Annotated in this window: 52 protein-coding genes; 26 read left to right on the forward strand and 26 right to left on the reverse strand. The window is 70.9% G+C overall.

Going from position 1 to position 55,094, the window contains the following annotated elements; translation table 11 throughout:
• Positions 1–807 precede the first annotated feature (807 nt).
• From ACZ4IF_RS40450 to ACZ4IF_RS40475, 6 genes are all read right to left on the reverse strand, one after another.
• Positions 808–987: a DUF6480 family protein gene (locus tag ACZ4IF_RS40450; RefSeq protein ID WP_359496698.1), complete on the reverse strand. Its 180-nt coding sequence runs from the start codon at positions 985–987 to the stop codon at positions 808–810.
• A gap of 170 nt (positions 988–1,157) precedes the next feature.
• The gene (locus tag ACZ4IF_RS40455; protein WP_467572946.1) at positions 1,158–3,089 is read right to left on the reverse strand and encodes a heparinase II/III domain-containing protein; all 1,932 of its coding nucleotides are present in this window, start codon (positions 3,087–3,089) and stop codon (positions 1,158–1,160) included.
• Between the two features lie 231 nt (positions 3,090–3,320).
• A complete protein-coding gene (locus ACZ4IF_RS40460; protein ID WP_467572948.1) occupies positions 3,321–4,976 on the reverse strand; it encodes an allantoin permease in 1,656 nt (551 codons plus the stop codon).
• 111 nt (positions 4,977–5,087) lie between these two features.
• Positions 5,088–5,822 (reverse strand): GntR family transcriptional regulator, encoded by a 735-nt coding sequence (locus ACZ4IF_RS40465; protein WP_467572950.1) that lies wholly within the window; start codon positions 5,820–5,822, stop codon positions 5,088–5,090.
• Between the two features lie 178 nt (positions 5,823–6,000).
• The gene (locus tag ACZ4IF_RS40470; RefSeq protein WP_467572952.1) at positions 6,001–10,050 is read right to left on the reverse strand and encodes a trypsin-like peptidase domain-containing protein; all 4,050 of its coding nucleotides are present in this window, start codon (positions 10,048–10,050) and stop codon (positions 6,001–6,003) included.
• Positions 10,047–10,370 (reverse strand): CU044_2847 family protein, encoded by a 324-nt coding sequence (locus ACZ4IF_RS40475; RefSeq protein ID WP_467572955.1) that lies wholly within the window; start codon positions 10,368–10,370, stop codon positions 10,047–10,049. Before ACZ4IF_RS40475 ends, ACZ4IF_RS40470 begins: the two co-directional genes overlap by 4 nt.
• Positions 10,371–10,678: 308 nt before the next feature.
• On the opposite strand from ACZ4IF_RS40475, the gene ACZ4IF_RS40480 reads away from it, so the two are divergent.
• The gene (locus ACZ4IF_RS40480) at positions 10,679–13,432 is read left to right on the forward strand and encodes a hypothetical protein (RefSeq protein WP_467572959.1); all 2,754 of its coding nucleotides are present in this window, start codon (positions 10,679–10,681) and stop codon (positions 13,430–13,432) included.
• A 203-nt stretch (positions 13,433–13,635) separates the two neighbouring features.
• Here ACZ4IF_RS40480 and ACZ4IF_RS40485 read toward each other — a convergent pair whose 3' ends face one another.
• Complete coding sequence (locus tag ACZ4IF_RS40485) at positions 13,636–14,082, reverse strand: hypothetical protein (protein WP_467572963.1); 447 nt, start codon at positions 14,080–14,082, stop codon at positions 13,636–13,638.
• A gap of 189 nt (positions 14,083–14,271) precedes the next feature.
• On the opposite strand from ACZ4IF_RS40485, the gene ACZ4IF_RS40490 reads away from it, so the two are divergent.
• Entirely contained in the window at positions 14,272–16,062 is a 1,791-nt protein-coding gene (locus ACZ4IF_RS40490) for an RNA polymerase sigma factor (protein ID WP_467572966.1), read from the forward strand.
• A 55-nt stretch (positions 16,063–16,117) separates the two neighbouring features.
• Complete coding sequence (locus tag ACZ4IF_RS40495; protein WP_467572969.1) at positions 16,118–16,471, forward strand: VOC family protein; 354 nt, start codon at positions 16,118–16,120, stop codon at positions 16,469–16,471.
• Between the two features lie 396 nt (positions 16,472–16,867).
• Here ACZ4IF_RS40495 and ACZ4IF_RS40500 read toward each other — a convergent pair whose 3' ends face one another.
• Entirely contained in the window at positions 16,868–17,293 is a 426-nt protein-coding gene (locus ACZ4IF_RS40500) for a pyridoxamine 5'-phosphate oxidase family protein (protein WP_467572972.1), read from the reverse strand.
• 380 nt (positions 17,294–17,673) lie between these two features.
• On the opposite strand from ACZ4IF_RS40500, the gene ACZ4IF_RS40505 reads away from it, so the two are divergent.
• The 3 genes from ACZ4IF_RS40505 (at position 17,674) to mgrA (ending at position 19,753) form a co-directional block, all read left to right on the forward strand.
• A complete protein-coding gene (locus ACZ4IF_RS40505; RefSeq protein ID WP_467572974.1) occupies positions 17,674–17,979 on the forward strand; it encodes a hypothetical protein in 306 nt (101 codons plus the stop codon).
• 120 nt (positions 17,980–18,099) lie between these two features.
• Entirely contained in the window at positions 18,100–18,393 is a 294-nt protein-coding gene (locus tag ACZ4IF_RS40510; protein WP_467572976.1) for a DUF1905 domain-containing protein, read from the forward strand.
• Between the two features lie 313 nt (positions 18,394–18,706).
• The gene (gene mgrA, locus ACZ4IF_RS40515) at positions 18,707–19,753 is read left to right on the forward strand and encodes an L-glyceraldehyde 3-phosphate reductase (protein ID WP_467572979.1); all 1,047 of its coding nucleotides are present in this window, start codon (positions 18,707–18,709) and stop codon (positions 19,751–19,753) included.
• A gap of 79 nt (positions 19,754–19,832) precedes the next feature.
• On the opposite strand, the gene ACZ4IF_RS40520 is transcribed toward mgrA, so the two are convergent.
• Positions 19,833–20,489, reverse strand: coding sequence for a DinB family protein (locus tag ACZ4IF_RS40520; protein WP_467572982.1), 657 nt, complete (start codon positions 20,487–20,489; stop codon positions 19,833–19,835).
• A gap of 408 nt (positions 20,490–20,897) precedes the next feature.
• On the opposite strand from ACZ4IF_RS40520, the gene ACZ4IF_RS40525 reads away from it, so the two are divergent.
• A complete protein-coding gene (locus ACZ4IF_RS40525) occupies positions 20,898–22,130 on the forward strand; it encodes an MFS transporter (protein WP_467572984.1) in 1,233 nt (410 codons plus the stop codon).
• A gap of 94 nt (positions 22,131–22,224) precedes the next feature.
• Here the strand turns inward: ACZ4IF_RS40525 and ACZ4IF_RS40530 are convergent, their stop codons facing one another.
• Positions 22,225–22,989, reverse strand: a complete 765-nt coding sequence (locus tag ACZ4IF_RS40530) for an alpha/beta fold hydrolase (protein ID WP_467572986.1) — start codon at positions 22,987–22,989, stop codon at positions 22,225–22,227.
• A gap of 420 nt (positions 22,990–23,409) precedes the next feature.
• Here ACZ4IF_RS40530 and ACZ4IF_RS40535 point away from each other — a divergent pair, with 420 nt between their 5' ends.
• Entirely contained in the window at positions 23,410–23,607 is a 198-nt protein-coding gene (locus tag ACZ4IF_RS40535; RefSeq protein ID WP_467572989.1) for a hypothetical protein, read from the forward strand.
• Positions 23,608–23,655: 48 nt separating this feature from the next.
• On the opposite strand, the gene ACZ4IF_RS40540 is transcribed toward ACZ4IF_RS40535, so the two are convergent.
• Positions 23,656–24,501, reverse strand: coding sequence for an MOSC domain-containing protein (locus ACZ4IF_RS40540; protein WP_467572992.1), 846 nt, complete (start codon positions 24,499–24,501; stop codon positions 23,656–23,658).
• A 160-nt stretch (positions 24,502–24,661) separates the two neighbouring features.
• Here ACZ4IF_RS40540 and ACZ4IF_RS40545 point away from each other — a divergent pair, with 160 nt between their 5' ends.
• Together ACZ4IF_RS40545 and ACZ4IF_RS40550 are read left to right on the forward strand one after the other, a co-directional pair.
• Entirely contained in the window at positions 24,662–25,219 is a 558-nt protein-coding gene (locus tag ACZ4IF_RS40545) for a 2'-5' RNA ligase family protein (protein ID WP_467572995.1), read from the forward strand.
• Between the two features lie 239 nt (positions 25,220–25,458).
• Positions 25,459–26,358 (forward strand): GNAT family N-acetyltransferase, encoded by a 900-nt coding sequence (locus ACZ4IF_RS40550; RefSeq protein ID WP_467572998.1) that lies wholly within the window; start codon positions 25,459–25,461, stop codon positions 26,356–26,358.
• A 104-nt stretch (positions 26,359–26,462) separates the two neighbouring features.
• Here the strand turns inward: ACZ4IF_RS40550 and ACZ4IF_RS40555 are convergent, their stop codons facing one another.
• Positions 26,463–26,720 carry a hypothetical protein gene (locus tag ACZ4IF_RS40555; RefSeq protein ID WP_359496745.1) on the reverse strand — a complete coding sequence of 86 codons (258 nt, stop codon included), beginning with the start codon at positions 26,718–26,720 and terminating at the stop codon, positions 26,463–26,465.
• 210 nt (positions 26,721–26,930) lie between these two features.
• On the opposite strand from ACZ4IF_RS40555, the gene ACZ4IF_RS40560 reads away from it, so the two are divergent.
• Positions 26,931–27,770, forward strand: coding sequence for an RNA polymerase sigma factor SigF (locus ACZ4IF_RS40560; protein WP_467573002.1), 840 nt, complete (start codon positions 26,931–26,933; stop codon positions 27,768–27,770).
• 150 nt (positions 27,771–27,920) lie between these two features.
• Here ACZ4IF_RS40560 and ACZ4IF_RS40565 read toward each other — a convergent pair whose 3' ends face one another.
• Together ACZ4IF_RS40565 and ACZ4IF_RS40570 are read right to left on the reverse strand one after the other, a co-directional pair.
• Positions 27,921–28,787, reverse strand: a complete 867-nt coding sequence (locus ACZ4IF_RS40565) for an AraC family transcriptional regulator (protein WP_467573005.1) — start codon at positions 28,785–28,787, stop codon at positions 27,921–27,923.
• Positions 28,788–29,025: 238 nt separating this feature from the next.
• Entirely contained in the window at positions 29,026–29,631 is a 606-nt protein-coding gene (locus tag ACZ4IF_RS40570) for a hypothetical protein (RefSeq protein WP_467573008.1), read from the reverse strand.
• Between the two features lie 629 nt (positions 29,632–30,260).
• On the opposite strand from ACZ4IF_RS40570, the gene ACZ4IF_RS40575 reads away from it, so the two are divergent.
• From ACZ4IF_RS40575 to ACZ4IF_RS40625, 11 genes are all read left to right on the forward strand, one after another.
• On the forward strand, positions 30,261–31,490 hold the full coding sequence (locus ACZ4IF_RS40575) for an MFS transporter (protein ID WP_467573170.1): 1,230 nt from the start codon (positions 30,261–30,263) through the stop codon (positions 31,488–31,490).
• 78 nt (positions 31,491–31,568) lie between these two features.
• The gene (locus tag ACZ4IF_RS40580) at positions 31,569–31,802 is read left to right on the forward strand and encodes a hypothetical protein (RefSeq protein WP_467573173.1); all 234 of its coding nucleotides are present in this window, start codon (positions 31,569–31,571) and stop codon (positions 31,800–31,802) included.
• A complete protein-coding gene (locus ACZ4IF_RS40585) occupies positions 31,751–32,236 on the forward strand; it encodes a hypothetical protein (protein WP_467573010.1) in 486 nt (161 codons plus the stop codon). The genes ACZ4IF_RS40580 and ACZ4IF_RS40585 overlap by 52 nt, the downstream gene beginning before the upstream one ends.
• A gap of 129 nt (positions 32,237–32,365) precedes the next feature.
• Positions 32,366–32,893, forward strand: a complete 528-nt coding sequence (locus ACZ4IF_RS40590; protein WP_467573013.1) for a GNAT family N-acetyltransferase — start codon at positions 32,366–32,368, stop codon at positions 32,891–32,893.
• A gap of 123 nt (positions 32,894–33,016) precedes the next feature.
• Positions 33,017–33,328, forward strand: a complete 312-nt coding sequence (locus tag ACZ4IF_RS40595) for a PadR family transcriptional regulator (RefSeq protein ID WP_467573016.1) — start codon at positions 33,017–33,019, stop codon at positions 33,326–33,328.
• A gap of 102 nt (positions 33,329–33,430) precedes the next feature.
• A complete protein-coding gene (locus tag ACZ4IF_RS40600) occupies positions 33,431–33,844 on the forward strand; it encodes a YciI family protein (RefSeq protein ID WP_467573019.1) in 414 nt (137 codons plus the stop codon).
• Entirely contained in the window at positions 33,841–35,109 is a 1,269-nt protein-coding gene (locus tag ACZ4IF_RS40605; protein ID WP_467573021.1) for an RNA polymerase sigma factor, read from the forward strand. Before ACZ4IF_RS40600 ends, ACZ4IF_RS40605 begins: the two co-directional genes overlap by 4 nt.
• 27 nt (positions 35,110–35,136) lie before the next feature.
• Positions 35,137–36,366: a sensor histidine kinase gene (locus ACZ4IF_RS40610; protein WP_467573024.1), complete on the forward strand. Its 1,230-nt coding sequence runs from the start codon at positions 35,137–35,139 to the stop codon at positions 36,364–36,366.
• A complete protein-coding gene (locus ACZ4IF_RS40615; protein ID WP_467573028.1) occupies positions 36,338–37,033 on the forward strand; it encodes a response regulator in 696 nt (231 codons plus the stop codon). The genes ACZ4IF_RS40610 and ACZ4IF_RS40615 overlap by 29 nt, the downstream gene beginning before the upstream one ends.
• Positions 37,034–37,190: 157 nt before the next feature.
• Positions 37,191–37,538 carry a hypothetical protein gene (locus ACZ4IF_RS40620; protein ID WP_467573031.1) on the forward strand — a complete coding sequence of 116 codons (348 nt, stop codon included), beginning with the start codon at positions 37,191–37,193 and terminating at the stop codon, positions 37,536–37,538.
• A 233-nt stretch (positions 37,539–37,771) separates the two neighbouring features.
• On the forward strand, positions 37,772–38,794 hold the full coding sequence (locus ACZ4IF_RS40625; protein ID WP_467573034.1) for an ArsR/SmtB family transcription factor: 1,023 nt from the start codon (positions 37,772–37,774) through the stop codon (positions 38,792–38,794).
• Between the two features lie 25 nt (positions 38,795–38,819).
• Here the strand turns inward: ACZ4IF_RS40625 and ACZ4IF_RS40630 are convergent, their stop codons facing one another.
• Both ACZ4IF_RS40630 and ACZ4IF_RS40635 read right to left on the reverse strand, forming a co-directional pair.
• The gene (locus ACZ4IF_RS40630; RefSeq protein ID WP_467573037.1) at positions 38,820–40,115 is read right to left on the reverse strand and encodes a hypothetical protein; all 1,296 of its coding nucleotides are present in this window, start codon (positions 40,113–40,115) and stop codon (positions 38,820–38,822) included.
• Positions 40,109–41,470 carry an N-acetylmuramoyl-L-alanine amidase gene (locus tag ACZ4IF_RS40635; protein WP_467573040.1) on the reverse strand — a complete coding sequence of 454 codons (1,362 nt, stop codon included), beginning with the start codon at positions 41,468–41,470 and terminating at the stop codon, positions 40,109–40,111. The genes ACZ4IF_RS40630 and ACZ4IF_RS40635 overlap by 7 nt, the downstream gene beginning before the upstream one ends.
• Positions 41,471–41,911: 441 nt before the next feature.
• On the opposite strand from ACZ4IF_RS40635, the gene ACZ4IF_RS40640 reads away from it, so the two are divergent.
• On the forward strand, positions 41,912–42,721 hold the full coding sequence (locus ACZ4IF_RS40640; RefSeq protein WP_359496783.1) for a M23 family metallopeptidase: 810 nt from the start codon (positions 41,912–41,914) through the stop codon (positions 42,719–42,721).
• Between the two features lie 56 nt (positions 42,722–42,777).
• On the opposite strand, the gene ACZ4IF_RS40645 is transcribed toward ACZ4IF_RS40640, so the two are convergent.
• The 3 genes from ACZ4IF_RS40645 to ACZ4IF_RS40655 all read right to left on the reverse strand — a co-directional run bounded on the left by ACZ4IF_RS40645 (position 42,778) and on the right by ACZ4IF_RS40655 (position 45,317).
• Positions 42,778–43,602, reverse strand: coding sequence for a DUF1684 domain-containing protein (locus tag ACZ4IF_RS40645; RefSeq protein ID WP_467573044.1), 825 nt, complete (start codon positions 43,600–43,602; stop codon positions 42,778–42,780).
• A gap of 110 nt (positions 43,603–43,712) precedes the next feature.
• Positions 43,713–44,675 (reverse strand): LLM class F420-dependent oxidoreductase, encoded by a 963-nt coding sequence (locus ACZ4IF_RS40650; RefSeq protein WP_467573046.1) that lies wholly within the window; start codon positions 44,673–44,675, stop codon positions 43,713–43,715.
• A 204-nt stretch (positions 44,676–44,879) separates the two neighbouring features.
• On the reverse strand, positions 44,880–45,317 hold the full coding sequence (locus ACZ4IF_RS40655) for an acyl-CoA thioesterase (RefSeq protein WP_467573049.1): 438 nt from the start codon (positions 45,315–45,317) through the stop codon (positions 44,880–44,882).
• A 321-nt stretch (positions 45,318–45,638) separates the two neighbouring features.
• Between ACZ4IF_RS40655 and ACZ4IF_RS40660 the strand changes: the two genes are divergently transcribed.
• The gene (locus tag ACZ4IF_RS40660) at positions 45,639–46,445 is read left to right on the forward strand and encodes a thioesterase family protein (protein WP_467573052.1); all 807 of its coding nucleotides are present in this window, start codon (positions 45,639–45,641) and stop codon (positions 46,443–46,445) included.
• Positions 46,446–46,546: 101 nt separating this feature from the next.
• Here ACZ4IF_RS40660 and ACZ4IF_RS40665 read toward each other — a convergent pair whose 3' ends face one another.
• The 3 genes from ACZ4IF_RS40665 to ACZ4IF_RS40675 all read right to left on the reverse strand — a co-directional run bounded on the left by ACZ4IF_RS40665 (position 46,547) and on the right by ACZ4IF_RS40675 (position 48,483).
• Positions 46,547–46,897 (reverse strand): PRC-barrel domain-containing protein, encoded by a 351-nt coding sequence (locus ACZ4IF_RS40665; RefSeq protein ID WP_359496794.1) that lies wholly within the window; start codon positions 46,895–46,897, stop codon positions 46,547–46,549.
• A 336-nt stretch (positions 46,898–47,233) separates the two neighbouring features.
• A complete protein-coding gene (locus ACZ4IF_RS40670) occupies positions 47,234–47,404 on the reverse strand; it encodes a DUF5670 family protein (protein WP_467573058.1) in 171 nt (56 codons plus the stop codon).
• A 230-nt stretch (positions 47,405–47,634) separates the two neighbouring features.
• A complete protein-coding gene (locus ACZ4IF_RS40675) occupies positions 47,635–48,483 on the reverse strand; it encodes an alpha/beta fold hydrolase (RefSeq protein WP_467573061.1) in 849 nt (282 codons plus the stop codon).
• Positions 48,484–48,888: 405 nt separating this feature from the next.
• Here ACZ4IF_RS40675 and ACZ4IF_RS40680 point away from each other — a divergent pair, with 405 nt between their 5' ends.
• Together ACZ4IF_RS40680 and ACZ4IF_RS40685 are read left to right on the forward strand one after the other, a co-directional pair.
• Positions 48,889–49,314, forward strand: coding sequence for a DUF3592 domain-containing protein (locus ACZ4IF_RS40680; protein ID WP_467573064.1), 426 nt, complete (start codon positions 48,889–48,891; stop codon positions 49,312–49,314).
• Positions 49,315–49,334: 20 nt separating this feature from the next.
• A complete protein-coding gene (locus ACZ4IF_RS40685; RefSeq protein WP_467573067.1) occupies positions 49,335–49,862 on the forward strand; it encodes a hypothetical protein in 528 nt (175 codons plus the stop codon).
• A 320-nt stretch (positions 49,863–50,182) separates the two neighbouring features.
• Here the strand turns inward: ACZ4IF_RS40685 and ACZ4IF_RS40690 are convergent, their stop codons facing one another.
• From ACZ4IF_RS40690 to ACZ4IF_RS40705, 4 genes are all read right to left on the reverse strand, one after another.
• The gene (locus tag ACZ4IF_RS40690; protein WP_467573070.1) at positions 50,183–50,902 is read right to left on the reverse strand and encodes a type 1 glutamine amidotransferase domain-containing protein; all 720 of its coding nucleotides are present in this window, start codon (positions 50,900–50,902) and stop codon (positions 50,183–50,185) included.
• A 68-nt stretch (positions 50,903–50,970) separates the two neighbouring features.
• A complete protein-coding gene (locus ACZ4IF_RS40695) occupies positions 50,971–52,569 on the reverse strand; it encodes a succinic semialdehyde dehydrogenase (protein WP_467573074.1) in 1,599 nt (532 codons plus the stop codon).
• A gap of 11 nt (positions 52,570–52,580) precedes the next feature.
• A complete protein-coding gene (locus ACZ4IF_RS40700; protein WP_467573176.1) occupies positions 52,581–53,504 on the reverse strand; it encodes an acetoacetate decarboxylase family protein in 924 nt (307 codons plus the stop codon).
• A 240-nt stretch (positions 53,505–53,744) separates the two neighbouring features.
• Positions 53,745–55,007 carry an NADH:flavin oxidoreductase/NADH oxidase family protein gene (locus ACZ4IF_RS40705; RefSeq protein ID WP_467573078.1) on the reverse strand — a complete coding sequence of 421 codons (1,263 nt, stop codon included), beginning with the start codon at positions 55,005–55,007 and terminating at the stop codon, positions 53,745–53,747.
• Positions 55,008–55,094: the final 87 nt, after the last annotated feature.

Genomic DNA, 55,094 nt, shown 5'->3' on the forward strand with positions numbered 1-55,094 from the left:
TCCGGCCCGTACCGTGACGCTCCGGCGTCCGGTCCGTGGGGGCGAACGGGACCGGGTACGGCAGGGTGGTGCCGCGCGCCACCGCCGCCCGACGTCCGCGCACGGTGGCCGAGCCCCGGGCCGCCGGGAGGCGGTGGGCGGGCAGTGCCCCGGTGGCGGCTCGGTCGGTGATCCTGCGGCCCGCCTCGTCCGGGACGGTGGTGGTGCCTGGTCGTGCGACGGTGGTCATCGGCGGCTCCGGTCGTAGGCGTCCCGCTGGTCCGCTACCCGGGCTCCGGCCGGGGATCGAGGCATGGCCACGTGTGGCGGGCGGCCGCTCGCCGCCGGGGACGCCGCCCGTGTGCGTCCCGGTGGTCCGCCGCACGTTCTGGGGGCTGTCGGCCTGCGTGGCGCCCGGTGTCGTCTGCGTGGTCATGACCAGGCCCTCTCCGCGAGTTCGTGAACCGTTCTCACTCCGATGGACCCGGCCGGACGGTGTCCGTGACGCCGTTTCCCCGGAATTCTCGGATTCCGCATGCCCTGGTACGTCGACAGCATGTCGATGGCGGTGCGAGGCGGCCGAGGAATTGTGGATCATGGAAGTGGCCGCCGCACGGACTCTGCGCGCGGCGGCCACGACCGGCCGCGGGGTACCGGCGGGCTCGTGCCGGATCAGCCGCTCGTTCTCGCGGAGCCCGCCCCGGCACGTGTCACCGTGACCGTGACGGGCCTGATCCGACCGGCGGCGACCGGTTCGGCGCCGGGACGAACGCCCTGCGGGTGAGTACCAGCTCCGAAGATCCGCAGATGTGGACCTGCGACACGGACCTACAGATCGAGGATGCGCATCACGAAGTAGCCGGCGACGATCACGGATCCGAGAACGATCAGGCCGAGCCAGAAGTACGGGTGGTCCCAGACGTCACCGTCCGGCCGTTCCTGATGTGCCTCGGCGATCGAACCCTCCACGGGAGGTGTTTCACCTGGGGGAGTCAGTGGGTGGGTCATGTCCGCTCCCTTCATCGAGGGGTACGCGGGCCCCGAGCGTCGGCCCGGCGGCCGGTGCGGTCACTCGCCGGTCGGGCTCGCTGACGGCCCCTTTCACCTACTTTTTCCCCATTCTGCCTCACTGGATGCACCCGCAGCGTCCTCGACAGCGTAGGTCCTCGCCCAGCAGGTCAGCCGGAGTGCCGGCTCAGGGTCAGCCGGACGGCGCCGGCGCTGCCGGGACATGGGTGGGTCAGGCGGATACGGCGCAGCACGGGCCCCCACGACAGGGTCATGCGCGCGTCCTCCAGCAGCCGTTCGACGAGCCCCACCGCGAACGCCGTACCGCCGAAGTCGAGCCGTGCGCGAACCGGTCCGTCGCCGATCAGGAGGCCGCCGGGCACCTCGGTCACGGCGCGCGGGGTCATCAGGTTGAGGACCACTTCGCGGGCCGGGCGCTCCAGGTCCCAGGTGTCGTCGACGGTGATCTGCTCGGTGCGCCGGTCGAGCCGGACGGCGCGCCGCCAGCTGCGTACGGGCACCGCTTCGTGCCAGGCGGCGGCGAGGTCCAGGGAGAGGCCGGCGGTGTGCTCGTCGGCGTACACCTCGACGTCACGGGCGGCGTGCTCACGTCCGGGCTGCTGTTCGTGGCCGTCGATCTCGGGGGCGTTGTGCCAGGAGCTGCGCATCGTCCAGATGGTGTAGCGCTCCGGGCCGAACGTGGCCCGAGAGTACGTCTCCACGCCCGCGTCGACCAGCAACGGGTCGCCGTCGAGCGCTGCGATGAAGGTGCCCACGTCGTTGTGGTTGTGCGGTTCGCCGTTGTGCCCGCCCTTGGCGGCGAGGTGGAAGCCGTCGGTGCTGCCGGCGCGCTGACGGGCGGTGACGACCTGGACACCGGGGAGCACGGTGTGCGCGGGAAGCGGGAAACCGTTGTCCGCTGCCGCATGCCAGTGGCTGTCGGCCAGCTCGGCGAGCACCCGGTGCAGCGACATGTCGGGGCTGCTGTCGAAGCGCAGCAGGTCGCCGCCCTCACGCATGGCGACCGCGTGCCGCTGCAGGTCGGCGTCGCCGGTGCGGCGGCCGTAGCGGTGCAGGAGTGCGGCGTCGGTGGCGGGCTGCCGGGCCGGTCCGTCGGCGAAGTTGACGTAGCGGTCACCCGCGATGTGCGTGGCCAGCGGGTAGCGGGCCAGGGCGCGGACGAGTGGCAGGGAGAACACGTCGGGGGCGCTGCCTCCGAGGGCGGGTGCGCAGGCGCCGGAGAGGGTTTCCAGGGACTCGAAGAGGGAGGCCGCGGAGCGCCGCCAGTAGGCGATTCCCTCGTCGCAGGCGCCGTCGGGCGGGCAGCAGTCCAGATAGCGGTCCAGGACGCCGACCGCCCGTTCGGTGGCCGCCGCCGTCGTCGCCGTGTCGGTGGCGCACACGTAGGCGCAGGGCAGGACGTGGGAGACGATCCAGGTGGTCCAGTTGTTGAGGAACTCGCCGTGCAGCCCGAGCCACCACCAGTCGTCCCGGTCGAGGAAGGGGGCGACGACACGTTCGCGTACGGTGCGCCTAAGCCGTTCCCTGACCAGCGGGGCGTGCGTGTCGAGCGCGTCGCCGAGGAGGACGTCCAGCCAGGTGAGCAGGCCGCCGGTCTCCGCGGCGAAGAGGTCGAGGGTGGGCCGTCCGGGGTCGGGCAGCGGGCCGTGCTCGTCACCGCTCTGCTCGTGCGCGGGCAGGCACCAGCCCGCCTCGTCGCACAGGAGCCACACTCCGTCGACCACCTCGTCGAGCAGGCCGGGCCGCGGCCCGTGCAGGGCAGCGGCCACCGCGGCGGCGGCGAGGCGGGTGCGGCGGGCGAAGTAGATCTGTTCGAAGGCCTGCCGGTCCCCGGTGCGCCGGTAGGCGAGAAAGCCGGTGGCGGGCAGGACGGTCCAGGGCCGGGAGAGCGCCGCGTCGACGGCCACGGCGAGCGCCTCGCGGGCGGCGGCCGGCGCCGCATCCCAGAACACCCGGTCACCCGCGGCCGGCAGTGGCCGCCAGGCGCCGGGACGGGGTGCGGCGGCAGCCCACTCCGCACCCGACAGCAGGTCGCGGAGCCGTTCGGGGACTCGGTCCGGACGCGGCACGGGGTGAGACATCGACGGCTCCTTGCGGGCGCCTCGGGGACGGGGGTGCGACCGGCCGGGGCCGGAGGCTGGAGTCCTTCGGAAGGGACCATGAGTGCTGTCGTCCATCATCGAGGGCCGCCCGCCGTAGGTCGACGCCCACCATGGCAGGGCCGGCCGGGGCAACAGCACAAGTCCGGTGACCGGCTCCGCCGACACCGGGGCCGGGCGGCGTCGCGGGTTCTCGCCGCCCGGCCAGGGGCTTCAGGCGGCCGACGGCTCTGCCGGCAGCACGTGGTCCCCGACCTTGTCGGTACTCAGGCACAGTGAGCAGACCATCGCGTCGTGTGTGTGACAGGCGGTCAGATCGGGGCGCTCGTAGGGCTGGTGGCAGACGTGGCAGTCGTACGTCGTCGCGCTGGGGTTGCCCTCCGCGTCGAGCAGCGGCTCGGAGATGCCGTCGTCGGTGCGGCGGAGGTAGTACCTGCCCTTGGTGGCGATCGCCATCAGCGGGGTGAGGACGAACGCGATGACGGCGGCGGCGACAGGGGAGTAGGGCTGGAGCGTGTCTCCCAGGGCGTGGAAGTACAGGGCGATGGAGAGACCGGAGGCGGCGACGAAGGCGACGACCCCCACCGGGTTGACGGCGTACAGCATCCCGCGGCGGAACTCGGGTGTGCGCGGGGAGAGTTCCAGCAGGTACTTGTTGACACCGATGTCGGTCGCGACGGTGACGACCCAGGCGATCGCGCAGTTCGAGTAGAAGCCCAGGATGCTGTTGAGGAAGCTGAACATGTCGGCTTCCATCAGAGCGAGCGCGAAACCGAGGTTGACCAGGACGAAGACCATGCGGCCGGGGTAGCGCCTGGTGACGCGGGTGAACGAGTTCGTCCACGCGAGCGAACCGGAGTACGCGTTCGTCACGTTGATCTTGATCTGGCTGATCACGACGAGGACCACCGCCAGCGGCACGACCAGCCAGGACGGCATCATCGCGTCGAAGGCGCCGCGGAACTGCTGGATCGGCTCGGTCGCCGCCGCGGGGCCGACCTCGGCGAGGATGTAGACGGCGAGGAAGACGCCGATGGCCTGCTTCAGCGCGCCGAGCACCACCCAGCCGGGCCCGGCCATGACCACGGCCGTCCACCAAGTGCGCTTGTTGGCATCGGTCTTGGGCGGCATGAAGCGCAGGTAGTCGATCTGCTCGCCGATCTGCGCGATGAGGGAGAGACAGACGCCCGCGCCGAGCAGTACGGAGGCGGTGTCGACGCCGCCGTCGCCGTCGGTGCCCGTGTAGGCGAGGAATCGGTCGACCGTACCGGGGTCGGTGGAGACGAGGTACACCAGCGGGCCCACCATCAGCAGCAGCCAGATCGGCGTCGTCCACACCTGGAGCTTGCTGAGCGCCTTCATCCCGTAGATCACCAGCGGGATCACCATCAGCGTGGAGACCAGGTAGCCCAGCCAGAGCGGCAGTCCGAGGCCCAGCTTGAGGCCCTGGGCCATGATCGAACCTTCGAGGGCGAAGAAGATGAAGGTGAAGCTGGCGAAGATGACGCCGGTCAGGACCGAGCCGTAGTAGCCGAATCCGGAGCCGCGGGTGATGAGGTCCAGATCGATGTTGTAGCGGGCGCCGTAGTACGCCAGCGGGAAGCCGGTGACGAAGATGACCACGGCGGCGACGGCGATGGCCACGAGCGCGTTGCCGGTGCCGTGCGTCAGGCCGATGCCGGCACCGATGGAGAAGTCGGCCATGTAGGCGATGCCGCCGAGCGCGGTCGTCGCCACGACCATGGGGGTCCAGCGGCGGTAACTGCGGGGCGCGAAGCGGAGGGTGTAGTCCTCCAGGGTCTCCTTGGTCGCCTGGTCCGTCGGGGAGCCCGGCTCGGTGGCCGGTACACGTGACTCGGTAGTGCTCATGGTCAGCCCTTCGGGGGTGCGGTGGTGCTGAGTGGGGGACGAGCGGTGGGGCACCCCCGGGTGACGTCGTCGGCAGCCGGGGAGTCGAGGGGGGATCGTGAACCCCGAGACTCAGGGACGGTCGGAGTGCAGGGCCATCTGCGTCATGGCGCGCCGGGCGCGTTCCAGCACCACGGCCATCGAGTTGCCGACGTGGGCGTGCAACGCCCGGTAGCCCTCGTCGAGCCGTCCGTCACGGACGCACTCCATGATCTCGATGTGCTCGGAGATGGTCGTCCCGACGCGGTCCTCGGTGAGGAAGTCGTACATCCGCACGCGGCGGATCCGCTCGCTCACCGCGACGACCGCGTCCGTGAGGGCCGGGTTGCCCGAGGCGCGGGAGAGTTCGGCGTGGAAGCGCTCGTCCTGGACGACGAAGCGCGGGTCCGGCGTCGGCGGCTGCTCGCGCATGGCGTACCAGCGGTCCAACTCGGCCCTTACGACCGCAGGATCGTGCCGTACGGACGGGTCCTCCAACGCGCGCGTGATACCGCGCAGTTCAAGAGTGATCCGAAGCTCGTAGAAGTCCTTCAACTGGGTGAGGTTGGGGATCGTGACGAAGAAGCCGCCGTCGCCGCGCTCGATCAGCCCGTCGGACAGCAGCCGTGCCAGCGCCTCCCGCACGGGGGTCCGCGACACCCCGTACCGCTCGGCCAGCCGCATCTCCACCAGCCGCTCGCGACGCCCGAACTCCCCGTCGAGCACGGCCGCGCGCAGCTTCGCGTAGACCGTCTCGCGCAGCGACGACGCGGACGCCGCAGCCGGATCCGGCATCGTGTCCGGCCGCGTATACAGCTTCGAATCCATGAGCGGACACGCTAGGAACCATGTGTTTCCGGGGAGTTCATCCCATCGTGAGCCACCGGTTTCCAAGATCTCACCCAATGGCGCGAGGGAACGGTCTCGGACCGGGCCGAGCGCATCCGTGCCGCGCCGACGGGCCTTCGACGACGAGTTGAGGCCGCGTTCCCGTCGGTGGTCGGCATCACAGGGTGACGGCCAGACCCATGATGCCGCGGGTGGCGAAGCCGATGACGAGCAGCTCGCCCGCGTGCTTCAGGGCGGTCACCGGGTGACGGACCGGGATCACCGCAGCTTGCACACCTGCGCGGGGGTCCCAGACGCGAACCGTGGCGTCGTCACCTGCCGTGGCGAGGAACAAGCGGCCGTCGAGGGTGAACGTACTGACCGCGCGGATCCAGTCGGTGTGCCCGGCGAGTCGGTGGATCACGTCGCCGGTCGCCGGGTCCCAGATGTGGACGCTGTTGTCGTAGCCGCCGGAGGCGAGCAGGGGACGGTCGTCGAGGGTGACGGCGCATATCGCCTGGATCTGCGCGGTGTGGCCGGTGAGGTGCTGGGTCTCTTCGCCGGTCTCCAGGTCCCAGACGCGGACGCTGTCCGCGCAGGCCGTGGCCAGGTGAGGTCGGCCGTCGAGGACGAGGGGGCACATCGCCAGGACCGGATGGCTGTTGCCCGAGACGTGGTGGACCTCCTCGCCGGTGACGGGTTCCCACACACGGATGCTGCCCGCGGCGGCGACGGCGAGGTGAGGCCGGCCGTCCAGGGTGATCGTGCACATGGCCTCGATCGTGTCGTCGCCGACGAGTTCATCGGCCGCTTCCCCCGTGATGGGATCCCAGATCCGGACACGGCTCGCGTCGGCGGTGGCGAGGCGTGGAGCGCTGTCGAGGGCGAAGGTGCTCATCGCCCGTACCTCGCCGCCGTGAGGGGCGAGCTGACGGATCTCCGCCCCGGAGCCGGGGTCCAGGATGCGCACCGTGTTGTCCTCGCCGACGGAGACGAGGAGGTCCTGCTCTTCCACGAGGTCCAGTGCCTGTACACCGGCGATCGGGTTCACCGGCCGCTGCGTGGTCCGTCCGGCGGGGTCCCAGATCCGGACGGTGTTGTCGTAGCCGCCGGTGGCGAGAAGGGTGCGGTCGTCGACGACCAGAACGCAGGCCGCCTGAACCCCGTAGGCGTGGCTGGCCAGATGGCCCGCCTGTTCGCCGCTGACGGGGTCCCAGAGACGGACGGTGGTGTCCGCGCTGGCGGTGGCGAGGTAGGTGCGGTCGTTCAGCGTGATGGTGCACACCGCCTGGACCTGGGCACTGTGGCCGGTGAGCTGGTGGGTCTCCTCGCCGGTGGCGGGGTCCCAGATGCGCACACTGTCCCCGCCGGCGACGGCGAGGAGGGGCCGGTCGTCGAGAGTGATGGTGCACATGGCTTCGATCGTTTCGTCGCCGGTGACCTGGTGGTGGTTCTCCTCACCGGTCGCGGGGTCCCAGATGTGGACGACGCCGTCGAAGCCGCACGTGGCGAGGTGGGGTCGGTCGTCGAGGGTGATGGCACACATCGCCTGGACCATGTCGTCGTCGGAGCGCCGGTGCGTCTCTTCGCCGGTGGTGGGATCCCAGACGTGGACGGTTCCTCCGTAGCCGCCGGCGGCCAGGTGGGGGCGACCGCCGAGGGTGATGGTGCACATCGCCTCGATCAGGTTGTCGCGACCGGCGAGTCGGTGCACCTCCCTGCCGGTGGTCGGGTCCCAGACGACGACCCTGTCGCGGCTGGCGACGGCGAGCAGCTCACGATGGCCGAGGGGGACGACGCACGCGGCGTCGATGCCGTCCTCGTGGCCGGTGAGCTGACGGATCTCCTCACCGGTGATGGGATCCCAGATCCGGACCGTGGCGTCGTTCCCGGCGGAGACGAGATGAACCTTCCCGCCCAGGTCGAGTGCGGCCAGCGCCGTGATGACGTTGCCGTGACCCGCGAGTGCCACTTCGACGGTCTCCGGAGCCACCGCCGCCCAGGCGGCCCGGTACGGAGCCGGCTCCGGCATCGAGGTGTAGGTGGCGCCGAGTTCCTCCTGTGCTTCGGTGACGCTGAGGAAGGCGATGCGTTCCTCGGGCGCGGCGGCGATGGCGCGGGGCGTCAGCCGCAGCAGCCGTGCCCTTCCTCGGCCTTGGGGGGTCATGGCGTACGCGGCAGCGGGGATGAGGCGGCGGAGGTCGGCGTACAGGGGGTAGGTGTCCTCGGCGAGGAGGACATCGGTGGCGCCACCGCGCAGTGCGTGGCCGGGCAGCGCGCGCAAGAGGTAGGCGGGTGCGTTGGCCCAGGTGAGCTCACGGCCGAGAGCGAGGAACGCGTGCGTGAGGGCGTTCTCGTCCGCTGCGGTGTCCCGGTGCCTGGCCCGCGCCGCGAGCAAGGTGTCATTGAGCGCTTGGTGGAAGAGCCGGTAAGTGCCCTCGTGAGAAGCGGAGTTGCTCGTCTCGATGAGGAAATTCGCGGCGGCGGTACGGGCGAAGCCGACCAGGTCCTGTTCGGTCGGTGAGGAGCCCGTCAGGGCGGTGACCGCCGTGCGCCACAGAAGCGGCGTCAGACCGGGGGCTTCGGCATAGGCGAGAGCGGTGAGCAGGTCGGTCGCCGAGATGGCGCCGACGGGTGGCAGGGGGCGCAGATAGTCGTGGAGCGCGCTCTCGACGCTGGGGACGGCCCGGGCGGCGAGGTCGGCGGGGCGAGCGGGGGACTGGTCGTGCATCCCGTGGGTCCGGGCGGTGAGGCCGGCGATGAGGAAGTTGCTGCGCGCACGCTCGGCGACGGCTCGGGCGAGCGGCAGGGCGACGTCGTCGTCGTTGTACGGGTTGTCGGGACGCTCGTTCCCGCGCAGCTGAAGCGTGACCAGCGCGTAGGCGGCGAGGTCGTCCGCGTCGAAGAACGCGGGGGTGTCCAGGTCGACGACGTCGGCGGCGCGGGAGAAGGCGGGAAGGATGTCGCCCTCGTCGTCGCGGCGGCGGCTGCCCACGACGACACGTACGCCGAGATCCGCGCAGTTCTCCACCAGGGGCAGGACGATGTCGCGGACGATCTGCCGGACGTGCGAGGGGGTGATCGCTTCGTCGAGGGCGTCGATGACGATGTCGAAGTCGTGTCGCTCGTGTTCGGTCAGCGCGTCGCGCAGGTGGCGATCGAGGTCGTGCGGGGTGTCGGGCAGCGCTGCCGATGCGGCCCGGGCGATCTCGTGGGCGACGTCCAGGGCAGTCTTGCCCTTCACGTGGACCGCGCAGGCGATGGAGCCGAGCGGGGCGCGTACGGCGGTGTCGTGGCTGGGCAGGAGAGCGGCGATCTCCGCGTCGGCGGTGGTGACGATGCGGCCCAGGACGGCCGACTTGCCGGCGCCGGGCTGTCCCGTGACGACCAGTGCCTTGCGTGCGGCCACCGGTGAGGTGAGCCATTCGACGATGCGGGAGAGGGCGGCGGTGCGCCCGCTGAAGCGGTAGCCGGGTTCGGCGTCCGTGCTCACTCCGCGGGCTCGCGGCCGCCAGTGCCGGCCGGCCTCGACGTCACCGGTCAGCGACCAGCCCCACGCGTTGGCCGCCGCCTCACCGGCGGCCTTCGTCGTCCACGCGGTCAGCTCGTCCAGCTTCTGGCCGGGCAGGGCGCGCCCGGCCTCCCACAGGGTAAGGGCCCGCGCATTGCCCGTACGGGACTCGGCCTGGCCGACGATGCCTACGACGGCCTGGAATCCGGGCGACCAGACGGGAGCTCCGCTGAAGCCGGGCAGGACGGGGTACTGGGAGGCGGTGTCGAGCCGCACCCAGCCGTAGCCGATCTTCTCGCCCACGCGGCCGTCGGCGGAATTGCCCAAGGCGCCGTCGGGAAAGCCGAACGCCCACCACGGCTCGGTCAGCAGGGCGCTGCCGCGCGGGTCTCGCAGCGGTGCCGCGATGCCGGCGGGAACCTCGTCCTCCAGGACGAGGACGGCCACATCGTGCACCTCCTGCGCGGCGGGCGCGGGGACGATGATCTCCTGCACGCGCACATGGCGCCGTTCCAGTTCGTCGGCCATCGGGAAGGCCGCCCACACCTCCGGTACCGGCACGCCCTTGGTACAGACGACATGAGCACATGTCAGCACCCGCCGGGAGTCGACGAGTACACCCGTGCCGGACGGCGAACGGTCCATGCCGCCCACGTGTACGGCCACGATCCACTCGTCGGAGGCCGGACGCACATCGCCGGCCGGAGACTCGGTCATGCAGCGGTCGAACCCTCGCCCGTCGCTCGGGTGGGTGTCCAGGTGAGGGTGATCTCGAAGTGGGCGTCGGTCGCGGCCTTCGCCACGATCCAGTTCGCCGTGCCGGAGACCTTGACGCCGAACTTCACCTCGACCTCGCCCGGCTTCAGCTCGGTCACCCGCTCCAGCACCGTACGCGCCGCGTCCACGGCCGGGCGGACCGCGTCCCGCACCCGGGCCACCACGTCGTCCGAACCGACCTGGCGCCATTCCTCCGACGGCTCCAGCTCGAATCGCACCACAGTGGAATCGTCCAACTCGTACGCCACGGCCTGCGCCACGTCAGCCCCCGGTTGTCGCTCCAACGGACGTCGCCAGCCTAGTCGGTGAGTGTCCTGGTCGTGCCGTGTTCAGTGATCTCCCGCGTGCTGCCGGTGCCGTCAAATGCCCAGGCCCGTCCGCGACTTGTCCCGGAACCGGGCAGGACCTCGGCGACCCGCGGGGCGGGCCCGACTGGGGCATTGGCCTGCGGAGTATGAGGTGGAAAGGGCATGGTGGGCTCCTGCGTCCGGTATCAGGGGATCGGTGACCAGCCGTCCGGACTGCGGGACGGGTGCGTGACACGACCCGGTTGGAAGGTCCAGGGGGAATGAACGTGGCAGGTCCGGGGGAGCCGTTGGAGCCGGTCAGCAGTGGTCTGACGCCGTCGGTCGACAGCTGGGTGAGGGCTTTCCGCGGCACCGTGATGGTGCCGTTGCTGAGCGGCGACGAACCGCTGACGCTCGCACAGGTCGCCGCCTGGCTGACGGCACGCGCCCCCGGACTGCGGGAGAGACAGCGGAGGTTGGGAAGGGCGGCCGCGGACCGCTTGCAGAGTGTGCGTTCGGGGCGCGACGAGATGTCGGTGCGGCGGATGGTGTCCGGACGGCTGGTCCCCACCCGGGACGTGGTGCTCGATCTGCTCCAGCTGCTCGGGGACCGCGGCCCGCAGCCGAGCCGGGAATCGGTCGAGAGTCTGTGGCGGCTGTACCGGCCGGCTCTGCGCAGCCGCCGTCCCGATGTCGCGGAGGCCTACGACGTCATCGACGAACGCGACGCCGCCCGCGCGGAAGCGGAGGTACTGCGCCGGCAGGTGAACGTACTGGAGGCCGAGCAGGGCCGGGCTCTGCTCGGCCTCACCCGTGCCAGTCTGAAACTCCTCGGTGTGCACCGTGCTCTCGCGGCCGCGCACAAGGAACTTGAGACCGGCACCCGCTCCGCTGAAGGCGCCCGAGCGGAGGAACAGCGGACCGGGCTCCATTGGGAAGCGGCCGTGGACCGCCTCGACCGGCTCAAGGACGCCTATGAGCGTCTGCGTGAGCAGGCCGTGGCCGTGCAAGAGGAATCCGCCGCGGACCGTGAGGAGTGGCAGGAACGTCAGGCTCTCCTGCTGGAACGTCTGTCCCGGGCAGAGGAGGGCCTCGCCCGGGCCGTGCAGGACGCCCAGAACGCTTGCGAGGACCTGGAGCACGAACGCCGGTCCGCCCGCCGCACCGCATCCCGGGCACAGGACCAGGCCGACCGCAGCCGGGCCGAGGCCGCCGAGGCGCGACAGGAGGCAGCCGCGAGCGAAGCCCGCCGGCTGGCCGAGGCGGCCGCCTCGCAGCATGCCCTGCACGACGCGGAACTCCACCACGCGCAGGCCATGGACGCGATCGCCCACCTGGAAGGAGAACTGCGCCAGGCCCGAACGGAGTTGCGCGACGTCCAGCAGCGCGTGGTGCGCGCGGATGCGGAACTGGTGCAGACGATGAGGGAACGGGCGGTGGAGGCCGATGCCCAGGACGTCCTGTCGCAGGCACTGGCCGCGATGCGGGCCGATCAGGACCTCGGGGGGCTCGCGTTGATCGTCGCGGCGCCCGAATCGCCGTCCCCGGTCCCCGAGGCCGATGCCGCACCCCCTGCTCAGGGCGGCACGACGGCCTCCGCCACGGGTGCCGGCGCGGGGGCGCAGACCCCACCCGGACCGGACGGCGGCCCGGGTGCGCGGGGTGGCGGCGATCAAGGTGGACAGGTCCGCCGCCGTGGCCCGCAGGGCGGCGGCCGAGATGGACAGGCCGGCGACTCCCGTCCGCAGGGCGGCGACCGAGGTGGACAGGTCGGCGGTCCGGGTGCGCAGGGCGGCGGCCGAGATGGACAGGCCGGCGACTCCCGTCCGCAGGGCGGCGGCCGAGATGGACAGGCCGGCGACTCCCGTCCGCAGGGCGGCGACCGAGGTGGACAGGTCGGCGGTCCGGGTGCGCCGAGCGGCGACCGAGGTGAACAGGTCCGCCGCCCTGGCCCGCAGGGCGGCGGAAGGCCTTCGGCGGGCAGGAGGAATCCCGCCGAGGAGGCGACGGCCCGTACCCGGCGCGACACTCGGACCGCAAGCCGAGCGGAACCAGCGGCACCCCCCGCACGAAGCCGCCCCGAGCAGCGCCGGAGCGGCCGCCTCGCGAACTCGCCGTTCACGGCGAATCCGCGCTGGGGCCCGAACCGCGTCGCGAGGGTCGCGCTGCTGGTGGCCGCGGCCGTCGCGCTGTTCGTGGGTCTGCCCGCCCTGGTGTGGTGGTCCTGGGGCCGGGACACCCCGCTCGTGGCCGGGCGTGAATCACCCGGGGCCGGCGTGTCGCCCAGGGCGAAGACGACCCCCAGCCTGCCGCCCCGGCCGGCCAGGGACACCGTCGCCGACATCGGCGACCAGCCCGTCAACACCGGCCCGATCATGAAACTGCCTGCCTGCGCGCGTTCTGTGTACTCCCTGCGACTGGTCTCCGAGCACAACACCTACACCGGCCGGAACCCACACCTGACCTTGACGGTGGAGGCCGCCGGAGACGCGGAGGGGGTGCCCTGCCGGGTGAACGTCGGCCGCGCAGGCGCACTTCTGACGTTCACCTCGGCGGATCAGGGCGTCGTGATCTGGACGTCGTCCGCCTGCGCCGACGGACACTCGGGTCCCCGCTGGCTCCAGCTCTCCCGCACCCGGCCCGTCACCGTCGACTTCCACTGGAACCGCCGAGCCACCGGAAAGGACTGCGAAGAGGGCACCGCGGCTCCCTACACCACCTACCTCGCGGAAGCCTCCTTGTCCGGGGCCGACGAGGTACGGACGAGCTTCGTCCTCGCACGCAACGTCACACACTCGCCGACGACGACGCCGACCCCGTCGGCCGGCAGGTCCTCGGCGACGAACACGACGTCCGGCGGATCCAACGGATCGAACGACTCGATCGGGGGTCTGCTGTCCGGAGGCGCGGGGCAGACGACCCCATCGGACACCGCAAGCCCTTCCGACGACCCGACCGGTGTCAATGGCTCCGGCGGGGCCAACGGGGCCAACGGAGGAGGAGATGGATCCCTATTCGGTGGTCCCGCGGGCTGACCTGCCCTTGTCCGGTCAGGCGACGCCCGGGCACGCGAAGACGAGGCGGTCGCGGACTTAGCCCAGGCCCGTCCTTGCCCGCCGACGAGGGCGGGCGATTCGCCGAAGTGGCCCTGGTATGAGGTGATCCTCCCTAGCATGAAGTGCTGGACGGGCGCACCGTGACGGCGGGGGAGGGGCATGGGCGCGGGGGACGACTGCTGTCAGGGGCCCGCTGTGTCGGCACTGCGGGAGAGCAGGTCTGCGGCTTCAACTCGGGGGACGGTGGGACCGTCGTCGGCACCGGGTGTCGCCTCGGGCACGGCCGTGTCCGGTGTCGCCGTGCCGGAATCCAGAGGCGTCGGCGGCTGCACGTTCGACGGGGCCGCCTGCCGGACCTGCATCTCCCACGCGTGCGTCGCCTGCGTCAGCTCGACCGCCTGCTGGGCCGTCAACTGCCCGGCGACGTGGCCGTGCTTGAGCAGCCAGCGCAACTGCCGCTGCGAGGGAGCGAGCGCCCGCGCGGACAACGCACCCACGATGTGCCCGCCGAGCCGGACCACCGCCATGACGAAGGCGGCGAGCAGGAGACCGCGCCATCCGTACGAGGCACTCAGCTCCGCGAGAGACGTGCCATTGGCCGCCGCTAGCGCTGGAGAGAAAGCGTTCATCGCGACCACCCGCGGGCCTCGACGGGACGGCAGGGCGTGGAACGCCCACCTGTACGGATCATGGGTGCCTCCTCGGGCTCGGGGCCGTACGGAGGGTCAGGCCGGGTCCGGCGGATTTTTCCCGGCTCCCCGCCAAGATTTTTCGAGAACTTCTCCGGCTGCCGATGGCCGCAGCTCAGGGAGGCAGCGATGACTGGGCCGGTCTCCTTCCGCGCACTTGCCGACGAGCCGGACGAGGGACTCCTCCGGCTTCTGGAGCAGGGCCCCGCCCTGGTCGCACGGGCCGATGTCTATGCCGTGATCGCCGCGCGCCATCGACCCGCCGTGCTGAGCTTCGTCGCCGGGCGGGTGGACGCCGACGACGCCCTCGACATCGTCCAGGACACGTTCGTCGACGCCTTCCGCTACTTCGACCAGCACACGTCACTCGGCCCGCCGTACAGGCTGGAGGCCTGGTTGATCGAGGTCGCCAGGCGCCGTGTGCTGAAGTTCTGGTCGCGGGGCCGCAAGGAGCGCCCCGGCCTGTCCGGCGGCACCGTCGAGGAACTGAAGGAGCGTGAGCGTGTCATCGAGGCGGGCCACGACCTCGTCCGCCTCGAACAGGTCCACCGGATGCTGGAGACGGTGTTCAAGAGCCTCGACGACGAGCAGCGGGACCTCTACCGGCTGCGGAACCTCGGCGGGCTGACGGGACGGGAGATCGCCGCGCGAAAGGGTCAGGACCCCAACGCCGTCAGCAAACAGTGCACGAGACTCGACAAGTTGGTGGCGAACCGGTTCCACATCCTGCTGCTCGTCCGCGAGGGCGGCACCCGCTGCGCCGCACTGCGTGAACTGCTGGCGGACCACGAGCGGCAGCACGGCCCCGGCTACACCGCGGCACTCGCCGAGCGCGTGGTCGAGCACTACAGCACCTGCCGGACCTGCGGCAACTGCACCGTCTGCCGCACCACTCAGCAGCGACTCATCTGGCAGGCCGCGCCGGTCGCCATCCCGGTCGTCCTCGGCGCCGCCCTCCGCGAGCGCGTCGAACTCGCCCTCCAGGAAGTCGCGTACGCCGCCGACGCACCCGCCCGCTCACCCCAGCCGCCCTCGTCACCACCCGGGCCTCCCGACGGCCGGCCACCGGGGAAGGGCAGGACGATCAGGAGACGGGTCGTCCGGACGAGCGCGGCCCTCGGTGCGGCCGCCGTCCTCGCCGTGCTGGCGATCAGGTCCGTCACCGCGGGCACGGACCCGCAGGCCGGCGCGGACCCGCGGTCCGCGGCCGCGTCCTCCGTCGTCTCCGCGATGCTCGACCAGAAGCTGGTGGCCTTCGACATCAACGCCCGGCCGCCCGGCGACCCGGACTTCTTCGTCGGGCAGGGCCGCCTCGACATGAGCCGGAAACCGGTCAGAGCCGCGACACATGTGCTGTACGACTACGGCGAGGGCCACCCCTGGAATCCTCCGGACATCGTGCTGATCGGTGAGCGGGCCTACGTCACCCCCGACAACACACCGGGTGCCACGGGTGCCGACGCCTACGGAACCACCAAGATCGTCTCCGCCACCCCGGCCGCCACCGACATCTCCGTGCGCAATGCCCTGGAGGCCCAATGGCTCGCCCAGCCCGCGGACTTGGCGGCGCTCATCACGAAGGCATCCGGGTTCAAGGACAAGAGCGTTCGGGGCGGCGGGCACGAACTGCGAGGCACCACCGCCCTGAAGGACCTGGCCGCCGATCCGAGCGTAGGAGCGTTCTACCGGCCGTACCTCAAGACCTCTCCGACCCGGACGGCCACCTTCGTCCTGACCACCGACTCCCGCCGTCTGCCGAAGTCCTTCACCCTCGACATCCCTGTCACGCGCGCCCACGGCTACACCGGTGAAAAGCCCGTCGACACCTTCACCCTCACCTACGGGGGCTGGGCCGACGGCAAGCCGATCACCGCCACCGACCCGCAGGCACCGAGCCCGCAGTGGGGCGGACAGCGCTAGCCCGGCTCAAGTGGGTGGCTGGCACTGGATGCGCCGGGGGGCCTAGGCTCGGAAGATGACCTTGGAATGGGAACAGGTAATCGTGCACGCGGAAGACCCGGTGGCCTTGGGGCAGTGGTGGGCCGAGGCTCTTGGCTGGGTCGTGGTCCACTCCTCCGACGAGGAGTTCGAGATCCGGCAGGAGCCGGATCGCCTGCCGGGGTTGGACTTTGTCCGGCTCGCGGAGAGCAAGAAGGCCAAGAGCCGACTGCATCTCGACTTCAGGCCTGACGACCAGGACGCCGAGGTGGCTCGTCTGCTGGCTCATGGCGCCCAGCGCGTCGACATCGGTCAGGGCGATCAGTCGTGGGTCGTGTTGGCTGACCCCGAGGGCAATGAGTTCTGTGTCCTCGGCCAGCGGCGCCAGTAGGGCTCACGCCCGGGTCGCCTCGATGGGGTAGCGCCCGGCGCGGGCGTAGGCGCGGTTGCGTCCGTGCCGTCGGGCGGTGGACGGATGCCGTGCCTACGCCCGACGCCCGACGCCCCCGGATCCGGGGCGAGCATCCCCTCGGTCCGCACGAACCCGGCTGCGCGAACGGTTCCGTAGCCGGGAGCCATGTCACAGGCGGGCGGGCTGTCTCGCGGCGTCGGTCGGCCGTTCGGACGCGGCGCGCCGTCAACTGGTGCTCCGGGCACGCCGGTACATGGACGCGGGCCGGCCCCGCTTCGAGGTCGACCGGCGCGAGCGTGAGGAACTCGCGGCGCGCTGCTTCGACGCCTTCATCGGGCGCGAGACGCAGCGGGCACAGCGGGCGGTCTCCGCGTGTCAGACCGCACCCAGATCGGCGGTGAACCAGCGCTCCGGCCGCATGCGGACCACGACATGATCGGCGAGTTCTGTCTCGGCCCATGCCCAGTACCGGTCGAGTGCCTCCCCCGAGAGATAGCGGGCCGCCAGGTCACGATGGAGGGCGCTGCTCGCTTCGGACACTGCGACGACCGGCCCTTCGACCGAGACGTACCGAGGTGTCGGCTCGGTGCGCTGGACCAGCAGGCTGAAGCGGCCGGCCGCTGTGATCAGTCTCATCTTCCGGGAGTCCGCGCCGGTCAGGATCCACGGCTGACCGCCCGGCTCATAGGCGTACCAGATCGGCACGACCAGCGGCCCGTGGTCGTCGTCGGACGCGACGCCCAACGCGGCTACGTGGGGCTCGGCCAGAAAGGCTTCCCGTTCATCCCGTGAAAGTGCCATACGCCGACCGTACGCCCGGCCACCGACAGCGGGTTCGTGGTGGCCGAGGGTCACGTGCGCGACGCCCGGGAGGGTCCCGCGGAGGGGTTCGCCCGTCCTCCCACCTGTGAGATGCCCCGTGGCAAGCCGGACGATACGATGCCAAAGGTGTCAAACCCCACGACAGGCTCCGGGACATGAACGGGACGCACTGTGCATGTGGGGTTGCGCAGGTGTGACGGAGCGAGGCGCTCGCCCCTCCCGCGACCTCGCCGGCCCCCTCCCTCGGCCTTCTGGACGGCCACTGCCGCGGGCGGGGAAGTCGTCACGGCCGAGTGGCCGCATCAGCAGCGTCCAAGGCAGGTTGAATGATGAACCGGACTCGTCGTACCGCAGCACTCATGCTCTTCGTCGCCCCCGCGCTCGCGCTGGGGCCCGCGTTCGCCGCACACGCCTCGGCCCCAGCGGTACCCGACACCCCGTCAGCCGCGACGTGCCATGTCGAGAAGGAGTCGAACGGCAAGTACCACCTGTGGGGCGTGGGGTTCCCCGGCGGCACGAAGGTGACCTACTCGGGATCCGCCACGGGCACCGTACCCACGGACAAGTCCGGGCGGTTCGACGTCGACGGTCTCAGCGGCAGCAAGTTCGTCGTGAAGACGGACAAGGGCAAGGCCTCGCTCACCTGCGCGATGGTCAAGCACTGAGGTGCACCGGGAAGTCGACGAGTCGACGGATGGACAAAGTTGCGGGAAAGTCGGCCGCGACATGGCCCTTCGGCACTGATCGCGTGACCTGGACGTCCTTGGGGAAGCAGACTTGGCCTCATGGAGTTCGCCTTTTCCGGCCGAGTGATCGAGTGGCGTGGGCCGTCGCCGTACTATTTCGTTCCCGTGCCCGACGACGAGTCCGCCGACCTCCGCGAGGTGGCCGCGATGGCCACGTACGGCTGGGGCGTGATCCCGGTCGAGGCCCGGATCGGCGAGGTCGCCTTCCAGACGTCCCTGTTCCCGAAGGGCGACGGCTACCTGCTGCCGCTCAAGGCCGCCGTGCGCAAGCCAGGTGGTCTCTCGGCGGGCGACGACGTGGCCGTGGAGATGTCCGTCCGACTCCGGCCCTGACCGATCGAGCCTCGGTTCCGGTCCCCGTCCGTCCGCCCGAGAAGACCGGCGGGCGAGCAGCCCGGCGTCGAGTTCGCCGCCGTGGATGCGGTCGAGGATCGCGGGTCGCGGGGCGCCCGGCCGCTCGAAGCTCAGAGTGACCCCGAGGAGACGTGCTGCAGTGGCCACGGCCCCGAGCAGTCGTCATTGAGAAGCAGGAGCGCTCAATCCCACAAGTACTCTCTGTTGGACTTCCCGGGCCGCTGCACGCACCGTTGATGAAGCGATCCCCACCGGGGCACATCCCCGCAACGACCTCATCACGGAGAACCTCATGAACTACGTCGCGGCCCCCGACCGCTACGACGGCACCATGCTCTACCGGCGCACGGGCCGTTCCGGACTGGACCTTCCCGTCCTGTCGCTGGGGTACTGGCACAACTTCGGTGACGACAAGCCGTTCGAGACCCAGCGGCAGATCGCCCTGCGCGCCTTCGACCTCGGCATCACCCACCACGACCTCGCGAACAACTACGGCCCGCCCTACGGAGCCGCGGAGCTCAACTTCGGCAAGCTCATGCGACAGGACCTCGCCCCCTATCGGGACGAGCTGATCGTCTCCACCAAGGCCGGATGGGACATGTGGCCCGGCCCGTACGGCCAGGGCGGCGGATCGCGCAAATACGTGCTCGCCTCGCTCGACCAGTCCCTCGAGCGGATGGGCCTCGACTACGTCGACATCTTCTACTCCCACCGCCTGGACGCCTCCACCCCGCTGGAGGAGACCATGACGGCTCTGGACACCGCGGTACGACAGGGCAAGGCGCTGTACGTCGGCATCTCCTCCTACGACGCCGAGCGCACCCGGCAGGCCGCGGCCATCCTCCGCGACCTCGGCACCCCCCTGCTCATCCACCAGCCGTCGTACAGCATGCTCAACCGGTGGATCGAGACCGACGGGCTCCTCGATGCCGCCGCCGACGAGGGATTCGGCGTCATCGGCTTCACCGCCCTGGCTCAGGGCCTGCTCACCGGCCGCTACCTCGACGGCATCCCCGAGGACTCCCGCGCGGCCCAGGACAAGTCCTTCGACACCGGCTGGCTCAACGACGACACCCTCCAGCGACTGCGCGCCCTGAACGACATGGCCGCCCGCCGTGGCCAGACCCTCGCTCAGATGGCACTCGCGTGGGCCCTGCGCGACGAGCGCGTCACCTCCCTCGTCATCGGTGCCTCCCGCACCGAGCAGCTGGAGCAGAACATCGCGGCCCTCACCAACCTGTCCTTCACCGCCGACGAACTCGCGGAGATCGACAAGCAGGCGACGGTCGAGGGCGGCGTCGACCTCTGGCAGCAGGCACGGACCGGCGCTTTGAGCTGACCCCGGCTCGCTGCGTCCGGCCCGGGTCGGTCCGGTCATACGGCTCCGCGCCCTGGGCGACCGGAGACGGCAAGGCTCCCTACGAGCGGACCGTGCCATCCCATCGCCAAGCGGTCAGGCGCGGACGCCCGGGCAGTTCGGCACGTCCGGTGGCCCACAACAGGGTGGGCCACGGGTCCGTGGACGACGGTGCGTCGGGAAACAGCCGGGCCAGTACCCGCGAGCACAACTCGGCAGGCGGGTTCCATGCGAGCCCGAGCCCCTGTGCCAGGTCGTGCGTGTGGACCAGGGTCTCCACGATGCCCATGGCGGCGAAGCCCTCCGGGTCCGATACGCCGAAGACATGGTGGGCACGGGTCTGCGGAGGCGCTGTCCGGGCCATGGCGATCAACAGCGCGCCGCTCGCCTCCAGGACCTGCAACAGACCGTCGGGCCCGGCGTTCCGGTCCGCGTGGATGGCGTTCGCCGGACCGCCGGGCCGTCGGCTCTCCCACACGAAGGGAACCTCACGGTCCAAGGGCGGTGTCCTGAGCCCCAGTTGTGCGGCGTAGGCGAAGAGGTCGTCGCTGAGGTGCTCGACCGTTTCCCAGCAGTCCCACTCCAGCGAACCGGCCTTGCCTTCCCACGCGGTCGCCGGCGCCCGGCGAAGGACCGCCACGGCGAGCCGTACGGCGAAGTCGAGGTCGTCCGCGGTGACGGGGGACGGGGAGGCGCCGGTCTCGGCTGATCGGGACATGGCGGGACCGTACCGCGACCGGAGGGAACCACGCCCCTCCTTTGACCACTGGTCCCGCACGCCCCGGCGGACGGAATCCTTGGGCGCCCTGTCGCTCGTGCTGAGGACGCGGCCACGGCGGCGCAAGCGGACGAGGTGTCCCTGCCCGCGCTCGCGGTGGCGGTGTCGGCGACAGGGCGGAGCCGTAGGGCGCCGGGACCATCGTGATGGACACCACCGTCACCGGCGAGGAGACTGGGCCCCACCACACACTCACCAAGACTTCTGCTCGGTGATGGAGTCGGTGCGGGGCGCGTGCCCCCTCTCCGCGCCACCACCGGACGGGTCCAGGCGGCGACCACGGGTCGGTTCATTCGGGCACCGACGACCCCGGTGGGCCGTCCCGCCGGGCAGCGAAAGGGACTCGCCGTGCCCACGGCGAACTACCGTTCCCTGCTGCGCACCCCTGGCGCCGCAGCCTTCTTCCTTCCCGCATCGCTCGGACGTGTCGGCGTCGCGATGACCAGCCTCAGCCTCGTCTGGCTCGTGCACAGCCGCACCGGCGCCTTCGCCGAGGCCGGCCTGGTCGGCGGCGGGTTCGCGGTGGCCGAGGCGCTCGGAGCGCCCCAAGTCGCCCGGCTCGCCGACCGGTTCGGGCAGACCCGGGTCCTGCCGCCCGCACTGCTCGCCCACGCCCTGGCAGTGGCCGTCCTCGTGTCCCTGGTCACCTCCGATGCCCCCGCCCCCTTGCTGGTGCCGGGCGGTGCGCTGGTCGGAGCCGGCGTTCCCCAGCTCGGCGCGATGTCCGCGACACGCTGGGCGGCCCTGCTGCGCGACGGCCGGGCGGACGAACTGCCCACCGCATTCGCGCTGGAGTCCGTCAGCAACGCGGTGGCGTACCTCGTGGGCCCGATGCTGGTCAGCGCCCTTGCCGCGGCCGGACACGCCGTGGTCGGCACGGTGTCGGCCGCCTCCTTGTCGGTGGCCGGCGGCCTGATCCTCGCGGCGCAGCGCGGCAGCGCGCCCCAGCCGGTGCGCGGCGGCGCGGCGCACGCGCGTGAGGAACGGTCATTGCTGCGCGGCCCCGTCGTCGTACTGATGGGCCTCAATCTCGCGATCGGCGTCTTCTTCGGTGCCCTGCAGGTGTCGGTGACGGCCTTCGTGGTGGAGCACGGCACACCGGGAGCCGCGGCCCCGATCTTCGCCGTCTCCAGTTGCAGCGGTCTGCTGGCCGGATGGTTGTACGGGTTGCGCCGATGGAGTGCCACACCTCCCGTACAACTACTGGCGGTGACCGCTGCGTTGACGCTCGGCACGTTGCTGTTGCTCACGGTCGGTTCACCGCTCGGGCTCGGACTGGTCGTGGTCCTGACCGGCGCCACGATCCCGCCCCTTCTGGTGCTCTTCCCCGTGCTCACCGAGTCGACCGTCCACCGGGCCGTCCTGACCCAGGCGTTCGCCTGGCTCGGCTCGGCGAGCGCGGCGGGCTCGGCCGCCGCGGCGGCGGTCTCCGGCTGGGCGATCGACTCACTCGGGGCCCGCGGCGGCTTCGCCGTCACCGCCTCGGCCGCCGCCGCGATGACACTTCAGAGCCTGGCCGGGCTACGCCTGCTGCGCGCACCGAAAGGTCAGCCGTCACGCGGGGCGCCGACGACGAAGTGAGGCCACCCGCGATGCGCCGTCCGAATGTGCGGCTTCAACCCGGGCACGCGGTATCGGCGCCCGGCTCGCCGGCCGGACGCCGATACCGCTCAGGTCAGGCCGGTGAGGTGCCCGCCCGACCGAAATGCCGGGCGAAGAACCGGACCGCGCTGTCGGACTCGAACCGAGGCAGCTCCTTGTGTCGGCCCGCGTTGGCGTGCAACGTCTTCTCCGTCGAGGCGAAGGCGTCGAACAGCGCCAGACCGGACGCTCGCGGGATGTGCTCGTCGTCCCACTGGAGCATGAATTCGATCGGGACAGTGATCTGTTTCGCCGGCTCGGCCAGGGCATCGGGCCAGTGGAGACCGAAGACCGCCGCGGTGATCCTTGGCTCGATCGCGGTCAGCGGCACCCCGATCGCGGTGCCCATGTTCAGCCCGAAGTAGCCGACCGGCCCATCGGTGCCGATCTCGGGAAGTTCCTGGAGGGCGTCGAGGGTCGTCTGCCACTCGGGCACGGCACGCTCTGCCAGTCGGGCGTTGTAGCGGACGACGATGGGGCCCTCCGGCTCGCCCGCCTCCCTCGCCCGGTACAGGGCGGCGATCTCCTGCTCGTCGTACGCCGTGCGCGGCCGGTCGCCGTGACCGGGCGCGTCGATGCAGGCGACGTGGAAGCCGCAACCGGTCACGAGGAGGTGCGCACGGCCCGTCATGGCCGGCCACCTCTTGTGCGTGCCGCCGCCGTGGCCCATCAGCACCAGGGGCGCACGCTCGGGGCCGGACGCGGGCGACCAGAGCACGCCGGGGACACCGTCCACGGTGAAGTCGCGTTCGACGACACCGTTCGATGTCTTCTCCGCGGTGAAGTGCACAGAATGCATGGGGTGTTGCCTTTCGGAAGTGCCTTCGTTGACAGGGCACTCCCGGGCGACACCTATGTCGATCGCCCGACCGTGACGGCGAGGGGGAGCACCCATACGGATCCAGCGGTCATGGGTCTCACCTCCTCGGGCGGGGTCACAGTCGACCGGAAGCTATCAGCTCGCTCGTCGGCTCGGCCAACCCTTTTCGCGCCCCTCCCGCAACCCGTCCGACGCGGCAGGAGCCCCGCGACGTGCCGGCGCAGGGCGAGTTCGCAGTCCTGACCACTTCCGGTCGCGACGACCGGCAGGAACGACTGCTCGGCGCAGGGTGAGAAGAGCAGGCCGACACACGGGTCCGAGATCCGCGTCTCCGGCCCGGTGAGCGGCATGCTGAGGGCAATCTGTGAAGTGGCGCGGGATGGTGGTGCAGTGCACGGCATGACAGGGGACGGAAGGTCCACGGAGGTCGGCCCGGTGGACGGGATCGGTACCTACCACGCGGCGGCGGTGCACGCCCGAGCCCAGATCTCTGCGCTCCTGGCCGCTGTCCGGCTGGTCGACGAGGCGTGGACGGCTCCTTCGGGTCGTACGACGACCGACCGTCCGGGTCCTTCCGTCCGGTCGAAGGCGATGTGACGGGTCGACGACCGGTGCGACGGGAGCCGACGGCGGACGGTGGCCGGCTCAGGCCTCGTCCTCTCGTGCGATCGGATCGCCCAGCCGGACCGTGCCGGGTTCCAGGACGTCCAGATACACCCCTAGACACGCCAGTCGGCCCAGGTCGAAGACAGGTACGCGGTGTTCGCGGGCGATCGCCCGCATGATGCCGGGGTCGGCGTCGAGCTCGTCGTGGCGAAGTGCGGGCACCACACAGCGGGGTGTGGGCACCTGTACGCGAAACAGCGCCTCGCCGACGCGAAGTCGACAGCCCTGCCAGGTGTCCTCCACGAAGGCCGGTTCGCCACCGGTGTCCGCGATCAGGTTCGGCCGGAAGCGTCGCGGGTCGAAATCCCCGGCGGGACATGCCTTTCGGAGTCCCGCGAGGGAGGACGACGTGACCAGATGGACCTTGCCGAAGTCGAAGAACGTGCCCGATGCCGGCGTGCCGACCGTGATGGTCTCCCCGGTCGCGTCCACGGACGCCGTCGCCCGCACCGCGTCAGGGACACCGCCTTCGTACTCGGGCACGGCGCGCTCCAGCGTGCTCCGAGCCGGCGCGCTGTCCGCGAGGAAGACCTGACGGACCAGCAGCTCGGACAGCCGGGCATCGAGTTCGGGGTCCCCGACCATGTGCGAGGTCCCGTCGGGAAGGGCGACCTCGACAGTGCCGTCACCCGCCGACCGGCTCCGGCAGCCCAGGAGTTGCCCCCACTTGCGCGGATGCTTGACGCTCCCGACGGCGCCCCTCCCGTCGAGAACGGCGTGCGTCCGGTCTCCGGTCAGCCCCGTACGCGTCACCGCCACGGAGGCCAGAGCCTCGCCGAGCATGGACTTCACCGGATACCGCCACAGTGCCGCTACCGTCCCCATGGGATCGATCATCTCCCGCAAGTCGGCCCGGTCGGACAGGCGATGGGATGCGAGAGCTTACGTCGGTCCGACGAGGACGGTGAGGCAGCGGGCATCCCGTGCTGCCGCTCATGGCGCTGTTCGATCGCCGTCCTCCACGACCTGGTGATACACATGTGCGATGGCGGACGACGGACCGGGCGCGTTGCAGGCGGGGCAGACGGGACTGATCGTGAGGATCCCGGAGGCGGATCCCGCTGTGCGAGCGTGGCGTGAACGACTGGACCCTTCCGCGCGCGTGGGTGTCCCGGCCCATGTCACCGTGCTCTTCCCGTTTCTCGACGAGCGGCGCATCGACCGTGAGACCCACACTGCCCTGGGTGAAGTGATCGGGCGGCAGCGGCCGTTCGAGGCCCGGTTCGAGCGATGCGGAGGGTTCCCGGGGGTCCTGTACCTCGCACCCGAACCTGAAGCACCGTTCCGCCGGCTCACCGAGGCGATCGCGGATCGCTGGCCCGAGTCTCCGCCGTTCGGCGGGCAGTTCGACGACGTGGTTCCCCACCTGACCGTCGCCCAGGGGCAGGACACCACCGTCCTCGGGGAGGTCGAGACCGACCTTCGCAGCCGATTGCCGGTCACCGCCTCCGTATCCGCGGTCGATCTCATGGTCTACGACGGAGTGCGATGGCAGCCACGGGCCTCGTTCCCTCTCCGGGGGCGCCCCGTGCCCCAGCCGTAGTTCGTGATCTCGGCAGACCTCGCGGTGATCCGGCGAACTCCCCCTTTTGAGGGCCGCGGAAATCCGTGGACGGGCCACGGAAGATCACGTACTGTGTGGCCGCACGCCCATAGACGGACGGAAGGAGGCGAGTGCCGTGCGGTTCACACCTTTCCAGCGCTCCCCTTTCCGCTGTCCCGGCGTGGTTCGTCAGTTCTGACCGGGAGCGCTCCAACAGCCTGTATCCCGGAGGAATTTCCATGACCGATCTGGTCATCCGCGCGCTCTCCGCGAGCGACGCCCATCTCTTCGACGCACTCCCCGACCCGCTGGGCGCCCGTGAAGGCCACCGGCGTACCCGGTTCCGCCCCGACTGGAAGCGTGTCGCCCTGCGCGACGGCGAGGTCGTCGCACGCGGCGCGTGGTGGGGCGGCCCCGACGACGCGGAGCCCGTCAACATCAACTGGTTCGACGTGGCGGAGGGCGAGGAGGAGGCAGGGGCCGAACTCCTGCGCTCCGCACCCTGGCAGGTCGAACTCGAGATCAACCTGCCTGGCGGCTGGCGGGACGAGCCCGACCTGCGCGCCGCCGGCGAGGCACGCTTCGCCGCCGCACGAGCCGTCGGGTACGAACTCCTGGTGGAGCGCTTCCTGTACCGCTGGACCCCGGAGCAAGGACTGCCCGAGCGGCCCGGACGTCTGCGCTTCAGCGCCGAACCCGACGACACCGTGTTCTTCGACGCGTTGCGCCGCATCCACTCCGTCACCCTGGACGCCCACGCGCTCCGGGCCATCGAGGAGGGCGGCATCGACCGGGCCGCGCAGGAGGAAATCGACTTCTTCCACTGGTGCCCCTCCCCGCGGGAGTGGTGGCAGGTCGCGCGCACGCCGGAGGGCGACCTGGCCGGCATCCACATCCCGGCCCACAACCCCTCCGGTCCGACCATCGGCTTCATCGGAGTGGTCCCTGAACACCGCGGTCACGGCTACGCGTACGACCTCCTCGCGGAGTGCACCCACTTCCTCGTGAAAGAGGGCGCGGAGGTGGTCAGCGGAGCGACGGACCACGGCAACTTCCCCATGGCCGCGAACTTCGCCAAGGCCGGATTCCCCGTCGTCCGTGAACGCATCAACTTCCACCCCGAGGGCCGGTCGGCCTAGCGAGGGACAGCACAGGGTGGGTGGTCCGGTCCGAGGGCGGGCCGGACCGCTTGCCCCTGCCCTGTGCACTGCTGGCCCGGGCGGCCTCGGGAGGGCACGAGCGACTACGGAGCAACCGCGGCGTTGAGCCCGTAGTCCAGTTCCGCACCGTCGACGAGCACCGCCTCGACCGTGCGCGTACGGGGATCGATGTCGGCCACGATCCCTTCTCCCGCGTAGCGGGGGTAGCCCGTCTCACCCATCTCGCCGGTCGCTTCGACGACGGCCGATCGCACGGCTGCGTCCTCCGCGGAAACACGGTCCGCGCCCTCGATGTACTCGGGGACCAGCAGGACGGTGAAGCGCTGCGGCTCAGTAGTCATGCTTCTGTATTTAAGTGCCTGTCCCGCGGACCGTGGGACAGGCGCACCCGGTGGGTCGCGCGGGGGCGGAGCGACCGGGCCGCCGTACGGGTGGGACGAACCGGCCGGCTCAGAGGTCCGGGGCATGCGGGCCGTCGATGGGGGTACGCGCTCCTTCGTCGGCTGCTATCGGCCGTCATTGCGGGGCACGACGCAGTGGGAGGGCTTGAGATGACGGTGACGAAGACGGTGGACGCACGGACGGCCGGGCTGCCGGAGATCGCCGACCCGTCGCAGGTCGCGCCTCGCGACGCCCGGGACATGTCTCGGCAGTTCTTCGACCGGCTCGCCACGCTCGAAGAGGGCACTCCGGAGCACCAGTACGCACGCAACACGCTGATCGAGATGAACATCTCCCTGGTCCGCTACGCCGCGGCCCGTTTCCGCAGCCGCGGCCCGGAGGAGATGGAGGACATCGTCCAGGTCGGCACCATCGGACTGATCAAGGCCATCGACCGGTTCGAGCTCACCCGCGAGGTCGAGTTCACCTCCTTCGCCGTGCCCTACATCGTCGGTGAGATCAAGCGGTTCTTCCGCGACACCTCCTGGGCCGTGCACGTGCCCCGCCGTCTGCAGGAGGCCAGGGTCCAGCTCGCCAAGGCCACCGAGGAACTGCGCAGCCGACTGGGCCGTACCCCGACCGTCAAGGAACTGTCCCAGCTGATGTGCCTGAGCGAGGAAGAGGTCAACGAGGCCCGCCTCGCCTCCAACGGCTACAACTCCTCCTCCCTCGACGCCGCCATCGGCACGAGTCAGGACGGCGAGACCGCACTGGCCGACTTCATCGGCACCGAGGACAACGCCCTCGAACTCGTCGAGGACTTCCACGCCCTGGCCCCTCTGATCGGCGAACTCGACGAGCGGGAACGCCGCATCATTCACATGCGGTTCGTCGACGAACTCACCCAGGCCCAGATCGGCGAGCACCTCGGCGTCTCCCAGATGCATGTCTCCCGGCTGCTGTCCCGCACGCTCACCAAACTGCGCCGAGGGATGCTCACCACCCAGTGACGCACGCGGCGGGCCGGGCGACCGTCGAGCGATGCCGAGACCCCCTCGCGGTCGTGCGCTCCGGTCGACGTGTCCGGTCGACTGAGGTGTCCGGTCGACCGGGCCGGCCGAAGCGCACAGACCCCGGACCCGCCGCGGCCGACGCTCTGATCAGCCCCGCTCCCGCTCCACCGGAAGCCACAGCTCGGCATCGGCCTCGGTGCCGCCCGGAGACAGGCGGGTGCGGAGGATCTCAGGGCCGGGGCGGCTGCGGTACGGGTTGGACGGGAACCACTCCGTGAACACGTCCCGCCACAGCTCCTGAATGGCCTGCGGCGCCGGCCCCGAGGTGGTGAAGACGGCCCATGTGCCGGCCCCGACCGGCAGGACACTCATGCCGTCCGGTGCGGCCGACGACGTGATCACCCCCTGGTAGTAGTCGAGTTCGGTGCCTTCGGCGCGACTCGGGTCCAGGTCGTCGCAGACCGCGACGATGCCGTGCGGCTCCTGGTCCGACAGCTTCTCCAGGAGTTCCCGGGACTGCGGTTCGATCCCGCGGACGAAGTCGATGATGGCCTGGTTCGGCCCCACGTGCACCAGTGGCACCCGGGCCTTCAGACCGACGACGGTGAAGTCCGGCCTGTCCACGACGCGATAACGCATGCTGCTGCTCCCCTCGACGGTGAGACGGAAGGTGAGCCGGGGCTGCGAGACGAGCGCGCAACCGGTGCGCCGGGCCTCGCCGGGGCCGACACCGTGCACGGCGCGGAACGCCCGCGCGAACGCCTCGCCCGAGCCGTAGCCGTACCGCACCGCGATCTCCAGCAGCGTCCGGTTCCCGGCGAGCACCTCGGCGCCCGCGACAGTGAGCCGACGCCGCCGGATGTACTCGGACAGGGGCATGCCCGCGAGCGCGGAGAACATCCGACGCAGGTGATACTCGGAGGTGACGGCGATGTGCGCCAACACGGCCACGTCGATGGACTGGTCGAGACGGTCCTCGATGTGCTCCATCGCCTGGTTGAGCCGATCCAGCACGCCCGGTCTCCTTCCTCTTCGGTGATCACCACGCTAGGCGGCGCGCGTGCTGTCGGACCCGACATTCTCTGCCCGTTCGGATCGGGTGCGGGGGACTGGCTCGGGGCGCTCGGCATTCACCAGGTGTCAGGTGTCGGTGCGACGTCCTGGGCGACGAGAGCGCGCAGGGGGAGAGGGCCGGCGACGGTCTCGCCGGTGAAGGGCGGCCGGACAGTGGCGCAAGCCCACTTCGGACCGGTCAGGGACGCAGACCCGCCCGCCTGAGGGTGACCTCGGACAGATCGGCGATGGCCTGCTCGTTCCCGCGACGCCAGGCGTCGGCGAGGCCGCCGGGCGGGGAGGGAACCGCCTTGAGACTGCGCAGCGGTCCGGTGAGCGCCCGCAGGGCGAGCAGGTCGACGCCTCCTGGGGCGTCGAGGAGGCGCCGCGTGGTGGCGCTCCGCCGGATCCAGAGCAGCCGCGGGGGAAGCCACAGCACCAGGACGAAGGCCACGGGGAGGACGATCAGGGCGAGTGCGGTCAGGTTGGCCACGTGGCCCACGGTGTCCTGCAGCGACTGTCCGGCGTCGGAGAGATGGGTGCCGGCGCCCGCGGCGGACTCGAGCGGCTTCTTCAGGGAATCTCCGACGAGTGGCACCTTCGAGGCCGCGTCGCCGGCGTCACCGAGACCGGAGGCAAGGCTGTCGCCCGCGCTCTCCGCCTTCCGCCCCGGCTCGGCCAGCAACATGATCGCGTCGCGGACGACCAGGGCGAACTTCACCGCGAGCGCGATCAGCGCCACGGCGATCAGGTCCGCGAGCACCTGACGGATTCGACGCGCTGGTGTCTGGGCGTAGAGGCGCATGGCGTGCTCCTGTTCCGGCGAGGGCGTCGAAGAGGCCGGCTCCACCCGGGTGAGGTGCAGCACGCGTCATGGCAGGGTCGGCCGATCGCTTGACCGTACGTGGCACTGGACTCTTCCACGGGGCCGCGGGGGTAAACGCCTTCGACGTGTTGCGGGACCGGGCCCGCGTCCCCCGCACGGACGGGGTGATCCGCAGCCCCACCGAAGGTCGACGGGCCCGGACGGTGTCCGGTCCGCGGGGCGTCCGCCACCGCTTGAAGGGGGAGGGCCGACAACGGGGGCATACGCCGGCCGGACTGGCACACCGCGGTGTTTCGCTCTGTCGCCCTGCGCGGGAGGCCGTAGCCGCACCGATGCGGGCCCCGCCGCTCCGGCCGCGGTGGCCGCGGTGCGAGCGGGCTCGACGAGAGCGGTCCGACGAAGCATGACGCAGGTCACGAAACCCTGGGGCTCGATCTTGGAATGCGCGGCATCTTTTGGCTGCTGTAATTGTCCTGGGCTTGCCCTGTTCTGAGGGCGCGCCGGGCAATGGAGCTCAGCGCGACTGGCCGCGGAAGACCGGAGACGATCTCGCCGTCCCCCGGCTTCCTCACTCCTGGACCGCTGTCTTCGAAAGGCTCTACCGCACCATGCCACTGGCCCTGCTCGCCCTGGCCGTTGTCGCGTTCGGCATCGGCACGACCGAGTTCGCCACGATGGGGCTGTTGCCCCAGATCGCCGACGGGATCGGTGTGTCCGTGCCGCACGCCGGCAATCTCGTCTCGGCCTACGCCCTCGGCGTCGTCGTCGGCGCCCCCGTGCTGACGGGCATCGGTGCGCGCATACCCCACAAGCGACTTCTGCTCCTTTTGTCCGGGTTGTTCGTCATCGGCAACACCGCGTCCGCGCTCGCTCCCAACTTCGGTCTGCTGTTCGCCGCACGTTTCCTCGCAGGTCTGCCGCACGGAGCGCTGTTCGGAGTGGGCGCCGTGGTCGCCTCCCGGCTGGTCGCCCCCGAACGGGCCGCGCGAGCCGTGTCGAAGATGTTCCTCGGACTCACCATCGCGAACATCGTCGGCGTCCCGGCCGGCACCGCCCTCGGACAGCAGCTGGGCTGGCGGTCCGCCTACTACGCGGTCGCCGTCATCGGCCTCGTCGCTCTCGCCGCGCTGGCCGTCTTCGTTCCGCACCAGCCTCGCGGCCGGCAGTCCGGGATCAAGCACGAGCTGCGGGCGATGAACAACAGGCAGGTCGCGATCGGCCTGGGCACGGCCGTCGTCGGCTTCGGCGGATTCTTCGCCGTCTACAGCTACCTGGTGCCCATGCTGACGCACCTGACGGGCATCTCCGACTCCTCGACCACCCTGGTCCTCGCCCTCTACGGCGTCGGCATGACGCTTGGCACGCTGGTCGCGGGCCCCCTCACGGACCGTGCCCTGCGACCGACGCTGTACGCGGGGCTGGCGCTGCTCGCCGCGGGGCTGGTGGCCTTCTACTTCACCGTGCACAGCACGGTTCCGGCTCTGGTGACGATCACCTTCATCGGTGCGATGGGTGCCCTCATCACCACGCCCGTCCAGATGCTGCTGATGGCCAAGGCGAAGAACGCTCCGACGATGGCGGCGGCCTCCAACCACTCCGCCTTCAACCTGGCCAACGCGGGCGGCGCCTGGCTCGGCGGTCTGGCCATCTCGGCCGGCTGGGGCTGGGCCTCGCCCAACCTGGTCGGCGCGGCACTGGCCGTGGCCGGCCTCGGTCTCGCCTTCACCGGAGGCCTCATGGACCGGGACGGCCGACGCTCCAAGGTGGTCACCACGTCCGCTGCGGAAACCTCGACGGAGGCCGGACACGTCGCGGCGGTGCCCGGAGACCGGGGATAGCGCCCGGGGCCGCCGGCTCACGGGGCAGGGCGGCGGTCGGAGCTGCCGGGTCCTTCTCCGCTCATCCTCGACCAGCGCATTGCCCGCGTCCTGAGGGCATACGCGACGCGGGTGGGGAAGGAAGCAGGCCTGGAGGAACCCGCACGGCTCGCCACGTGGCTGTGGAGTGCCGGCGGGTGGACGCCGCACCGTTACGACGTATATCTGAGATGGGCCCACGGTGGGCTGCGTCGGATCGGGAAGCCGGACACCATTGCGGTGTGGCTGATCTTCTGTGGGACGACGTGGGCCGTCTTTTCGACCCGGATCTGATGGGGTCGCTGCCGGACGTGCGTGTCCCGGATTGTTCGGTGGAGGACTGGCAGACGGTGCTCGACCTCGTCGAGGCGAGGGGGTGGAAGTGCCGGTACTCCGAAGGGGACACAGTGCTGCCAGTACCTCGCGCGGAGACCGTGCTGTCCCGACCGCCGGACGCCGAGTGCCCGATACTGCGGGTCTGGCCGACGGCCGAAGTCCTGGCGGTCTTCTGTTTCCTCGACGACGGGGTCATCGACTTCGACGTCGACCTGCGGGAGTTGCAGGGCCAGGAGCGACTCGACGTGTTCTGCGGCTTCTTGCGCGAGATCGGGCAACGCCTGGGCAAGCCGGTCCTGATGGATCCGGAAGGTGACCACGGAAATCCGGTGCTCGGCTTCGATGTCGAGGCCGATCGGGTCGTCCTCCTGGTGGAGCCGATGGCCGGATGATCGCGGTCGTGGGTGTCTGGCCGGCGATGCTGGTGCGATCGCAGCTCGACGTGCCCCCGGCGCCGTGGCGGCCCCGGTCGTGGACGGGGCCCCTGCGGAGCAGTGCAGACCGCTGGCTAGTCTGGCGCCATGGCCGAACCCGTGTATCTCCGACCCGTTGCCGAACGTGACCTCGCCCTGCTGGAGCGTCTCTACGAGGACCCTTCGGAGGCAGGGGAGCTGGGGTTCTTCGGCTATCGCAACACCGGCCAGCTGCGCCGGATGTGGGCCGAGCAGGGTTTCATCACCGCGGGAGGCGGGCGTCTCGCCATCGTCGCGGGCGACGACCGCTTCGTCGGTGAGGTGCAGTGGCGCCAGGTCGTGCAAGGCCCGGGCTCGACGTGCTGGAACATCGGCATAGCGCTGCTGACCGCCGAGCGGGGCAAGGGATTCGGCAAGCGCGCCCAACGCGAGCTTGCCGAGTACCTGTTCGCCCACACCCAGGTCAACCGGGTCGAGGCGAGCACGGAGCTCGCGAACGTCGCGGAGCAGCGGGCACTGGAATCGGCCGGCTTCAGCCGCGAAGGGGTCCTGCGCGGGGCCTGCTTCCGCGGCGGCGCCTGGCGGGACATGGTCATGTACTCCATACTCCGGGACGACGTCGCTCTCCAGGCGTAGTCGACGTCCCGCTCGCGGGCGCAAGAAGCCCGGCACGTCCACGGCGACGATGGCATCCGGGCGGCAGCGGTGCGCCGCTGCTTCCCCTGGCCAGCCTCTGTACGGGCTCTGTAGCGTACGACCATGGGTATGCCGCGCATGACCCTTCGGACCCAACAGGTGCTGCGGGCGCTGCTGAAGGACCCGGCAGGGCAACGGTCCGGCCTGGAGATGTGCGAGCTGGTGGGACTCCCGGCCGGCACGATCTGTCCGATCCTTGCCCGCCTGGAGCAAGTCGGCTGGGTGGACAGCAGCTGGGCGGACCCGGCCGTGCTCGAGACGGCCGGACGTCCGCGTCGCCGCCTCTACCGCTTCACACAAAACGGCGCGGTGCAGGCCCGCGAGGCCCTCGCGCGCGCCCGCGGAGCCAGGAGAGAGCCGGGGCGTTGCCGCTGAAAAAAATCTGCGGACACGTGTCGAGAACGCCGGACGAGCTCCGACGTCTCCTGCGAGAGGCGCCCCCACCGGGATGCCCCGCCGATGCATGAGGAGAGTCCGATGAAGTACTTGGTCATGATCTACGGCAATCAGGCCGACTACGAGTCCATGAACGGCAAGGCCGCCCCGGGGCACCCCGCCTGGACGCAGGCGGAGCTGGGCGCGATGTTCCAGTACATGGAGACCCTCAACAAGGAGCTCATCGAGTCCGGCGAGATGGTCGACGGCCAGGGCCTGTCGGAGCCCCGGCAGGCGGTCGTCATCACCTCGGGTGCCGACGGGGCGCCGGTCGTCTCGGACGGCCCGTTCGGCGAGACCAAGGAGGTGCTCGCCGGCTACTGGGTACTGGACTGCGCCGACGTCGAGCGGGTCACCGAGATCGCCAAGCGCGTGCACGCCTGCCCCGTACCCGAGGGAGCCCCCCGGAGCGACGTGGTGATCCGGCCGATCATGGAAGCGCCCACTGGAGCGTGAGTTCGCCCGACGCGACGGAGGACCTGCTGCGCGACAACGCGCCGCAGGTCCTCGGCGCACTCGTGCGCCGGTACGGCCGTTTCGACGCGGCGGAGGACGCCGTACAGGAGGCGCTGCTCGCGGCGGCCCAGCAGTGGCCCGAGGAAGGTGTGCCGGACAGTCCGCGCGGCTGGCTGATCCGGGTGGCGTCGCGCCGGCTGACCGACCAGCTGCGCAGCGAGGAGGCGCGGCGGCGCCGGGAGGAGACCGCGGCGGCGCTCACACCGTGCGACGACCTCCATGCTCCGCCCTTCGACGAATCCCGCGTCGCGTCCGAGGACGACACCCTCCTCCTGCTCTTCCTGTGCTGCCATCCGGCACTGAGCAGACCGTCCCAGATCGCGCTGACGCTGCGTGCCGTGGGCGGCCTGACCACGTCGGAGATCGCCCGAGCCTTCCTGGTCCCGGAAACCACCATGGGCCAGCGGATCAGCCGTGCCAAGAAGACCGTCAAGGACGCCGGCGGACGCTTCCGGCTACCGGAGCCCACCGATCTGCCGCACCGTATGAGCGCCGTGCTCCAGGTCCTCTACCTGATCTACAACGAGGGCCACACCGCCACTTCCGGCACGTCGCTCCATCGCGCCGAGCTCTCCGCGGAGGCGATCCGGCTGACGCGCACCGTGCACCGACTGCTGCCGAAGGACGGCGAAGTGACCGGGCTGCTCGCGCTGATGCTGCTCACCGACGCCCGCCGGGCGGCCCGTACCGGACCGGGCGGCGAACTCGTCCCGCTGACGGAACAGGACCGCGGCCGCTGGAACCACGAGGCCATCGACGAAGGCGTCGCACTCGTGTCCCAGGCTCTGACCACCACCGCCCTCGGCCCGTACCAGTTGCAGGCCGCCATCGCCGCGGTCCACGACGAGGCACCCACCGCCGAGGACACCGACTGGCCGCAGATCCTGGCGCTGTACGACCTCCTGGCACGCCTGGCGCCCGGCCCGGTGGTCGAGCTCAACCGCGTCGTCGCCGTGGCCATGGTGCACGGCCCGCGGGCGGGACTGGACCGACTGGCCGAGCTGGAGTCCGAGGGCACCCTGTCCGGTACACACCGGATGGAGGCCGTCCGGGCGCACCTCCTGGAACGGGCCGGGGACGTCGAAGGTGCCCGGGCCGCGTATCAGGCGGCGGCCTCGGCCACGCTCAGTGTGCCCGAGCGCCGTTACCTTCAGCTTCGGACGGCGGGGCTGGCGCCGGACGCGGGCGGGCGTGCCGATGCCTGATCGGTCCGGCGCCCCTACCGTTGTCACATGGCGGTGATCAACGGCTGGAGACGGGGAGGACGAGCCCGCGGCCGAGCGGTGAACGTCGCGGCCGTGGCCGTGCTGCTCGTGCTCTCCGTGGTGGCCGCGTCCATCGAGCCGCACCAGCGCCTGTTCTCCTTACGGTGGTCCGCCGTCGTCCTGGCGACCGTGGGCTGCGGGGCGTTGCTGTGGCGGCGACGTCACCCGGTCGGCGTACTGGTCGTCACCGTGTCCTGCGGCGCGCTCTTCCAGATTCTGGGTTTCCGGGACAGTCCCCTGGTGGTGAGCCCGGTACTGGTGTCCGTCTACAACATGGCCGTGCGGACCGACCGGCGCAGTGCCTGGCTGTCGGCCGCCGCGGCGGCCGCCGTGCTGGTGGGGACCGACACGATGTTCGCCTCCAGCGCCTGGCTCGAGCCGGACAAGGTGGCCATGCTGGCCTGGACGGCCCTGCCCGCCGCCATCGGGGACGGGGTGCGCTCCCGCCGCGCCTATGTCGCGGCGGTCGAGGAGCGCGCGGAGCACGCGGAGCGCACCCGTGAGCAGGAGGCCCGGCAGCGGGTGGCGGCCGAACGGGTCCGCATCGCTCGCGAGCTGCACGACATCGTCACCCACCACATCGCCCTGATCAACGCGCAGGCAGGCGTCGCCGTCCACCTCGTGGAGCAGCGGCCGGAACAGATCCTGAGGGCCCTGGAGGACATCCGGGACACCAGCCGTTCCGTGCTCGACGAGCTGCGGGTGACGGTGGGCCTGCTGCGGCTGTCCGGCGATCCCGTGGCGCCGCGCGGCCCTATGCCGGGACTGGCGGAGGTACCGGCTCTGCTGGCGTCCTTCGAACGTGCGGGGCTCGCGGTGAGCCAGGTCCGGTCAGGGACGGCCGAGCCGCTCGAGCCGGCTGTCGACCTGGTCGCCTACCGCATCGTCCAGGAGTCACTGACCAATGTGCACAAGCACGCCGGGGCCGGCCGTGCGAGGCTCTTCCTGCACTACCACCGTGAACGGCTGACCATCGCCATCGAGGACGACGGGGCCGCCGGTCCCACGCAGGTCTACGCGGGCACGGGGCACGGACTGATCGGCATGCGCGAGCGGGCGGCCACGGTGGGCGGAAGGCTGCACGCGGGCCCGCGCCCCGAGGGCGGCTTCAGCGTGACGGCGGAACTTCCGTTGCGGGCCGGCCAGGCACGGGACCGGAGAGAGGACCATGACGATTCGCGTACTGCTTGCCGATGACCAAGCGCTGCTGCGGGGTACGTTCAGGATGCTGTTCGACGCCACGGAGGACATGGAGACCGTGGGGGAGGCGTCCAACGGCCACGAAGCAGTGGAACTGGCCGTGGCGCAGCGCCCGGACGTCGTCCTGATGGACATCCGCATGCCCGAGATGGACGGATTGGAGGCGACCCGGCTCATCAGCGAGTCGGAGGGCCTCGGCAGCGTGAAGGTGCTCGTCCTGACCACGTTCGAGGAGGACGAGCACGTCGCGGAGGCGCTGCGCGCGGGTGCGAGCGGTTTTCTCGGCAAGGGGGCGAGCCCCGAGGAGCTCCTCGACGCGGTGCGCACGGTCGCGGCAGGTGAGGCGCTGCTGTCGCCCTCGGCGACGCGAGCGCTGATCACCCGGTTTCTCGCGCAGCCGCAGTCCTCTCCGGGAGCCGTGCACGAACGGCTGGGGTGCCTGACCCCCCGCGAGAGCGATGTCACGAGACTCGTCGCGCAGGGCCTCTCCAACGAGGAGATCGCCCAGCACTTGTTCGTGAGCCCACTGACGGCCAAGACCCATGTCAACCGGGCCATGACGAAACTGGCGGCCCGGGACCGGGCCCAGCTCGTGGTGATCGCCTATCAGTGCGGACTGGTCAGTCCGGTGCCCGGCCCGGGGCAGACGCCGGTCGATGCATGACCGCGGCCGCGGGCCCGCCGAGGTGCCCGTACTTCTGCCGCGGTGGTAGACCGGCCGGACGCCTACTACGGCAGCGGTAGGGAGAAGTCGCTGCGCGGGGACGACGCGGAGCGCACGGTCGATGAGCCAAGGTGGAACCCTGAACGGAGGTTTCACCATGAACCAGGCCCACTGCAGGAACAGGAACCACGGCGGCACGCCCACCAGCAGGCGTCTGTCCCCCTCCGGACCCTCCGGGTTCGTGACCGGGGCCCGCGTCTACGGCATCGCTCCGCGAGCGGGCGCACTGGGCGAGCGCACGTCCTGCGAGGCCCGGCGCCAGGACCACGCGGCCGAAGCAGCAGCGCCCCACCTGGCCCTGCTCCGCGACGTCCTCGCCCATGGCGGTCAGGACGACTCGCCCGTCCACGTGCCGCCGCGTCGGCGCAGCCCGGAGCGTACGGCTCTCGCGGGTGAGCTCACGCTGGCCGAATGGGTCAGCAGGACGCAGCGCGTCGGGCGCTGACCGCGGGAGCATCCGCTCCGCAGCGGCCACGGGACACGAACCCCGCGATCGTCACGTCGCGGCCGGCACCTGGCCACCGTCCCGTACGTGGCCCCGGCTCCGCGCTCCCGACCAGGACGGTCCCGACGGTGCGCGTGGCCGGTGCCGAGTTCCGGGCCGGTCCGCAGGGCGGGTCACTAGAGTGACGGCGGGGCCCGCGACCGCCGCGGTACCGCCGAGGGGGTGCGAGCTCCGTGCTTCAAGTGGACTTCGGTGGCGGGGCCTTGGGCCGAGTGCGGATCGCCCGCGGGGCGGATCCGCTCTGGGAGGCGGCACTGAGTCTGCAACTCCTGCAGAACAGGCAGGAGTCGCTGGCCTACGACACATGGCGGCGCGAGGTGCGGGGAGCCCTGCACCGCACGGGACTCGCCGACGACGTCCGGGCGCTGATGCCGTTGTGCCCGCCGACGGGATACTTCCCCGACTTCCTCACTCCGGGCCGCGGTGACACCGGTGTGGAGGAGAGCGTCGACCTCGTGCTGTCGACACCGAGACGCAGGCTGGCCGCCGAACTGACGCGCATGTGCCGGGATCTGCGTGGCCCCCTGCCGCGCAGTGTGCGCTGGGTGGCCACCGGCGATGTCGGTGCCCTGCACTGGCTCGGCACCACGCTGCGCCGCTATCACGCCGTGGCGGTGGCCCCGTACGCGGCGGCGATCAGGGCGAGGGTCGCCGATGATCGTGCCCGACGGGCCGAGGCGGCGCTGGGCGGCGGTGCGGAGGGACTGCTGGCGAGTTATGCCGAGTTACCGGGGTGGCACCTGCACGGAACACGGCTCACCACCCCCTACCCGGAGGCCCGGTCGCTCCAACTCGGCGGCCGGGCGCTCACGTTCGTCCCGAGCTTCTTCTGTGTGCGGACACCGCTGGCCCTGGTGGACGAGGCGCTGCCCCCGGTGCTGGTGCATCCGCTGCACCCGGATCCCGGCTGGCTGCCCCGGTTGCGCGCGGGAGCGGCGACGCTGTCGGTGGCCCATCTGATCGGTTCCTCCCGGGCCCAGTTGCTCGATCTGCTTCAGACGCCGATGACGACGACCGAGGTGGCCGTGGCGCTTCGGCTCGCGCCGTCGACGGCGAGCCGGCACGCGGCGGTGCTGCGCGAGGCGGGACTTGTCTCGACGCGCCGCGAGGGGAATCGGGTGCTGCACCACCGGACGCCGTTGGGACGGGCACTGCTGGAGGGGGCGGCCCCTGACACGTCGGCCGCCCCCGGTTGACCCGCTGTCCCCGCGCGAGGTGTCGTCAGCAGTTCGGGACGCCGGGGAGCCAGGCGTCGCTGACGTCGATGAAGATGTTGGAGATGTAGCCGCCGTAGTCGGGCAGGTAGGACCAGGCGTCGTTGCTGTAGCCCTGGTAGTTGACGAGCTGGCCGTGGACCTGGCACTTGACGCGTACGGTCGTGGGTCCGGGGAGCGTGGCCACGCGCGTGGAGGCGGTGGTCGCCTGCTGCCGGATGCTGACGTCCGTTCCCCAGGTCGGGAAGGACTTGGTGTCGCCGCCGCCGTCGGTCCACAAGTAGGTGACGGTCACCCAGCCGTTGTCGTTGAGGCCGATGTTGTAGAAGGTCCCGTCGGCCAGATCGATGCCGGCCGGATTGGCGACCTGCCGGCCGAACTCGTCGCGACCCCCGTTGTAGCCGTTCTGGTAGGCGGCCTGGGCCTCGGGCAGGCCCCGCGCGAGATCCTTCCACTGCTCGCGCTGCGCGGACGTGTTCCAGTAGTCGTCGTGCGTGTTCCAGGGGCCCACGTCCCACACCGGCGCGGTCTCGCAGCGGACGGGGCCGCACACCTGCACCGAGTACTGGCCGCTGCCGTTGGGGGACAGGGCGCGGCGCGAGGGGAGGGCCACGAAGTGGTCGTTGCTGCGTATGGCATGGCCGTTGGCGGTGGTCCCGCCGACCAGACCCTCGCGCGTGGCGAACACACGGGACGAGAAGGCCGCGGCCGCGGGCTGTGCGAGCTGCGACGACGCTGCGCCGGCGCTGTCCGCCGACAGGGTCAGACCGCGTACGGTCGGTGTGGCGCCGGCCTCGCCCGTCCACAGGGTCAGCCGGGCCTGTACGTCGTCGACGGCCCGCGGCAGTCGGGCCGGCGCGTCGGAGGTCACTTCCCGCCACTCCGTCCAGGTGCCGTCGGCGGTGCGGCCCCGCACGTCGACCACCACGCCGGCCCCGCTCGGCACGGCCGCGTCGACGTCCGCGGTGATCCGGTCCACCGGCCGGTCGAGGTGGTGCACGTCCAGCACGGCGGACGCGTAGCCGCGGTGCCGTTCCAGCGACGCCGGGCTGAGGGAACGGTCGTCCACACGCAGCGTGTTGCCGTCGTGCAGCACATTGACGTCGTCGCTGCCGGGCCGCGACAGGTCCGGGTGCCACGACACGGCGGACGACGCGGCGGGTGCGGTGGCGGCTTCCGCGGCGGGCGCGGTTCCCAGCACGGCGGTGAGGGCGAGCAGGCACGCGGCGCTGCTCAGTGTGCGGACGGGAAGCGTTCTGCGGCGTGCGGCGGGGCCCTCGTGCCGCGGGTGAGAGGTCAGCATGTGGATACTCCCGGGAGCCAGGCGTCGTCGACGTCGATGAAGATGTTGGAGATGTAGCCGCCGTAGTCGGGCAGGTAGGACCAGGCGTCGTTGCTGTAGCCCTGGTAGTCGACGAGCTGGCCGTGGACCTGGCACTTGACGCGTACGGTCGTGGGCCCGGGGAGCGTGGCCACGCGCGTGGAGGCGGTGGTCGGCTGCTCACGGACGCTCACATCGCTGCCCCACGTGGGGAAGGACGTGGTGCCGGTGTCGCCTTCGCCGCGGACCAGGCTCATGTAGTACGCCCAGTCCCAGTGCGGGCCGGGATCGGTGTGGTCGTTCCCGGGTACTTCGCTGTGGCCGACGATGTGCGAACGGTCCTGCGGAATACCGTACTTGGCGGTCAGGTAGCGGGTGAGTGCGGCCGAGGAACGGTAGAGCGTGTCGGTGAACCACGAAGGGTCGCTGACATACCCTTCGTGCTCGACGCCGACCGAGTAGGGATTGGCGGAGCGGGCGTGCCAGGCGGTGTCGCTCTCGCGGACGGTCTGGGTGACCTGGCCGTCGGAGGAGCGGATCACATAGTGCGCGCTCACCTCGGCGGCCGGGTTCTGGAACCAGCTGATCGACCCCGCGTACGAGCCCTCCGTGACATGGATGACCACGGTGGTGATCGCCGCGCCGCGGCCGGCGGAGTAGTTGCCGGAGTAGGCCGGAGCCCACAACGCCGACGGATAGTCGGGCGCTGCCGTCAGCCCCTGGCGGTCGGGTTCGGCGAGGCTTCCGCGCTGCGGCCGCACACGGTGGTGCGGTGCCGTCCTGACCTGCTCGCCGGCGACGTCCGCGCGGACCCCGTCACGCAGCAGGCCGTAGACCGTGTCCGCGTACAGGCGCCCCGCCGGTGCGCTGTCCTGAGCGCCGTAGCGGGCCGTCACCTGGTACCAGGCGCCGAGCTGCCGCCGGTCGGTCGCCTTGAGGCCGGCCGCGTCGGCCATGGCGCGCAGCACGGCGGCCGCCCCGGTGATGTTGGCGGGAGTGTCGTGCTCGATGACGGGGACCGTGGCGCCGGTGAGTCGGGCGGCCTGCTCCAGCGTGTGCCGACCGGGGTTGCTGACCAGGTGCATGACTCCGTAGCCGTTGTCCTGGCTGGGAAGCCCTCGATGGCCGTCGAGGTGGGTCTCCGCGTAGCCGACGGCGACGAGCAGATCGCGCGGCACGTCGTACGCGGTCGCCGCTCGCGCGAACGCCCCGTTCACCGAGGTGTCGTGCGAGGGCGGGGGAGCGGCGGCGGCCGACTGCCCGGTCATGGCCAGGGTGGCGGCCAGGGCCAGGCCGAACAGTGCGCGCGTGTGTCTGACCTGTGGTGGGGAGGACATGTGGGGTGTCCTGTCTCCGACGCCCGAGTCGGATGAAATGCCGTGCTTGGGGGCGAACTCGGCCGCTGCCGCGCGGGCGCCGGAGCACACGGTCGCGGGCCGGGAAGGAGCGGGGCGAGGGCCGGACCCCTGATGAGGTGGGGCAGGCCGGAGACCGGAGGGCTGGATCGCGTGCCTCGGCGCGCAGGTACTCCCACGCCTCTCCTCCGCTCCGCGCGCCGACCGAACAGCAACCAGCCCTGCGTGCAAGGGCGTTGGTCCTGTCCCGGCTGCATGATGGACGGCTGAACTTGTCGTGTGCAAGACATTGCATTGTGAGCGAATGACCTGGCCGGTGCCTTGTCCCGGGTGCCGAACCGCTCCTACCTTGTGCCGCGATCCGCCGTCCGCCCGGACACCGAGCCCCCTCCGCTCTCCCCCACTCGAAGGAGCGACTCGCGCATGCCCCTCAGACGCCTATGGACCGCGGCCGTCACCACCCTCCTGGCCGTGGCCGGACTCCTGCTCGGGCCGGTCCACCCGGCCGGCGCCTCGACCGGTGGAACGACCCTGGCGGCGCCCGACTTCAAGGCCCCCTATCCCTGCGGCCAGAAGTGGACCTACAGCCATCACTCCGGTGAGGTCCGCCGTGCTCTGGACTTCGTCCGCGCCGACGGCGGCACCACGAACGGAACACCCGTCCTCGCCTCGGCCACGGGCACCGCGTACCGCCACTACGAAGCGAACGGTGCGGGAAACTACCTGTCCGTCGAACACGGCGGCGGCTGGCGCACCTACTACTTCCACCTGTCGGCGTTCTCCGTCGCGGACGGCGCACACGTCGAACAGGGCCAGCAGATCGGCACGACCGGGAGCACCGGCAACTCCACCGGCCCGCACATCCACTACGAGCAGCTCTACAACGGGGTCGGCCAGGACATCCGTATCAACGGCGCCGCGCTCGCCTACCCCGGAAGCTACAACCAGTACTTCCTCACCAGCGACAACGGCTGCGGCGGCGCGGGCACCCCCTTCATGACCTGGGGCAGCGGCGTGCGCGTGCGCAGCGACGCCCATCTGAGCTCGCCGGTGGTCACCACCCTCGCCGGACCCACCAGCGTTCGCGTCCTGTGCCAGAAGCAGGGCGACACGGTCAACGCCGAGGGCTACACCAACAATTGGTGGAGCAAGCTGCGTGACCAGAACGGCTTCATCAGCAACATCTACATCGACAACCCGGCGGCCCAGCTCCCCGGAGTGCCTCTCTGCTGAGAATCGCGCCGCGGCGGCGGTCCCCTCGGCCCGCCGCCGCGGCGGATCGCGTGTGCTCAGGCGCCGCCCCGCTCGCGGGGGATCCTCAGACCGGCCTCGATCGGCACCGGCAGCCGGTTCTCCGCCGGCGGCAGCGGGCAGGTAGCCAGGTCCGTGTAGGCGCACGGAAGGTTCGCCGCGCGGTTGAAGTCCAGGACGACCGTCCCGTCGGCGGCGGGCGGCTCGACGCCGACGACACGATTGGCGGCGTACGTGGTGACCCCGGAGGTCGCGTCGGTGAACAGCACCGACAGGCTGCCGGGAGCGTGACCCGGGAAGGCGGTCAGGGACAGGGAACGGCCGTCCAGTTCGAACTCGATCCGGCCCGGCGCGTCGTACACGTGCTCCAGCCCCTCGACCGCGGCGCCCACCGTGGTCGGCCGCGGCTCGTCGAACGCGACGTAGCGGCCCGTCAACGCCCAGCGTGGATCCGGTGCGTAGGCGGGCGTCCCGGCGAAGGCGGTCCGCAGCGGTGCGTCGGGGTGCCGCGGACGCACGATGTCGTGTCCGCCGCGCCTGGCCACTTCGATCACGGCGTTCCCCCACACGGCGTTGACGCCACCGCGTTCGGGGAGCACACCGAAGTGATGCTCCCCTTGCACCGGGCTTCCCTCCACGACCAGTTCCTCGCCCTCGTCGAGGGCCACGGTGACGCCGTCGGAGCCCGTCCTCCACCTGCCCGGGGCGTCCGGGAAACGCTGCGGCCGGTCCTCGAGCCAGTACAGCCCGGTGATCGCGAGGAATCCGTGCGGGTCGGCGAGCCGCTCTTCCTGCGTCCGGTACCAGTTCAGCCAGTCCTCTGTGAAGGCCTGACGGTCCGCCGAGGTCACCTGAGTGGTCATCAATGCTCCTTCGTCCAGCGGGGGTCGGCCCCGCAACGGTGTGTGCGTCTTCTGGCGAGGGGATCGCTGCCGGCGTACCGGCCGCCGGGGCATCGGGTACGGGTGTTCCCTCACCCGGCCAGTTCGCCGAGGAGCGCCCAGGTGCGTTTCCGGTTCGCTTCTCCGGCGATCTCCGAGCCCGAGAACACCACCTCCGTGGCCCCGGCGTCCCGGTAGCGCCGTACCTCGTCCGCGACGCCCTTCTCGTCACCGATCACGGCCACGTCGGACGCCCGCCGGCCGCCGGAGAGTTCGATGACGCGCGCGTAGGACGGGATCTGTTCGTAGAACGCGAGCTGTTCGGTGGCCTTCTCCCGTACGGAGTCGACGTCGTCCGTGACCACGCCGTGCACCAGGGCCACGATCCGGGGCGCCGGGCGCCCGGCGGCCTGTGCCGCGGCGGTGAGCGCGGGAACGATGTGGTCCTCCAGGGCGCGGGGGCCCGCGAGGTACGGCAGGATCCCGTCCGCCAGTTCACCGCTGGCCCGCAGTGCCTGCGGCCCCATCGCGGCGACCAGCAGGGGCACACCGATCTCGGCGCCCGGCACACGTGCGGAGATCGGTGTGGAGGCGGTGAGCAGTTCACCGTGGAAGTCGGCCGTACCGGTGCGCGTCAACTGGCGCAGGGCGATGAGGAATTCACGCAGGCGGGCGACCGGCCTTTCGAAGGGCAGCCCGAAACCGCCCTCGGTCAGGAGTTTGGTGCCCAGGGCGAGACCGAGGTGGTAGCGGCCGTGCGTGGCCGCCTGGGCGGTCTGGGCCTGACTGGAGACGACCAGGGGATGCCGGCCGAAGACGGGGATCGCGGAGGTGCCCACATGGAGTCCGGGGACCTCGCGCCCGACGACGGCGGCGAGTTGGGGTGAGTCCGCGCCGAAGGTCTGCCCGAACCAGGCCGACCGGAGGCCGGCCGCCGCAGCCTCCTCGGCCAGCCGCACGGAGGCGTCGACCTGGTTCTCCGCGCCGGATGCGTTGACCGCTACTCCTACTCCTACAGTCATGCCAGTGAAAACCGTCGACGTCCGAACCGGCATTCCGGTCCGTGTGTGACAGCTTCTTGTCAGTCGTGTGTACGGGGACGCTCTCCGGAGGCTCCGCCGGACGTCTCGGGGGACACCGCTCGGGCCGAACTCGCCCGGGACGCCGGCCTGAGCTCGCTCGGCGACATCGGCGGACCATGCCGAGTCGGCCCGTGTCGGAGACCGACTTCGCGGGCCTTCGACCATGGCGCACCGCGGTCAGATGCCGGGGTCGTACTCGGTGACCATGGCCTTGGCGCGGGCGAGTTGCTCGTCGGGCAGCGGACAGGAACGTCGCGTCGTCCTGTCGAGGTGGACGCCGGTCAGCACGGTGATCGCCAGGGTGTCGCCCGTCGTGGCGTTCTCCATCCGGTGACAGAAGCGGATCACCTTGCTGCGGACCTCGAGCAGCGCGGAGCGGACCACCACCACATCTCCGGCGAGAGCTTCCTGCCGGTAGGAGATGCGCTGATCCACCGCGACCATGCCGCGCTCCCGGTCCCGCAGGTAGCCGGGCGTGATGCCCATGCGGGCGAAGAGGGACCAGGTGGCCTCGTCGAACTTCCCGACGTACCACATGACGTTCATGTGCCCCATGTGGTCGCAGTGCCACGGGTACACCGTGCCCTGGTACGTCACTTCCATGTCGGTGGCCACCGTGTTCGTCCCTTCGTGCGGTACGCGTCGCTGCCGCGGCGAGCCCGGTGCCCTCCGGGCGGGGCGGCGGAGCCGGGCCGCCGTGCCAGGTTAGTCAACGTTAACTGAGAGGTGTTGTGTGACCTGCGGCACGGTGCTGGTCCGATGCGGCGGAGCGAGAGCGGCCCGCTCTCGCTCCGCCGCATCGTCACGCGGGGTCCGCGGTGCGGACAGTCGGAGGCCCGGTGTTGACCAAGCTTCACGGTGTTGGTTGGCTGGCACCCCGAGTGGCTGATCCACCGGTGATCGGACGGGCCCCAGCGGCCGGAGAGGGCGGGAACCGTGGTCGGCCAGGTCAGCGATGCCGAGGCGTTCTTCGAGCAGGTGGCGGAGGAGCGTTTCGTCCCCACCGCCTACACCCGGGGGCCCTGGGACGAGCACTCCCAGCACGCCGGGCCGCCCGCCGCTCTCCTGGGCCGTGCCGTGCAGTTGCGTTCCGGTGCCCGCGAGGACATGCGTCTTGCCCGCATCACCTTCGAGATCCCTCGCCCGGTGCCGCTGCGTCCGCTGTCCGTGGCCACCCGCGTGATCAAGGAGGGGCGCAGCGTGGAGTTCGTCGAGGCCACGCTGACGGCCGAGTCGGGCGACGAAGTGATGCGGGCCAGGGCGCTGCGCATCCGGACCGACCCCGGTTCCGTACCGGCGACGGGCGACGTCCCTGCCGTACCGCCGCCCGACGAGTCACGCTCGGAGCCGTTCTTTCCCGTGCCGTGGGACGTCGGCTATCACACGGGGATGGAATGCCGCTTCGCGGCGGGCGCCTTCCTGGAGCACGGACCGGCCACGTGCTGGATGCGGATGCGGGTGCCCTTGGTGGCGGGAGAGAAGACTCTGCCGTCGGACCGGGTGCTCGTGGCGGCGGACTCGGGCAACGGGCTGAGCAACGTCCTGGACTTCGGTACGCACGTGTTCATCAACCCCGACCTGACCGTGCACCTGCACCGGTATCCCCTGGGCGAGTGGGTGTGCCTCGACGCACGTACCGACATCGACGCCGACGGGATCGGGATGGCCGAGGCCGCGCTCCACGACACCCGCGGTGCGATCGGCCGCAGTGTGCAGAGTCTGTTCGTGAGCGGTCGGGCCTGACGCTTCGGCCCCTGACCTCGTTGCCGGTGACGACGAGGCGGCCAGAAGGGGGGCCCGTCGGAGTGTCTCCGGCGGGCCCCACCCGGGTCGGTGCTTCGCAATCAGGCGCGGTGGTTCCGGTAGTAGCCGCCGACCTGCTCGTGGTAGCCGGCGTCGCCGACGTGCTTGTCCTTGTCGAACTCGGGAGAGTCCTTGATCTGCTCCTTCGTGAGGTCGACATAGATCTTGCGCTCGGCCTGGTCCACCGTCCTCACGGTGCCGGCGGGCAGCAGGACGTGCTTACCGAAGATCCACACGCCGGTGTCGACGACGAGGTACGAGGAGTTGACGTCGTCCGAGTGCTTGTCGACCTTGCCGATACTGCCGTCGGTGGCCTCGACCTTGTATCCGATCAGGTCGGTGCCGGGGACGTGGCCGGTGGTCGGCTGGTAGCCCCAGATGTTGTCACTCATAAATCGGCTCCCTCATCGAAATTCTCGGCTCCGCCGCAGTCGAGCCGCGGAGTCGTCATGGACGTCATCGAAATTCGGTGACGTTTTCTCAGGCGGGCGAGTGCCCCTCGATTAGGACCTCACACCGTAGTGTCGCGAAGAATATGGATGGCCGCATGTGCCGTGCCGCGGACCGTGGTTGCGGTCGTCACGGTCATCCTCCGGCCGGCGACCCCGACCACCCCGAACCGGCGGGATCAGCACGTGTATCGGGTCACTCGGGCGACGGAGGACGGGTGGGTCCCGACGCCACGGCGTCGGGACCCACCCGTCCTGGTGAACGCTGCTGCGGCCCGCCTACCAGCGGTACCAGCGCCCCCGCTTTCCGCCGCTGCCCGCAGGATGGACCACGAAGCCGAGGAGCCACACGATCAGCACGACGACAGCGATCCACCACAGGGCCTTGAGCGCGAAACCGGCACCGAAAAGGATCAGGGCAAGCAGAAGAACGAGAAGAACAGGAACCATTGTCATCAACCTCCGAGCCCTCGTGTGCCCTGCGGAAGGCTCTCCATTCCTGCGGATCTCACGGGTTTCAACGGAACTCGGCAAGGCGAAATCCCCGGCTTCATACGGATGGTCGACGCCCGGCTGATTCCCGGTTTGAAGAAGCGGAAAAGGGTGAGGGGCCGTCCGATCGAGCCGCCGACGTTCACACCGCTGCGTGGAGGCCGGATCTGCGTGGCACCCGCCGTCCGCTATCCGAGCGTGAGCATCGCCTCGGTGACCTCGTCGACCACCGCCTCGGGGATCGCAGTGGCGGCCTCGTCGAGGACGAGCAGCCGGGCCCCGGGGATCTCGCGCGCGATCGCCTCGCCGTTGCCGACAGGGAAGAACCGGTCGCGGCGGCCGTGGACGACGAGCGTGGGGACCTCGATCTCGGGCAGGCGCTCACGCCAGCGGGGTTCGCAGTCAAGCCTGGAGAACACCATGCCCATCTGGTTGGCCATCTGGACCGGGGGCGCGGTGCCGGGCGTACGGTCCCATGTGCGCGCGGCGATCGCACGCGCGGCGACGGGGTCGTCGCCGAGGATCTCCGCGCCGGCGGCGGCGAACTCCGCAACCGCCTCGCGGTCGGTCCAATCGGGCAACGGACGCGCGAACAGCCGGCCCATCGTCGCCTGGTCATGGTCGGGGAGGTCATCGTCGGGCGGGCCAGGGGCAACCGCGCGGGTGCCGGCCAGGGTGAGCGCCGAGAACGCGCCCGGATGGTCGAGCACGGCCACCTGGGCGACCATCCCGCCGACGCCGATCCCCGCGAGGTGCGCGGGTCCCCCGCCGAGCGCGTCGGCAAGAGCCGCCGCGTCGGCGGCGAGGCCGCTCAGCGTGTAGGCGGGCGCCCCCGGATCCGTGGTCGTCGACTCCCCGCTGTCGCGCAGGTCGTAGCGCACCACACGGCGCCCCCGCCCGCCGGCGGCGAGACGCTCGCACAGCGCGTCGGGCCAGGAGAGCATCGTCGGCCCGCCCGCGAGCAGGACGAGAGGCGCGTCGTCGTCACCGAACGACTCGATGCCCAAGGCGATCCCATTGGCGTCGACCGTGGTCATCGGATCACCGTAGGACGTCGTAGGACAGGTGCGTCGCGGTCGATGTCGAGACCACGCCCCGCCGCACCGGCGTGCGCGGCGCTCCGCCGGTGAACAGTGGCGTCCCGGCGGTCGTCGGGGCCGTCGGGGAACGCCCACGTGCGCAGGGCCTCGCCACCGGTGCCCGGACCGTGGTCCGGGCCGAGGTCGGGCCCGGCGACGAGACCGTCGAGAGGGACCGATACGTCAGTGATGATTCGAGTCATGCCAGGGCAGACCCGATCCGCCGCCCGAACTCATCGCTCACGCGGGAAGCGTGCAGCGGATGCGAACTCGGCCGCACGACGCGCGAGGCGGCACGTCGGACGCCGAGGCCGCGGCGACGTCACACGCAACCGGCGGCCTCACGGACGCGTCGCAGCACACATGGAACGCGAATGGCTCTTCTCTCTCATCCCGCTGGCGATCGGCGTGGCCTTCCTCGGTATCGGCGCGTACGGGCTGCGCCGCGCGAGCATGCTGCGTCGCTCGGGGGTCACCGCGGAGGGCAGGATCGTCCGTCACGACGTCAGGCGGAACGACGAAGGCGGCTCGTTCCACCACCCGGTCGCGGCGTGGACGACCCGTGACGGGCGCGAGTGCGCGTACTCGTCCCGGCTCGGCCGCGGTTCCGTCGTGGGCGGCTTCGGCGTGGGGACCGCCGTGACGGTCCGCTACGACCCGAACGATCCGCGGCGTTTCGCGATCCAGGGCTGGGACACACCGGCCTTCGACCTGCTGTTCACCGTGCTGGGATCGGTCCTCACCGTGGGCACGTCGGTGGTGTTGCTCGTCCGACTGGTCATGTTCTGAGCGCAGGCGGGGTGCGACACATGCCTCCCGCTTTCAGGGCGCGGCTGATGAGTCTTGTCGTCGCCCTACCGGCGTGGGGCTACTTCGGCTTCCGCGTCATGAGGGAGGTCCGTGGGATCAAGGAGGACGGCCGGTCGGCACGCCTGCGCCGGGAGGAGCGGAACCGCATGGGGCGGGACGAACTGCTCGATGCCGTGCCGCGGTTGGTCGCCCGCGGTCCGCGGTCGCTGGAGTGCGGCGTGCCAGGACACGGGGCAGGGCACCTGTGTCTTGCCGTGTCCGAGAAGGTCCAGCTGGCCGATCTGGTCGAGGTGTTCAGCGGTCGGTACGGGGCCTCGCGCAACCTGTCCATGGACGGGTACGCCGATCCGACGGTGGACGCGACGACAGGACTGCCCCTTCTCACCCCCTTCGGCAGTCGCGTGGTGGACATGCGGGCCTGGGCCCAAGGGAGTTGGTGGATCGGGGCCGGGACCGCGGACAGCGGCGACGGCGTACGGCGCGTGGTGCTCGTGGCCGAACGGGGGAGTTCGTCTTCCGCGTTCTGACCGAGACCGGGCAGCCCTTCTCGGCCGCCCGGTATGTCGACACACACTGGTTCCAGAGCTACGAGGCGTGAGCCGCTTCCGATCCGGTGTGCCCGCAGTGCGCCCGGGCAGCGGTTCCCGATGGCCCACGCCCTGGGCGCGGTCACCGCCGGCGTCCCGGTTTCTCGCCGCACGGCCCTTGCGAGGTGTGGTCGTGGCCCGCCGGAGCGGCGAGGTGCTCTCCTGACGCATGTGCATCACCTGTCGAGGGTCGGCGAAGGCACCTTCCCGCCGTGACCGGCAGCCGACCCTCCCGTGAGACGCCTCGGCAACCCTGCGGGTCAAGGCGTCCGGCGTGCCGTCGTGGTCAGATCCGCCACGAGCCGCTTGGCGAGCCGCTCGGAGGACGCGGGGTTCTGGCCGGTGTACAGGTTCCGGTCGACGACCACGAACGGGAACAGCGGCAGACGTGCCTTGACATAGTCCGCTCCGCCCTCGCGCAGGCGGTCCTCCAGCAGCCACGGAGCCTTGCGGCCGAAGCTGTTGAGCTTCTCCTCGGTGTTGGACAGGCCCGTCATCCGGTAGCCGGCGAACGGCCACGAGCCGTCGTCGTCCCTTGCCGCCAGCGCGGCGGCAGGCGCGTGGCACAGCAGCGCCAGCGGCTTGCCCGAGCGCAGCACCCGGCTGAGCAGGGCGCCGGAGACGGGGTCGACCGCCAGATCCTCCATGGGACCGTGTCCACCGGGGTAGAACACCACGTCGAAATCGTCAGGATCGGTCTTCGCCAGCTCCCGGGGGCTGTTGAGCTCGCTCCGGATCGAGTCCAGGTACCGGGAGACCTCACGCAGCTTGGAGGGCAGACCGGCGGTACGGGACATGCTCAGCCGGTCCAGTGTCGGCGCCTTGCCGCCCGGGGTGGCGATCGTGATCTCCCACCCCGCCTCGGTGAAGATCTTGTGCGGCATCGCCAGTTCCTCACCCCAGAATCCTGAGGGGTGGGCGGTTCCGTCGTTCAGCGTCCAGCGATCTGCCGCGGACACGACGAAGAGGGCCTTGGTCATTTCCATCTCTTCCTTCTGCGGTGACGGTTCCGGCACCTGTCTCATGGGCTCGACGCCTTGCGCACGCCTCAGCGAACGCCGGCTGCCTTGAGGGCCTTGAGCGCGGTGGACAGGAGGGCCGCCCAGGTCTTCGGCGAGACGCGCGCCGGCGGGGTGAACCCTTGGACGCGCTGGTGGGCGACGGTCTGCGGTTCGGTGTACTTGAGGATTCCGTCGGCGCCGTGACGACGGCCGAGTCCCGAGTCGCCCATGCCACCCATCGGCGCGTCGATGCTTCCCCACGCGGCGGCGTACGCCTCGTTGACGTTGACGGTGCCGGCGTGCAGGCGGGCGGCGACGGCTCGTCCCCGGGCTCCGTTGCGGGACCAGACGCTGCCGTTGAGGCCGCACGGCGTGGCGTTGGCCCGGGCGATCGCCTCGTCGACGTCGCGGAAGGGGTAGATCGACACGACGGGGCCGAACGTCTCGTGCTCGCACAGCGTCATGTCGGGGGTGACGTCGGCGAGAACGGTGGGTTCGTAGAACAGCGGCCCCAGGTCGGGCCGGGCCCTGCCGCCTGCGAGGACGGTCGCGCCCTTGGCGACCGCGTCGTCGACGTGCGCGGTGACGGTCTCCAGTTGGGAGGGGTTGGTGAGGCAGCCGACGTCGCTGCCGTAGTCGTACGAGGCGCCGATCTTGAGGTGTTTCGTACGGGCGACGAACGCGGCGACGAACCGGTCGTGGACGGCCTCGTCGACGTACAGGCGCTCTACGGAGACACAGAGCTGGCCGGTCGAGGGGAAACACGCGGCGACGGCACCGTCGGCGGCCTTCTCGATGTCGGCGTCGTCGAGGACGATCATGGCGTTCTTGCCGCCGAGTTCGAGGGACGCGCCGATGAGGCGTTCGCCGGCGTCGCGGGCGATCTTGCGCCCGCCGGCGGTGGAGCCGGTGAACATCATGTAGTCGGCGTTGTCCATCAGCGCGCCGCCGATGGAGCTGCCCCGGCCGACCATCATCTGCCACACACCGGCCGGGAGGCCTGCCTCGTGCATCAGATCGAGTGCCCACAACGCCGTGAGCGCGGTCTGCGTGTCAGGCTTCTGCACGACCGCGTTGCCGGCCATCAGTGCCGGAACGGCATCCCCGGCGGCCATGCTCAGCGGGTAGTTCCACGGCGAGACGATCGCGACGACGCCCTTGGGATGGCGCAGCTCGGTGGTGTGGGTCAGCACCGGGATCGCGCCGCGACGCCGCTTGGGCTCCAGAAACCTGGCGGCGCTGCGCGCGTAGTACCGGGAAGTGATGGCGGTGTCGGTCACTTCGAGGAACGCGTCGCGGCGGGTCTTGCCGCTCTCGGCCTGCATCAGATCCAGCACCTCGTCCTGGCGGGCGAGCACCAGGTCGTGGAAGCGCAGCATGATCTTCTTGCGTCGGCTCGGAGATGTTGCGGCCCAGACCTTCTGGGCGATGCGGGCGCGTGCGAAGGCGTCCTCGACGTCCCCGGGTGTCGAGACCGGCAGGTCGGCCAACGGGGCGCCGGTGTACGGGGCGTTGGTGGTGACGCGGGCCGCGGCCGCCGCGGCCGCGACTCGCGCTGCCAGCCGGTCGATCCGGGCTGAGGTCAGGGAGGCGGGCAGGACGGAGCGGCGGACGGAGGTCGACGCAGCGGCGTGGTCGGTGGCCATGGCAGGGCTCCTCAGATCCGGCTCCGTACGGAGGTCGGGACCGGCATGTGCAGGGCGAGTTGGCCTTCGGTCACCACGTCGAACTGAATGGTCCTGATCGGGTTGAGGGACCGCAGGTCGTCGGCCATGCGGCCCGCTCCGACCTGCAGGGCGACGCCGCGCGCCGAACGCGTCGTCCCGGCCGACAGCATGTTGGTCTGGCTCAGCGTCGAGTGCCACGCACCGTCGATCGACGTGTACGAAGTGAGGCTGGAGACACGCTTGCCGCTCGGGTAGGCGGTCTGGGCGGGTGTGGTGGCCAGCAGCGACAGGTCGGTCCCACCGGCGTCGTTGGCCACGTGCGCGGTGGTCCGGGAGGAGTCGATGTCGACGTCGAGCGCGGTGACCCACTTGGGGAAGCCGTAGCCGTCATGGCCGCGGACCTGGGCGATCTCGGTGCTGACGGGCAGGGACAGCACGTAGGAGTCGAGGTGTTCGTTCTTGAAGCCGGCGACGAGGTCGAAGAAGCTGAGCCCGCCGTGTCGTGCCGGCTTCACGGCGATCCCGACGGCGGCTTCGGTGTAGAAGTCGATGTCGCACACGTCGTAGCGGAAGAACATGACCGAGATCAGCCCGAGGCCCGGCGCGACCTCCAGCGGCGCCAGTTCCCCGGGCAGGCGGGTACGGATCGCGCGGGAGCGGGCGAGCATCGTGATCCGGGCGGTCGAGATGCGGTAGTAGAAGTTCGGGGTGAGGGTGGCACCGATCGGAGAGTCGACCTTGGTCTTGGGCAGTCGGCGGAAGAAGTCGACACCGCTGACTCGGGGGTCGCGGACGACTTCGTCGAGATCGGTGTTCATCCGGTACCGGTCGTACAGGCCGCCCTTCGGGACGGTGACCGTACGGCCGCCCAGGTCGACCTCTGCTGTGTCCTGCTGGGGCATGGGCACGGGCATGGGCATGGGCATGGGTGTGGCTCCCGTGAAATAGATGTGAGCAGTGCTTACATCGGGGCGAGCCCAGGCCGGGGTGTAAGCACCGTCAGCAATGGGTGGGTGTCATCCACCGACGAGTTCGGCGGATCTGTTCGGGCGAGGGTGGCGAGGGGACTGCTGCGGCGAAGGTGCCCGTCCGGGGCGAAGGCGCTGCCACTGTCCCGGCCGCGATCGGGGTCGGGCTGCCGGTCGGGGTGCGGGCTACGCGGGCCGGCTCGCCGCGGCGGTGTCTGCCGGGGCGGGCAGCCAGGCCCGGTAGCGGCGCAGTGCCCGTCGCTGATGACGCTGCTCGGAGACCAGGGCGAACGCCGGGTGGGTGCCGGGCCTGGGGTCGCTGCCGCGGGCGATGCGCCGCATCTGGTGGCGGACCTGGGCCATGCTCGCGGCCGAGGCGAGGGCCTTGTCGGACCACGTCACGGGTCGCATCTGCCGGTCGGCCTCGCGGTCCTGGCGCCAGCGGTTCGGCAGGTCCGGGGTGACGGCCAGGGCGGTGCCCATTCCCACGAGCGCCACTCCGCTGTCGAGCACCTTCTCGGCGGTCTCGCGCCGGGTGATTCCGCCGGTGAGCATGAGCGGGAGCCGGCTGCTCCTGACCAGGTCCTTCGCCAGGTCGAGGAAGTAGGCCTCGCGTGCCTGGGTGCGCGAGTCGGCACGGCGGCCGGTCATCGCGGGGCTCTCGTAGCTCCCGCCGGACAGTTCGACCAGGTCGACGCCGAGCGGTTCGAGCATCCCGATGACCTGCCGTGCGTCGTCGGCGTCGAACCCGCCGCGCTGGAAGTCGGCGGAGTTGAGCTTCACCGCGACGGCGAAGGACGGTGAGACGGCGGCGCGGACGGCGCGGACGACGTCCAGCAGCATCCGGGCCCGGTTCTCCAACGACCCGCCCCACGCGTCGGTGCGCTGATTGACCAGGGGTGACAGAAACTGGGACAGCAGGTAGCCGTGCGCGGCGTGGATCTCCACACCGTCGAAGCCCGCCTTCTCGGCGCGGTGGGCCGTGACCGCGAAGCGTGTGACGGTGGCCTCGATCTGCTCGGGGGTCATGGCGACGGGGCGGCCGAAGCGGCTGCTGTGCTTGCCCAGGTCGACGCCCACCGCGGACGGGCCCCACACGACGCCGGGCATGTCGGCCTGGATCTGGCGGCCGGGGTGATTGATCTGCATCCACATCGCCGCGCCCCCGGCCTTGCCGGCCCTGGCCCAGTCGGTGAACGGCTTCAGTGGGGCTGCGTGGTCGAGCACGACTCCGCCGGGGCCGGTCAGCGCCTCGGCGTGCACCATGACGTTGCCGGTGATCACTAGTCCGGTGCCGCCGGCGGTCCAGCGCCGGTAGAGCCCGGTCAGCTCTCGGTCGGGCACCTGGCCGTCGCCGGCCATGTTCTCCTCCATGGCCGCCTTGGCGATCCGGTTGCCCAGTATCTGTCCGGAGCGCAGGGGCAGCGGCGAGAACAGCTCGCGGGTCATCCGAGTTCCCCTCTCCCTCTCGATCGCATACAATGTGTACGCCGCTCACATTAGCCGGACGATGTGAGCGCTGTATACATGAGGGAG

Source organism: Streptomyces sp. NPDC025784, assembly GCF_055558435.1.

What these genes read in the sequence shown, in the direction of transcription:
- ACZ4IF_RS40640 (WP_359496783.1), top strand. Translation starts at nt 41,912, where the DNA reads ATGCCCCTCAGACGCCTATGGACCGCGGCCGTCACCACCCTCCTGGCC.
- ACZ4IF_RS40470 (WP_467572952.1), bottom strand. Translation starts at nt 10,050, where the DNA reads ATGACCGAGTCTCCGGCCGGCGATGTGCGTCCGGCCTCCGACGAGTGG.
- ACZ4IF_RS40500 (WP_467572972.1), bottom strand. Translation starts at nt 17,293, where the DNA reads ATGGCACTTTCACGGGATGAACGGGAAGCCTTTCTGGCCGAGCCCCAC.
- ACZ4IF_RS40595 (WP_467573016.1), top strand. Translation starts at nt 33,017, where the DNA reads ATGGGTATGCCGCGCATGACCCTTCGGACCCAACAGGTGCTGCGGGCG.
- ACZ4IF_RS40545 (WP_467572995.1), top strand. Translation starts at nt 24,662, where the DNA reads ATGGCGGACGACGGACCGGGCGCGTTGCAGGCGGGGCAGACGGGACTG.
- ACZ4IF_RS40615 (WP_467573028.1), top strand. Translation starts at nt 36,338, where the DNA reads ATGACGATTCGCGTACTGCTTGCCGATGACCAAGCGCTGCTGCGGGGT.
- ACZ4IF_RS40700 (WP_467573176.1), bottom strand. Translation starts at nt 53,504, where the DNA reads ATGCCCGTGCCCATGCCCCAGCAGGACACAGCAGAGGTCGACCTGGGC.
- ACZ4IF_RS40540 (WP_467572992.1), bottom strand. Translation starts at nt 24,501, where the DNA reads ATGGGGACGGTAGCGGCACTGTGGCGGTATCCGGTGAAGTCCATGCTC.
- ACZ4IF_RS40455 (WP_467572946.1), bottom strand. Translation starts at nt 3,089, where the DNA reads ATGTCTCACCCCGTGCCGCGTCCGGACCGAGTCCCCGAACGGCTCCGC.
- ACZ4IF_RS40630 (WP_467573037.1), bottom strand. Translation starts at nt 40,115, where the DNA reads ATGCTGACCTCTCACCCGCGGCACGAGGGCCCCGCCGCACGCCGCAGA.
- ACZ4IF_RS40675 (WP_467573061.1), bottom strand. Translation starts at nt 48,483, where the DNA reads ATGACCACGGTCGACGCCAATGGGATCGCCTTGGGCATCGAGTCGTTC.
- ACZ4IF_RS40645 (WP_467573044.1), bottom strand. Translation starts at nt 43,602, where the DNA reads ATGACCACTCAGGTGACCTCGGCGGACCGTCAGGCCTTCACAGAGGAC.
- ACZ4IF_RS40535 (WP_467572989.1), top strand. Translation starts at nt 23,410, where the DNA reads ATGACAGGGGACGGAAGGTCCACGGAGGTCGGCCCGGTGGACGGGATC.
- ACZ4IF_RS40450 (WP_359496698.1), bottom strand. Translation starts at nt 987, where the DNA reads ATGACCCACCCACTGACTCCCCCAGGTGAAACACCTCCCGTGGAGGGT.
- ACZ4IF_RS40590 (WP_467573013.1), top strand. Translation starts at nt 32,366, where the DNA reads ATGGCCGAACCCGTGTATCTCCGACCCGTTGCCGAACGTGACCTCGCC.
- ACZ4IF_RS40680 (WP_467573064.1), top strand. Translation starts at nt 48,889, where the DNA reads ATGGAACGCGAATGGCTCTTCTCTCTCATCCCGCTGGCGATCGGCGTG.
- ACZ4IF_RS40510 (WP_467572976.1), top strand. Translation starts at nt 18,100, where the DNA reads ATGGAGTTCGCCTTTTCCGGCCGAGTGATCGAGTGGCGTGGGCCGTCG.
- ACZ4IF_RS40555 (WP_359496745.1), bottom strand. Translation starts at nt 26,720, where the DNA reads ATGACTACTGAGCCGCAGCGCTTCACCGTCCTGCTGGTCCCCGAGTAC.
- ACZ4IF_RS40495 (WP_467572969.1), top strand. Translation starts at nt 16,118, where the DNA reads ATGACCTTGGAATGGGAACAGGTAATCGTGCACGCGGAAGACCCGGTG.
- ACZ4IF_RS40650 (WP_467573046.1), bottom strand. Translation starts at nt 44,675, where the DNA reads ATGCCGGTTCGGACGTCGACGGTTTTCACTGGCATGACTGTAGGAGTA.
- ACZ4IF_RS40685 (WP_467573067.1), top strand. Translation starts at nt 49,335, where the DNA reads ATGCCTCCCGCTTTCAGGGCGCGGCTGATGAGTCTTGTCGTCGCCCTA.
- ACZ4IF_RS40690 (WP_467573070.1), bottom strand. Translation starts at nt 50,902, where the DNA reads ATGACCAAGGCCCTCTTCGTCGTGTCCGCGGCAGATCGCTGGACGCTG.
- ACZ4IF_RS40575 (WP_467573170.1), top strand. Translation starts at nt 30,261, where the DNA reads ATGCCACTGGCCCTGCTCGCCCTGGCCGTTGTCGCGTTCGGCATCGGC.
- ACZ4IF_RS40485 (WP_467572963.1), bottom strand. Translation starts at nt 14,082, where the DNA reads ATGAACGCTTTCTCTCCAGCGCTAGCGGCGGCCAATGGCACGTCTCTC.
- ACZ4IF_RS40530 (WP_467572986.1), bottom strand. Translation starts at nt 22,989, where the DNA reads ATGCATTCTGTGCACTTCACCGCGGAGAAGACATCGAACGGTGTCGTC.
- ACZ4IF_RS40560 (WP_467573002.1), top strand. Translation starts at nt 26,931, where the DNA reads ATGACGGTGACGAAGACGGTGGACGCACGGACGGCCGGGCTGCCGGAG.
- ACZ4IF_RS40505 (WP_467572974.1), top strand. Translation starts at nt 17,674, where the DNA reads ATGCTCTTCGTCGCCCCCGCGCTCGCGCTGGGGCCCGCGTTCGCCGCA.
- ACZ4IF_RS40610 (WP_467573024.1), top strand. Translation starts at nt 35,137, where the DNA reads ATGGCGGTGATCAACGGCTGGAGACGGGGAGGACGAGCCCGCGGCCGA.
- ACZ4IF_RS40600 (WP_467573019.1), top strand. Translation starts at nt 33,431, where the DNA reads ATGAAGTACTTGGTCATGATCTACGGCAATCAGGCCGACTACGAGTCC.
- ACZ4IF_RS40635 (WP_467573040.1), bottom strand. Translation starts at nt 41,470, where the DNA reads ATGTCCTCCCCACCACAGGTCAGACACACGCGCGCACTGTTCGGCCTG.
- ACZ4IF_RS40460 (WP_467572948.1), bottom strand. Translation starts at nt 4,976, where the DNA reads ATGAGCACTACCGAGTCACGTGTACCGGCCACCGAGCCGGGCTCCCCG.
- ACZ4IF_RS40705 (WP_467573078.1), bottom strand. Translation starts at nt 55,007, where the DNA reads ATGACCCGCGAGCTGTTCTCGCCGCTGCCCCTGCGCTCCGGACAGATA.
- ACZ4IF_RS40550 (WP_467572998.1), top strand. Translation starts at nt 25,459, where the DNA reads ATGACCGATCTGGTCATCCGCGCGCTCTCCGCGAGCGACGCCCATCTC.
- ACZ4IF_RS40465 (WP_467572950.1), bottom strand. Translation starts at nt 5,822, where the DNA reads ATGGATTCGAAGCTGTATACGCGGCCGGACACGATGCCGGATCCGGCT.
- ACZ4IF_RS40670 (WP_467573058.1), bottom strand. Translation starts at nt 47,404, where the DNA reads ATGGTTCCTGTTCTTCTCGTTCTTCTGCTTGCCCTGATCCTTTTCGGT.
- ACZ4IF_RS40480 (WP_467572959.1), top strand. Translation starts at nt 10,679, where the DNA reads ATGAACGTGGCAGGTCCGGGGGAGCCGTTGGAGCCGGTCAGCAGTGGT.
- ACZ4IF_RS40695 (WP_467573074.1), bottom strand. Translation starts at nt 52,569, where the DNA reads ATGGCCACCGACCACGCCGCTGCGTCGACCTCCGTCCGCCGCTCCGTC.
- ACZ4IF_RS40490 (WP_467572966.1), top strand. Translation starts at nt 14,272, where the DNA reads ATGACTGGGCCGGTCTCCTTCCGCGCACTTGCCGACGAGCCGGACGAG.
- ACZ4IF_RS40570 (WP_467573008.1), bottom strand. Translation starts at nt 29,631, where the DNA reads ATGCGCCTCTACGCCCAGACACCAGCGCGTCGAATCCGTCAGGTGCTC.
- ACZ4IF_RS40620 (WP_467573031.1), top strand. Translation starts at nt 37,191, where the DNA reads ATGAACCAGGCCCACTGCAGGAACAGGAACCACGGCGGCACGCCCACC.
- mgrA (WP_467572979.1), top strand. Translation starts at nt 18,707, where the DNA reads ATGAACTACGTCGCGGCCCCCGACCGCTACGACGGCACCATGCTCTAC.
- ACZ4IF_RS40665 (WP_359496794.1), bottom strand. Translation starts at nt 46,897, where the DNA reads ATGAGTGACAACATCTGGGGCTACCAGCCGACCACCGGCCACGTCCCC.
- ACZ4IF_RS40520 (WP_467572982.1), bottom strand. Translation starts at nt 20,489, where the DNA reads ATGTCCCGATCAGCCGAGACCGGCGCCTCCCCGTCCCCCGTCACCGCG.